The following is a 56,211-nucleotide window of genomic DNA, read 5'->3' as shown; positions in this document are numbered from 1 at the left end:
ACTCCCGAAAGGGGGTGCCGCCCTTTCGTCGTCCGCAGCAGGACAGGACTGCCCGCCCTTCCGCTGGATCAGCTCAGGAACATGCGGGCGTTGCTCTGCTCGGCGTCGGCGTACTGCTGGGCGGCGACGTCGAGGGCGGCATTGATGCCGGTGAGGGATTCCTCGACCTGCTGCTGGGTGGCCCGCCACTGCAGGATCAGCTGCTGGAAATTGGTGGCTGCCTGCCCGGTCCACAGCCCCTCCAGTTCACGGAGGCCGGCCTGCATGGAGTTCACCTCCGCCTGCAGCCTCGTGATGGTGCCCTGCACCTGGCTGCTCTTGGCAGCCAGGCTGTCGGTGTCTACGTTGAAGAATGCCATGCTGTGCTCCCGGGTGCTCGCGCTTCCTTGACGCATCCGACGGTAGGGCACGGCGGCGAACGGTCAGCGGTCGTCGCGGCCCTTGTGGACAACCGGCTTCGCCGATGGTGCCTGCGGCGGGGTGATCCCGCTCGAGTACGCGGCCTCGGAGCCGGGGCCCGCGCTGTCCTCCCCGGCAGCATCGTCGTCCTGCTCGTCCGCCGGCACGTGGGGGAGCCGGATGGACAGGGTGGCCCCACCCCCGGGTGTCTCCTCCAGCCGCACCGTGCCGTCGTGCTGCGCGACGAGTGCGGCCACGATGGCGAGTCCGAGTCCCGTGCCGCCCGTCTCGCGATGGCGGGACGTGTCCGCCCGGTAGAAGCGCTCGAAGACCTTGGCGGCGTCGTCCTCGGAGATGCCCGGACCGTGGTCCCGGACTTCGAGGACGGAGTCGCTGGTGCCGTGCAGTACCGGCGCGACGCCGACGGCGATCTCGATGGGAGAGCCCTCCGGGGTGTAGCGGAGCGCGTTGGTCATCAGGTTGGCGACCACCTGGCGGAGGCGGGCCTCGTCACCGCGTGTGGGAGCGGAGCGCGGATTCCCGCCGTCGAGGCCGATGATGGTGATGGACCGGTCCGGCGCCGTGGCGCGAGCGTCGAAGGCGGCGTCGTGGCCGAGCACCATGAGGTCCAGGGGCTTCATCTCGAGGGGCCGCTGCTCATCGATCCTGGCGAGCGTGAGCAGGTCCTCGACGAGCTGGCCCATGCGGATCGCCTCGCTCTCGATCCTGCCCATCGCGGTGGCGATGTCCTCGTCCTTCTGCAGGGCCCCGTACCGGTAGAGCTCCGAGTATCCCCGGATGGTGACGAGCGGGGTCCGAAGCTCATGGGAGGCATCCGCGATGAAGCGGCGCATCTTCGTCTCGGAGGCGGTCCTGGCGGCGAAGGTACGCTCGATGTGCGCGAGCATCGCATTGAGGGACCGCGACAGCCGCCCGATCTCCGTGGTGGGCCGCTCGATGGCGACGCGGCGGGAGAGGTCCCCGGTGGCGATGGCGGCGGCGGTCCGCTCCACCCGTGCGAGCGGCGCGAACTGCCGCGTCACGGCGAGAAAGGCGATGATCGAGGCGAGTACGGTCGTGACGAGGCCCGAGGTGAAGATGATCTCCGTCGACTCCTGCACCGACTCGTTGACGGTGTTCAGGCGGGACGCGATGGCGAGGTACCCCTCGCCGTTGGCGAACGGGAAGACGCGCACCCGCCAGCCCTGGCTCGAGGGCGCGGTCCCCGGGACGTCGAAGCCGGAACTCTCGAGGTCCGTGATCCTCTCCGGGGTGAGGCCGTCCAGCTCCGGCACGTCCGCGGCATCGGAGGACTGGTTCTCGGCGACGATGGAGGCGCCCCGGTCGAGGATCGCCGCGTAGTAGCGGAGAACCGTCCCGTCATCGGCGGGAACCTCGGAATAGATGGTCTCCGAGACCACTTTCGCGTTGGTGAGGATGTCGGCGTCGAGCCTGTCCACGAGTCCCTGCCGCAGCAGGGACACGGTGGCCAGGCCCGTGATGCCGACGGTCACGATCATGAGGAGCATGATGATCGCGACCAGCTGCGAGCGGAGGGACGCCGCGTTCCAACGCTTGATCAAGGGAAGGGCGCTACCGCTTGTCGGCGGAGCGGAGCAGGTATCCCACGCCGCGCTTCGTCTGGATCAGGGCGACGGTGTCGGAGCTCCGGTCGATCTTCCGGCGCAGGTACGAGATGTAGGACTCCACGATGGACGCATCCCCGTTGAAGTCGTATTCCCAGACGTGGTCGAGGATCTGTGCCTTCGAGAGGACGCGGTTGGGATTCATCATGAGGTAGCGCAGGAGCTTGAACTCGGTGGGGGAGAGGTCGATCGTCTCCCCTCCACGCCGGACCTCGTGTGCGTCGTCGTCCAGTTCGAGGTCATCGACGCGGATCACGGCGTCGTCGTCCTCGAGCGGGTGCGTGCGCCGCAGGACCGCACGGATGCGGGCCACCACCTCGTCGAGGCTGAACGGCTTGGTGACGTAGTCGTCACCGCCGACCGTCAGGCCGGTGACCTTGTCCTCGGTGTCGTCCCGCGCCGTCAGGAAGACGACGGGGAAGTGGCGGCCGGCGGCCCGCAGGCGCCGGGTGACGGTGAATCCGTCCATGTCGGGGAGCATGACGTCGAGCACGGCGAGATCGGGGTTGTGCGTCTCGGCGGCCGCAAGGGCGTCGCGTCCGTTCGCGGCGGCGACGACGTCGAAGCCGGCGAACCGCAGGGAGGTCGAGAGGAGCTCGCGGATGTTCGGTTCGTCGTCGACGACCAGCAGTTTCGCTTCGGGGACTGTTTTCTTCACGGCACCAGTATCCGCACGTTGTCTGTGAATTGGCTGAGCCGCTGCTGAAGACTTGCTCAGGAGTCCCTGGGCTCCTTGTCGCCGATCGCGGCTGCGTCGAGGATGCGGTAGGCGTACCCCTGCTCGGCGAGGAACCGCTGGCGCTTGGCGGCGAAGTCCTGGTCGAGGGTGTCCCGGGCGACGACGGTATAGAAGCGCGCGGCCCTGCCGTCGCTCTTCGGCCGGAGGAGCCGGCCGAGCCGCTGTGCCTCCTCCTGCCGCGACCCGAAGGACCCGGAGACCTGGATCGCGACCGATGCCTCGGGGAGGTCGATCGAGAAGTTGGCGACCTTGGAGACCACGAGCACGTGGATCTCACCCGCCCGGAAGGCGTCGAAGAGCCGCTGGCGTTCCCGCACCGTCGTCTCGCCCTTGATGACGGGGGCTGCGAGCCGTACGGCGAGGTCGTCGAGCTGGTCGATGTACTGTCCGATCACGAGCAGCTGCTCGCCCCGGTGGGCAGCGACGAGCTTCTCCACCACGTCCGACTTCGTGTCCGACGTCGCGCACAGGCGGTACTTGTCGGCGTCGTCGGCCATGGCATACGCGACGCGCTCGTCCCGTGGCAGGTCCACCCGGACCTCGACGCAGTCGGCGGGTGCGATGTAGCCCTGGGCCTCGATGTCCTTCCACGGCGCGTCGTACCGTTTCGGCCCGATGAGCGAGAACACCTCCCCCTCCCGGCCGTCCTCGCGGACGAGGGTCGCCGTGAGCCCGAGCCTCCGGCGTGCCTGGAGGTCGGCGGTCATCTTGAAGATCGGTGCCGGGAGGAGATGGACCTCGTCGTACACGATCAGGCCCCAGTCGTTCGCGTCCAGCAGCTCGAGGTGCGGGTACAGCCCGCCGCGCTTCGTGGTGAGGACCTGGTAGGTCGCGATCGTCACCGGCCGCACCTCCTTCACGGCCCCCGAGTACTCCCCGATCTCGTCCTCGGTCAGGGAGGTGCGCTTGAGCAGTTCGTCCTTCCACTGCCGGGCCGACACCGTGTTGGTGACGAGGATGAGCGTCGTGGTCTGGCTCGTGGCCATGGCTGCGGCCCCCACGAGGGTCTTGCCTGCCCCGCACGGCAGGACGACGACGCCGGAGCCACCGGACCAGAAGTTCTCGACGGCGAGCTGCTGGTACGGGCGCAGCGTCCAGCCGTCCTCGTCCAGCGCGATGGGATGCGGTGTCCCGTCGACGTAGCCTGCGAAGTCCTCGGCGGGCCACCCGAGCTTGAGCAGCAGTTGCTTCAGCTGTCCGCGCTGGGACGAGTGCACGACGACGGTCTCGCCGTCGATCCTCGGCCCGAGCAGGGGCTGGATCTTCTTGGCGTGCAGGACCTCCTCGAGCACCGGGTAGTCGGAGGTCCGCAGCACGAGGCCGTGCTGGGGGTCCTTCTCGAGGCGGAGCCTGCCGTAGCGCGACATCGTGTCCTCGATGTCGATGAGGAGGGCGTGCGGCACGGGGAAGCGCGAGTACTTCAGGAGCGTGTCGAGGACCCGCTCGGCATCCAGTCCGGCGGCCCGTGCGTTCCACAGCCCGAGCGGCGTGAGCCGGTAGCTGTGCACGTGCTCCGGGGCCCGCTCGAGCTCGGCGAACGCGGCGATCGCGTGGCGCGCCTCGGTTGCCTGCTCGTGGTCCACCTCGAGCAGGATGGTCTTGTCGCTCTGGACGATCAGCGGCCCGTCAGCCATCTGCGGGGCTCCCTTCGAGGATTTCCACGTCCATGACGCGGTGTACAGACACGACTTTCTCCACCTGCTTCTCGGGATCGAACACCCGCAGGCGGCCTCCCGATACCGAGAGTGGAACGAGGACCTGGCGCACGTGATTCCCTTCGCTGTCGGCGGTGCCGAGGCGGATGCGGCTCCGAGACCGGATGGCTGCCCGCAGGGTCTCCAGTCCCAGGAGGATCTCGCTGTCCGAACCGGACGCGGAGTCGGCGGGCCCGGGCCGCGCCGAGCGCAGTGCGGCGACCTGTGCCGCGATCTCCTCCTCGGCGACCGACCAGGGGTTGAGCCGCGACCGGAGCTGTTCCGGCGAGACCCGGGCAGCCGGCGCCGGCTCGGCGGATGTCTTCGCGACGGCAGCCACGGCGTCCGCTGCCGGCGCGAACCCGAGGTCCCGCAGGAGCGCGGTCAGTTCCTGGGGAGAGACGGCCGACACCAGCACGGTCGGCGCCACCTGCAGGATCCCGAGCGCCGCCGCACGCGGGTCCGCCAGGAGGGCCGCGGCGACCGCGTCGTCGTCCGTGCGCAGGTAGCTCCCGGCGCGCCCGACCCGGAGGCTGCCGTACCGCGACCCGGTGTCCTCGACGAGGTAGGTCAGGGGCTGGGGGATCTCCGTGGCGGAGGAGGTGCGCAGGAAGGCGAGGATCGACTCCGCGTCCTCGCCTCCGTCGAGCGCCGAGCGGATGGAGTCGGCCGAGAAACGGTAGGTGGTGGCCGGTCCCTGTCCTTCCGGTGTGGCCATGCGCAGCAGCCCCCGCGCCACCTCGGGCTGCAGGTACCCGGGAGCGACGGCGGTGAGGTCGGCCTGCAGGACGACGTGGGACACCGCGGCCGGCAGGGCCCGGCGGATGCCGTCGGCGGCCTCCTCGAAGCGTCCCTCCGCCACGAGGCGCCCCGCGTCGGCGAGCGCACCGCTCCCCGTCAGGCCGAGGAACGCCGCCTCGGTCAGCATGCCCGGCAGCAGGCGGGCGAAGCGCCGGTGCAGCCGCGGCTGGTGCCAGGTGGCGAGCGAGATGACCGACTGCTCGGTGAGGACCGGCACCGCGGCCGGGCCGGCCGCGGGCCCGCCGTCCTCCTCGGGGCGGGCACCGGAGAGATCGGAGGCCACGGCCAGGAACCGCTGGCGCACCATCGGTGCATCGGGACGGGAGGCCTCGGCGGCGAGGGCGTTGACGGCCGTCCCGTCGGGCAGCCGGGAACCGACCAGGGCCGGTGCGCGGTCCAGGGCCAGCCATCCCTCGACCAGGAGGAGCCACTGGGCCTCGCGGTCCAGCGCTTCCCAGGCGTCGAGGCGGGAGGTCTTCCAGCGCGAATCGTCGGGGTCGAGGGTCAGGAGCCCGACGGCGGCCGCGAGTTCCAGCAGCCAGGCGGCCTCGCCGTCGTCCGTGCGCAGCGCCTCACGGACGCGTCGCAGCTCCCGCACGCCGACTCCTCCGGAGCGGAGCGTGGAGACCGGGGTGGCGGCGACGGATCCGAGGAGGGCGGTCACCAGGCGGAGCGTCTCCGCGATCGCGCCGAAGGCGGCGTTGTCCCGCAGGCTCGCGCGCGTGGTCCGTTCCGCTCCGGCGGGCGGGGTCGTCTCGAGGGCCGCGAAGACCACGTGACCGCGGAGCGCCCTGCCCACTCCCCGCGGGAGTTCGACGTGGAGGGCGTCCAGCGGTGCCAGCAGGCAGCGGTCCACCAGCCAGCGCACGGCGGGCGAGGCCCCGTCCCCTCCTCCCGTCGCCGTCGAGCCGACCGGAGCATCGCGCAGTCGCGAGAGCAGCGGAGCCGCGCCGTCGGGGGCGTCGGCCAGGACGCGGCTCCATGCCTCCGGATCGGCCACCACGCCGTCGAGCACCTGCGCGGCGGACGCGCCCGTCATCGCATCGGTGGCAGCCTCGGCCTCGACGAGGGACACGGCGTGGACCAGCGCCGGCCCGTAGCGCGGGATCGACCTTGCCAGCGTGCGGAAGGGCCGCCCGAGACCTGCAGGGTAGGGCCCCAGCGCATCGGCCAACGCCCCGACCGGTAGGAAGCCCTCCTCCGCGGAACCGACGACGAGGGCCCTCTGACCGAGGTCGGCGAGGATCGCATCGAGAGCTTCGACCTCCGCCGTCGTGAAGGCGGACGCCAGGCGCGCCCGGGTCACGGCAGTGCCGTCGTCCTCGCCGAGGACCACGATCGCCTCGAGGACCTGAAGCTGGGGGCGCGATACGTTGTCGAGGGCGCGCTGCAGACTGACCCGGGTGGATGCCCTCGCCGCGAGCGCGGCGAAGTCAGGCACCGGGGGGAGGATGAGGTCGGGCCGGACGGCAAGCAGGCTCCGCAGTTCGTCATCGCTCCGGAGGGCCAGCTGTTCGGCCAGTGCTCGGATCGCGGACATCCCTCCAAGGTTACCCGGCGCCTCCGACAGACCGGGAGTCCCTGCTCGGCCAGGGTCCTGCCGGCGGAGCCGGGCTACTGCCGGCGAGGCCGGGCTACCGCCGGCGAGACCGTCAGGACGGGAGCTGTCAGGATCTCCGGCGGGAGATCGCCGACGAGACGACGACCGCGCCCATCAGCAGGAAGGCGATCGGCAGGCAGAAGTAGGTGGCGAGCACGAACCCGGGCCATACCGACCCCTGGAGGAAAGCGGTGAGGAGGATCGCGGCGAGCGACACCAGGCCGATGACGGCGAACACGACCGCAAGCACCATCAGCGCGCGACGGAGGCGGGAGGACCGCCCGGACCCGCCGGTGCCCTGCTGGAGGTGCTCGGAGGAGGGGCGCGGTGCCGGTTCATTCGGGATCATAGCCGTCCCAGACTACAAGAACCACGGCAGGGGGGCCGCCCGAAAAGCTATATCCTAGGAGACACAGACTTCCCCGGCGGTGGCAGTGCGCCTGGGCACCCGGCGGTGTCCCCGCACCCGGGACCGGAACCGCAGGCGCATCCCGCCCGGTACAGCTAAGAAGAGGTAACGACGTGCCCATCGGCAAAGTGAAGTGGTTCGACGCGGACAAGGGATTCGGATTCCTTGCCACGGATGACGGCAAGGAAGTGTTCCTGCACGCCTCCGCGCTCCCCGCGGGCGTGAGCGAGGTCAAGGTCGGCACCAAGCTCGAGTTCGGCGTGGCCGACGGCCGCCGCGGACCCTCTGCCCTGTCGGCGCGCATCCTCGAGCAGGCACCGTCCGTGGTCAAGGCGACGCGGAAGAGCGCGGATGACATGGCCGTCATCACGGAAGACCTCATCAAACTCCTCGACGGCGTGTCCAACGGACTCCGCAAGGGGCGCTACCCCGAGAAGTCCCACGCTTCGAAGGTCGCCGCCGTCCTGAGGGCGGTTGCCGACGACCTCGACGCGTAGGCTTCCACCATGACCTCGAGCAACCTGGAGACCGCCGACGGCGCCGCTCCGACCGACGCCGGAGCCGCACCCGCCGACGCCACCCCCACGGAGGCGCCGCGGAAAGTGTCGCGCCGCATCCCGAAGTCCGATGCCGTGCTCGAAGCGGCCGTGGAACGGGCTCGCCGCGGAGTGCTCGAGGTCGCCCCCGAAGCACAGGTGGGCCGTCACGTGTCCGCCACGATCGAGGGCGAGCGCCTCGTCACGCACCGGTTCGAGGCCTTCGTGCCCGGATACGGGGGCTGGCAGTGGTACGCGAGCGTCGCCCGTGTCGCCCGCAGTAAGGACGTGACGGTCTGCGAGGTGGGACTGCTGCCCTCTGCGGCTTCCCTGCTGGCGCCCGAGTGGCTGCCGTGGTCGGAGCGGGTCCGCCCCGAGGACTCGGAGCCGGACGAAGCGCCGTCGGACTCGGAGCCGGACGAAGCGCCGTCGGACTCGGAGCCGGAGGAGGCGCCGTCGGACGTGATTCCTGCCGACCCGGGCGAGGACGGGAACCAGGAGCAGGTGCCGGAGGACGCATCCGCCGGAGAGAACGCCGGACCGGGCGCCGGGGCGCCCGAGGAAGCAGTCGTCCCCGACGTCGACCCGCTGGAGGACGCCGCAGGGACCTCTGCGGACCGCACCGATGACGGAACGAGCCGCGACGCCGAAGGACAGCCCGACGCCGGGTGATGCAGCAGTGGCGCCGGAACCGAAGAGGAGGGGCTTGAGCACCTTCCGATCGCTCGGGATCCACAACTACAGGCTCTGGTTCATCGGAGCGCTGATCTCCAACATCGGTACCTGGATGCAGCGCACTGCCCAGGACTGGCTCGTCTACGACATCCTCACACCGCAGAACGCATCCGCCCTCGGGATCGTGATGGCGCTCCAGCTCGGGCCGCAGCTCGTCATCGCCCCCTGGGCCGGGCTGATCGCGGACACGGTCGACCGACGGCGCCTCCTCGCCACCACGCAGGTCGCCATGGCCCTGCTCGGAGTGGGCCTCGGCCTGATGGTCCTCGTCGATGCCGCCGTGCTGTGGCACGTCTATGCCTTCGCCCTGGCGCTCGGGATCGTGTCGGCCTTCGACGCACCGGCCCGCCAGGCGTTCGTCTCCGAGCTGGTGCGCGACGACTACCTCCCCAATGCCGTCGCGCTCAACAGTGCCTCGTTCAACGGCGCCCGTCTGGTGGGGCCCGCCATCGCCGGGCTGCTCACGGCCGGCGTGGGTCCGGGCTGGGTATTCCTCATCAATGCGCTCACCTTCGGCGCGATGGTCTACGTCCTGCTCGCCATGCGCGGCTCGGAATTGAACCCGCAGCCGCGGTCCGCCCCGGGCAAGGGCCGCATCCGGGAGGGGTTCCGCTACGTGCGGCAGCGGCCGGACCTCCTGATGGTCCTGCTCGCGATCTTCATCGTGGGCACCTTCGGACTCAACTTCGCCGTCTTCATCGCCGCGATGGCGCGCACCGAGTTCGGCCAGGATGCAGGCGTCTTCGGCATCCTGTCCTCGGTGATGGCCGTAGGGTCGGTCGCCGGCGCCCTGCTGTCCGCACGGCGGGAACGGCCTCGCCTGCGCTTCGTCTTCGGTGCTGCGGCGGCGTTCGGGGTCGCCTGCATCCTCGCCGCCGTGGCCCCGAACCTCTGGCTGTTCGGAGCGGCCCTCGTTCCCGTGGGGCTGTTCGCGCTGACGCTGATGACCAGTGCCAACGCCTACGTGCAGACGACCACGGACCCGGTGATGCGCGGCCGTGTCATGGCCCTCTACTTCGCCATCTTCCTCGGCGGGACCCCGCTGGGCGCGCCCGTCGTGGGCTGGGTCTCCGACGCCTTCGGTCCGAGGTGGAGCCTCGGGGTGGCCGCGGCCTCGGGGCTCATCGCCGCCGCGGCGGGCATTTTCTGGGCATGGCGCTACCACGACGTGCGGTTGCGCTACGACCGTTCCGCTCCCCGCCGCCTCCGGATGGACCACGAGGCGACGGACGGAACGTCCTAGAGGAGGTTCTCGACCACGTGGTCGATGCAGGCGATGAGCGCCGAGACGTCGTCGGGCTCGATGGCCACGAAGGTCGCGATGCGCAGCTGGTTGCGGCCGAGCTTGCGGTACGGCTCGACGTCGACGACGCCGTTCGCGCGCAGGATGGCGGCGATGCGTGCCGCGTCCACCGCGTCGTCGAAGTCCACGGTCACGATCACGTTGGAGCGATCCTCGGTGCGGGCCACGTAGGGGCTCGCCACCGCAGAGGCCTCCGCCCACGAGTAGATACGGCCGGCGGAGTCCGCGGTGCGGGCCGCAGCGAACGGCAGGCCGCCCTGGGCGTTCAGCCATTCGACCTGCGCGTCCAGCGTGACGAGGGTGGACAGCGACGGGGTGTTGTAGGTCTGGTTCAGGCGCGAGTTGTCGATCGCCGTCTGGAGGTCGAGGAAGTCCGGGATCCACCGGTCGCCGGCGCTGATCCGCGCGGCACGCTCCAGCGCGGCGGGGGAGAAGAGTCCGAGCCACAGGCCGCCGTCGGACGCGAAGTTCTTCTGCGGAGCGAAGTAGTAGACGTCCGCCTGCGACACGTCGACGTCGAGGCCGCCGGCCGCGGAGGTGGCGTCGACGAGGACCAGTGCGCCGTCGTCCGCCCCCTCGACCCTCCGCACGGGAGCCGCGACCCCCGTCGAGGTCTCGTTCTGCGGCCACGCGTAGGCGTCGACGCCGGCCTCCGCGACGGGGTCGGGGCGGGTGCCCGGCTCGGCGGTGATGATGCTCGATGCGCCGAGGAACGGCGCCTTGTCGGTCGCGGAGGCGAACTTCGAACCGAACTCCCCGAAGGAGAGGTGCTGCGCCTTCCGGTCGACGAGGCCGAACGCCGCCACGTCCCAGAACGCGGTGGACCCGCCGACGCCGAGGACCACCTCGTACCCCTCGGGGGCGCCGAAGAAGGTACTGAGCCCCTCACGCACGCGGCCGACCAGGTTGCGGACGGGAGCCTGGCGGTGCGAGGTGCCGAGCAGCGACGGCCCGGCGGACACCAGTGCGTCGATCTGCCCGCTTCGCACCTTGGACGGACCTGCGCCGAAACGCCCGTCCGCGGGCAGCAGGTGGTCGGGGATGCGGGGCAGGTCGGTCATGGTCGCTCCAGCTGTGTCGGCGGCGGGTATCGCCCTCATTCTGCCCCAGCGGAGGTCGGCCCTCCATTTGTGAACGCCGGAGCGGGAGACCTCCTGCGCCTGCCCGTGGCGTCGTCGGAGCTGATTGCCGGGCGCGTCGCGCCATGGGTTAACCTTGGGAGGCGTGGGGCGGAGCTGGCTGTGCCGGCCGTGGCACCCCCACCGGCGTGAGGCATTCCAGCCGCGCGACCTCACTGCACCAAGGAGCTGAACCGCATGACGGACCTCATCGACACCACCGAGATGTACCTGCGGACCATCCTTGAGCTCGAGGAAGAGAACATCGTCGCCCTCCGCGCCCGCATCGCCGAGCGGCTTCGTCACTCGGGGCCGACCGTCTCCCAGACCATCGGTCGCATGGAACGCGACGGACTCGTGGTCGTCTCCGGCGACCGGCACCTCGAACTGACCGAACTGGGTCGCCGCAGGGCCACCGGGGTCATGAGGAAGCACCGCCTCGCGGAGCGGCTCCTGAGCGACGTGATCGGGCTCGACTGGGCCTACGTCCACGACGAGGCCTGCCGCTGGGAGCACGTGATGAGCGAACGCGTGGAGCGCCGGCTCTACGAACTGCTCGGAAAGCCCTCCGAATCCCCCTACGGCAACCCGATCCCGGGACTCGAGGCCATCGGCGGCGTCCAGTCCGAGCTGTTCACCGACGGCGTCGTCACGCTGCTCTCCGCGATGGGCACGTACTCGCCGGAGAAGCAGGTCACGCTCGTGCGGCTGGCGGAGCCGATCCAGGTGGATCCGGAACTCCTCACGCAGCTCGACGAGGGCGGCCTGCGCCCGGGTGCGCAGCTGAACCTCGAGTCCGTCGGAGGGTACGTCTCCGTGCGCGTGCCGGGCGTCGAGGGTGCACTGGAGCTGCCTCCCGAGGTGGCCTCCCACGTCTTCGTATCCGTCGCGGCGTAATTGCCGTCACCAATAACACACCATTCTGTGACCAGAATGTGACATAACCTGCATTTGTGTTGTACGGTTCATTTCGTGCCAAATTCGCTCTAGATCCGGCACCCTCCTGCAAATCGCCTAGCTCTGCCATTGCTCGAGGTCCGTCCGCACCATCGCATGGCAGAGGCGGGGGAACCAAGTTTCGGATTTCTTTCGAGAAATCCTTGGGGTGAAGTCGCTGTTAGCGCAGCGGCCGGGTGACTCCCATCCGAATCCGACAGCTCACCTCGCAGGCGTTGGGAGAGGTAATCCAACGTGTCCACCAGCTCTTCGCTGGGCCGCCACCGCGCGCCCCAGAACGCCAACCCGCTGACCGCTCTTTCCGCCGCAGTAGCGTCGAACGCAGGATCGGTCGGCCGCCAGGCCGCCGTCATCGCCGCGGCTTCCGGCCTCGTGCTGACCAGCGGAGTTGCAGCCAACGCCGCCGATCTCCAGCCGCAGCGCGACGTCGCATCCTCCAGCATCACCGTCACCTCGGCCCGTCAGGCCGTCGTGGCGTCGTCCAAGACCGTCGTGTCCTTCAACAGGACCGCGGTGAAGGTCCACGCCAAGCCGGTCGTCGCCAAGAAGGCCCCGGCCGTCAAGGCCCCCGCAGCTCCGGCTCCTGTCGTCGAGGCTCCTGTCGCTGAGGCCCCCGCCGCTCCGGCTCCCGTCGCTCCGGCTCCTGTTGCTCCGGCTCCCGCTGCTCCGGCTCCCGCTGCTCCGGCTCCGGCCGCTCCGGCTCCCGTCGTGAAGGCTCCCGCTGCTCCGGCTCCCGCCGTCCAGGCCGTCGCTGCTGTCCAGGCCGTCGCCGCTCCCGCGCCGGCTCCCGCAGCCGCCCCGGTTCGCGCAGCTGCCCCGGCACCTGCTCCCGCACCTGCTCCCGCCCCTGCAGTCTCCTCCGGTGTCGCCGCGACCATCGCCGCCGCTGCCAAGGGCCAGCTCGGCGTCATGCAGGACTGCACGCGCCTCGTCAGCAACTCCCTCGCCGCTGCCGGCATCAACTTCCACGGCTGGCCGGCAGGCTACCTCTCCCTGGGCCGCACCGTGAGCGCCGGCCAGGCCATCCCGGGCGACCTCATCTACTACGCCGACGGCGGCATGGGTGCAGCCCACATCGCGGTCTACATCGGTGGCGGCCAGGCCGTCCACGGTGGATTCAACGGCAACACCACGGTGATCGCACCGGCCGAGCTCGGCTCGGGTGGCGTATACATCCGCGTCGGCGGCTGATTCCCGCACGCATCAGGATCAAGGAACCGGCACGCTGTGCCGGTTCCTTGCGTTTAACCGGTCGCAGGAGGGAGCCGGGCGCGGTACGTCAAGCCCGCCCGGCCGGGATTCTCCGCAGGCCGGTCTCCGGCTTACCCTTGCAGTGTCAATCCGAAGCTCTTCTCCCGTACCCCGGGATGGCAACCGGTGCGGGGAACAGGTCAGCAATGAGGCCACGCATGCGCACTCTTGTTCTGAATGCTGGGTATGAACCACTTGCGGTCATCACATTCCGCCGGGCACTGGTGCTTGTGCTCACGGGGAAGGCGAGCGTCGTGGCGGAGGACGGCGAACCGGTGGTCGGCCCCACCGAGATCCTCGGCAGACCCTCGGTGATCCTGCTCAACCGCTACGTGAAGATCCCGTACCGCCACGACCTGACAGCCACGCGGCGGGGGGTGCTGCGTCGCGACAACCACCTGTGCGCCTACTGCGGCAAGACCGCCTCGACCATCGACCACGTCCTGCCGCGGTCCCGGGGCGGAGGGGACACCTGGGAGAACCTCGTGGCCTGCTGCCTGAAGTGCAACAACGCCAAGGGGAACAAGACCCTCGGCAGCCTCGGCTGGAAGCTGCGCACCGTGCCGATGCCTCCGCGGGGACCGCAGTGGCAGATCCGCGAGCTCGAGAAGCCGGCGCCGCAGTGGAACGAGTTCCTCAGCGAGACAGCTGCGTGACACCCGACGTACCGAGGTTCGACGCCGTCGTCCTCGCGGGTGGCAGGTCCTCGCGGCTCGGCGGCGTGCCGAAGGCCGGACTGGTCCTGGAGGGTGCGACCCTGCTCCAGCGCACCTGCACAGCCCTCGCCCGCGCGGAACGCCTGACAGTCGTGGGACCGGAGCCCGGCGACGCCGTGCGGCTTCCCCCGGCGGCCGTGTTCGTGCGGGAGGAACCCGCTTTCGCCGGACCGGCGTCCGCGGTCGTCGCCGGATTCCGGGCGGGATCAGGACCCAGAGCGCCGTGGTGCGCCGTCGTCGCCTGTGACATGCCCCGCGTCGCCGTCCTGCTCGAGGTGCTGCTCGCCGAGGCTGCCGCAGGAGCGCAAGACTCCCTGGTCGCGGTCGACGGCGGGCGTGACCAGCCGCTGGCGGCGCTGTACCGGAGCGGCGACCTCGCGGCCGCCATCGACGCCGTCCTCGCGCGCGGACCCGCCGACAACCTGTCCATGCGCAGCCTCCTTGCTAGTGTGAAGACAAGACCAGTCCCGGTTCCGCCGGGCACAACGCACGACGTCGACACCTGGAACGATGCCCGAGCGCTCGGCGTCGACGTCCCCTAGCAACGCCCGGAGGGCTCATGGACGATCGGAACAAGCTGCTGCACGACTGGACCGAGCAGCTGCTCGCCGCCTTCGAGATCGACGGGACGGACGTGGACATCGACGCCGTCCTGGGCCTGGCGGGGAAGGCGGCGCACGGCGTCGTCCGTCCCGCGGCCCCCCTGACCACCTTCGTCGTCGGTTACGCCGCCGGCCTCGCCGTCGGCAGCGGCCAGGCGGACGAGCAGCTGGCGATGCGATCGGCGATGGCCGTGGCCGAGGCGCTCTGCGCCCGGGCTGCGGGAGAGGGGAGCCCCGAATGAGCGAGAACACCGACGCCCGAGATGTCGACTGGAGGACCGCCCGTGCCCTGGCCCACGGAGCCGGACGCCCGCTGCCGTTCCAGACGGTGAACCTCGCGGATGCCCTGGGCCAGACGCTCGCCGAGCCGGTCCACGCCCTGCAGGCCATTCCGCACTATGCGTCCTCTGCGATGGACGGCTGGGCGGTCAACGGGGAGCCGCCGTGGAAGCTCGTGAGCCACGCGGAGGACCAGAGCAGGGGCAGGCCCTCACCCCACGCCGACTCGGGTGGGGTCTCGCTCGCCCCGGGTGAGGCGACGTTCATCCTCACGGGCGGCGTGGTTCCCCGGAATACCCTCGGCATCCTCCGTACGGAGCACGGCTCGGTCCGCGGGGACCTGCTGGACCGGAACGAGGCCGCCCGGCCCGGCGAGCCGTCGCTGCACGAGCACGTCCGGCCGGCGGGCGAGGAAGCCGAGGAAGGCTCCATGGCCATTCCTGCCGGGGTGGTCCTCAACCCGGCGCAGATCGCGCTGGCCGCGGTGTGCGGCCACGACACGCTCGCTGTCCTCCGGGCACCGCGCGTGTCCCTGCTCATGACCGGCGACGAGGTCATCGATCACGGCCTGCCGCATCCCGGCCAGGTCCGTGACACCTTCGGGCCGCAGCTCCCGGGGTTCGTCGCGATGCTCGGCGGCCACGTCGACGTCGCCAGCCGGGCGAAGGACGACCTCGACGACGTCGTGGCCGCGATCAGCGCGGAGCCAACCGACGAGTCCTCGCTGGCCCGGGCCTCGGGTGACGTCCTGATCACGACCGGCGGGACGGGGAGCTCCTCGGCCGACCACATCCGCCGCGCCCTCGCCGAACTCGGGGCCGAGCTGCTCATCGACGGCATCGCCATGCGGCCGGGACACCCGACCCTCCTCGCACGGCTGCCCGACGGCCGTTTCCTGGTGGGACTCCCCGGCAACCCCCTGGCGGCCATGATGGCGATGCTCACCGTCACCGCACCGCTGCTCGCCGGACTGAGGGGCACCGCCCTCGAGGAACCCGCCGCCGTCACCAGCGCCGACGCGTTCGAGCCCCTGCCCGGCAGGAGCCGGCTGGTGCCCTACCGGCTCGAGTCCGGGCGGGCCGTCCCGAGCACCCACCAGCGCTCGGGCATGCTGCGCGGACTGGCCGGGGCCGACGGCGTGATGGTCGTTCCAGCAGCAGGCTGCGAGCCGGGCGACGACGTCCCGTCGCTCCCGCTGCCCTGGGTCGGCTGACCCGGGCAGCCATGCGGGGCCAGGGCGCTCCCTCCGTCGGAGGAATTCCGCCCCGGCGCCCGCCGGTCCCGCGCTGTCCACCTCCTCGTGCGGGGGACGACAGTGCCGGGAGGTGGCTGGAGTCAACTAACCTCGTTCTAGGGCCGAGGTTAAGGAGTGCCGGATGAACCGGGTTACACAGCGACGCCGCATCACGAAGTTCCGCATCGGAGCGCAGACCGGGCGCCGGGAGGATGTCCTGGCGGGCGAGGAACCGCTGGAGATCCGGCTCGGAGGCAGCGCCTTCACCGTGACCATGCGGACCCCCGGTGACGATTTCGACCTGGTGGCGGGATTCCTCGTCTCCGAGGGCGTCGTCTGGGAGCCGGGCCAGTTGCCGAGCCTGCGCTACTGCGCCGGCGTCGACGAGAACGGGCAGCAGACCTTCAACGTGGTGGAGGCCCAGCTCCGGCCCGGCACCGTCCTGCCGGAGACGGCGATGGAGCGCCACGTCTATACGTCGAGCTCGTGCGGCATCTGCGGCACGGCCTCGATCGACGCGGTCCGGAAGTCCTCGCGCTTCGACCTGCGCACCGACACCTCTCCCGTGGACCTCGGCGTGCTCGCATCCCTGCCGGACCGGCTGCGCGAGAGCCAGAAGCTCTTCGACCGCACGGGAGGAGTCCACGCCGCGGGCCTCTTCACCGCCGAGGGGGAGCTGCTCTGCCTCCGGGAGGACGTCGGGCGCCACAACGCCGTGGACAAGGTGGTGGGCTGGGCGCTGCGCGAAGGCATGCTCCCCCTGAGGGGAACGGTGCTGCAGGTCTCCGGCAGGGCGTCCTTCGAGCTCGTGCAGAAGGCGCAGCTCTCCGGCATCCCCGTGCTCGCCGCCGTCAGCGCCCCGTCGTCACTGGCCGCGGATCTCGCGGACGACGCCGGGCTCACGCTCGTCGGATTCAGCCGCGGGACCTCCCTGAACTGCTACTCCCACCCGGACCGCATCACGGCCTGACCGCCCGCTGGAACGGGTTGAGCAGGCGCTGGCCTCGGACCCGAGTCATCGGGGCGCAGGGCGCATGCGGCGTCGTGCACGCGGTCCGTCGCCTGAGGGCGTGTCGCAGCGCAACGCACCGACGTTCCGGGAGGTATGGCTGTGAAAGCCGTGCGCGAAGCCGCCGGGCGACAGAGCCTGACCGCCCGCTAGAACGGGTTGAGCAGGCGCTGGACGAACCGGCGGGTCCGTTCCTCGCGTGGATTGCGCAGCACCTGGTCGGGGTGACCGCGCTCGACGACGACGCCGCCGTCCATGAAGACCACCTGGTCGGCGACCTCGCGGGCGAAGGCGAGTTCATGGGTGACGATCACCATGGTCCACTTCTCCTCGGCGAGCTCCTTGATGACGGTGAGGACCTCGCCGACCAGTTCCGGATCGAGGGCCGAGGTCGGCTCGTCGAAGAGGAGGAGGTCGGGCTGCAGTGCGAGTGCGCGGACGATCCCGACGCGCTGCTGCTGGCCGCCGGAGAGGTTGAACGGGTAGTCGTCCCGCTTCTCCGCGAGCCCCACGCGGGCCAGGAGCCGCTCCGCGTCCGCGACGGCCTCCTTCCGGGGCCGCTTCTGCACCTGCACCGGACCCTCGATGATGTTCTCGAGGACCGTTCTGTGCGGGAACAGGTTGTAGTTCTGGAAGACCATGGCGCTGCGGTCGCGCAGGGACAGGGCCTCCTTCTTCGTCACCTTCGCGCCGAAGTCCACCGAGGGGCCGCCGCGGAAGGCGACCGTCCCGCCGTCGGGCGTCTCGAGTCCGTTCAGGCAGCGCAGCACGGTGGTCTTGCCGGAGCCCGACGGGCCCACGAGCGCGACCACCTGCCCGCTGTCGATGTGCAGGTCGATGGACTTCAGCACCTGGTTGTCGCCGAAGGACTTCTGCAGTGCCGTGGCCGTCAGCAGGGGACCGGAGGTGACGGGAGGATGCAGCGGATCAGTGGGCGACATAGCGGTCCAACCTCTTCTCGAGCGCGGACTGGCCGCTGGACAGGACGAGGCAGAACACCCAGTAGATCGCGGCGGCCTCGAGGTAGAGCAGCATGAACTGCTGCGAGAACGCGGCGATCTGCTGGGCCTCGCGAAACAGCTCCGTCACCAGGATCAGCGACGCCAGGGAGGTGTCCTTGACGAGGCTGATGAAGGTGTTGGACAGCGGGGGCACCGAGACGCGTGCCGCCTGGGGGAGGATGACGCGGCGCAGGGTCAGGGTGCGGGACATCCCGATGGTGTGTCCTGCCTCCCACTGGCCCTTCGGGACGGACAGGATGGCGGCACGCAGGATCTCGGCCGCATACCCTGCCACGTTCAGCGAGAAGGCGATGATCGCGCTGGGCCACGGATCGATGGTCAGTCCGACGGACGGCAGGCCGTAGAAGATCACGAACAGCTGCACGAGCAGCGGGGTCCCGCGGATCACCGAGACGTAGAACCGTGCGATGCCCGCGAGGACCGGCTGCCCGCTGATGCGCATCAGCGCGACGACGAGGGCCAGCGCGAGGCCGAGCACGAACGACGTGATGGACAGCGGGATGGTGCCGACCAGGCCGCCGTGGAGCATGGGCCAGAAAGATGTGCGGAGCAGCTCCCAGTCCACTACTCAGCTCCTCCGGCCAGGGCGCCCTCCCGCGGTCCGGGATGCGGTCCGTCCCTCAGCGGCCGCATCACTCGCTGACGTCGGAGCCGAAGTACTTCTCGGAGATCTCTGCGAGAGTACCGTCCGCGCGCAGCTCACCGAGGGCGCTGTTGATGGCGTCCACGAGCTCCGTGCTGCCCTTGGCGACGGCGACGGCGCTCTCGGAGGTCTCGTCGGTGGTGGCCGCGATCTTGATGCCCTCGTTGTTGTTCGTCTTCTGGTAGTCGAGGTACGTCAGTTCGTCGTTGATCGTCGCGTCCACGCGGCCCTGCTCGAGGAGGGTGATGGATTGTGCCCAGCCCTCCACCGGTTCGACGTTCGCGCCCGCTTCCTGCGCGAGCTCGTACCAGTTGCTGGTCAGCGACTGGGCCGTGGTCTTGCCGTCGAGGTCCTCGAAGGAGGAGATGTCGTTGTTGTCGGCGGCCGTGACGATCACGCCCGAGCTGACGGTGTACGGGTCGGAGAAGTCGTAGCTCTGCTTGCGCTCGTCCGTGATGGACACCTGGTTCGCGATCACGTCGAACCGGCCGGCCTCCAGGCCCGCGAAGATCGCGTCCCACTGCGTCTCCTGGAACTCGGGCTCGACGCCCATCTTCTCCGCGACGGCGGTGATCACCTCGACGTCGTACCCGGTGAGCTCCCCGCTGCCTTCCTCGTGGTAGCTGAAGGGCTTGTACGTCCCCTCCGTGCCCACGGTCAGGACGCCGGAGTCCTGGATCTCCTGCAGGGCGCTGGACTCCCCGGACTCCGCGGACCCGGAGGGGCTACCCTCATTCGCAGGGGTCGACGACCCGCAGCCGGCGAGCGCGAGGGTCAGGGCGGCAGCGGCACCAAGGATGGACAGGCGGTTGGTCATGGGACTTCCTTCGGTTTCGGACGGACGGGCGCGCCGGGCGGGGGAAATAGAAGAGGTGGCCAACGGCTTGAACCCTAGGTACCTCCACTCCACCCGGCCGGGACCGGAGTAGAACACTACTGGGGTGAACACCGGGACATGCACTAATTGTTCCGAAGTATTGCGACGCGGGTCCACACACCGGGGATCCGCGCCGGGACTGGCACGGGAGGAATTGCTATGAGCATGGAAGGCGCGGCCTGGAGCTCGCTGTACAAGATATCGACGGCGAAGAACGGCACGCACGGGTTCTCCCGCGAATCCGTCCGGAGGATCCTCACGTTCGCCGTGCCGTATCGGACGAAGCTGGTGCTCTTCATCCTGCTGTCCGTGGTGGGTGCGTTCCTCGCCGTGGCGACGCCGGTGCTCGCCGGCAAGGTCGTGGACGTGATCGTCGCCCGCGGCGAGGTCCGCACCGTGGTGTGGCTCGCCGTCGTCATCGCGCTGGTCGCCGTGGCCGACGCCGCGGTGTCCCTCGTGACGCGGTGGTACTCGGCACGCATCGGCGAGGGCGTCATCCTCGACCTGCGCACCGCCGTCTTCAACCACGTCCAGAAGATGCCCATCGCCTTCTTCACACGGACCCGCACGGGCGCCCTGGTGAGCCGCCTCAACAACGACGTGATCGGCGCCCAGCAGGCGTTCAGCGGGACGCTCTCCGGTGTCGTCACCAATACCGTGGCCCTCGTGCTCACCCTGGCCGTCATGCTGAGCACCTCGTGGCTGGTCACGGTGCTCGCCGTCGTCATGCTGCCCATCTTCCTGGTGCCGGCCCGCCGGATGGGAAGCCGCCTCGCCTCGCTCCGCCGTGAGGCCGCCGACCACAACTCGGCGATGAGCACGCAGATGACCGAGCGGTTCTCCGCCCCGGGTGCCACCCTGGTGAAGCTCTTCGGCCGGCCCGACGAGGAAGCCGAGGAGTTCCGGGTCCGCGCCGCACGCGTGCGCGACATCGGCGTCCGCACGGCCATGCTGCAGTTCGTGTTCTTCACGGCCCTGATGCTCGTCTCCGCGCTGGCGCTCGCCCTGGTGTACGGGCTGGGCGGGTTCCTGGCCCTCGGCGGACAGCTCGACACCGGCGAGGTCGTCACGCTCGCACTCCTCCTCACACGCCTCTACGCGCCGCTCACGAGCCTGGCCAACGCGCGCGTGGAGATCATGAGCGCGATCGTCAGCTTCGAGCGGGTCTTCGAAATCCTGGACCTCGAACCGCTCATCCAGGAGAAGCCGGGCGCCGTTGTCGTCCCGGCCGGCCCGGTCTCGGTCGAGTTCGACGACGTCCGCTTCGCCTACCCGTCCGCGGACAAGGTCTCGCTCGCCTCTCTCGAGGAGGTCTCGACGCTGGACACGCGCGGCGGTGAGGAGGTGCTCCACGGCGTGTCCTTCCGGATCAAGCCCGGGCAGACGGTGGCCTTGGTGGGCACCTCGGGTGCGGGCAAGTCGACCATCGCCCAACTGCTCGCGCGCCTATACGACGTCGACAGCGGTGCCGTGCGCCTCTCCGGCACCGACGTCCGGGACCTGACCTTCGCGTCCATGCGGCACACACTCGGCATGGTGACCCAGGACGGTCACCTGTTCCACGAGACGATCCTCTCGAACCTCCGGCTCGCCCGGCCGGACGCCACCGACGACGAGGTCTGGGACGCCGTCCGCCGTGCCCGGCTGGAGCCCCTCGTCCGGTCGCTGCCGGACCAGCTCGACACGATGGTGGGCGAGCGTGGCTACCGGCTCTCGGGCGGCGAACGCCAGCGGATGACCATCGCTCGCCTCCTCCTCGCCCAGCCGCGTGTCGTCATCCTCGACGAGGCGACGGCGGCGCTGGATTCGACGTCGGAAGCGGCCGTGCAGGCAGCTCTCAGCGAGGCGCTCGAGGGGCGGACCGCCATGGTCATCGCGCACCGCCTCTCGACCATCCGGAGTGCGGACGTGATCCTCGTGGTCGAGGGCGGAACCATCGTCGAACGGGGATCGCACGACGAGCTGCTGGCCCTCGGCGGGCGCTACGAGGAACTGCACCGCACGCAGTTCGCCGTGCAGAAGAACGTGGCGATGGACGAGGAGCCCGAGGCCCTCAGCGGCGTCTAGGAGGATGCCCGGCGGAGGGTTCTGCCGCGTAGTGCCGGGAGGACGAAGTCCGTCAGCAGCGGTGCGAGGTCCTGCCGGTGATGCTCGGAGTCCAGGTCCAGCCAGTCTAGTTCCTCGATCTCGGCGGCCGGCAGGGGCTCCGCGGCCAGCGGGCACAGGAAGACGGTGGCCAGCAGCCGGGTATCGGCCTCGTTGGCCGCCGGGCCTTCCCACGAGCCGACCAGGGTGAGGTCCCCGGGCCCGACGACGAGGCCCAGTTCCTCGAACAGTTCACGCACGCCGGTCTCCTCCGGCGTCTCGCTCTGCTCCGGTTTCCCTCCCGGCTGCATGAACATCGTGGTTCCGCGCTTGCGCACGAGCAGCAGGCGGCGGTGGTCGTCGAGCAGGCACAGCGCGGTGACGGTGATCGTCGGGACGTCCGTCATCGGTCCGGCCTCCTGGCGGTTGCTCCTGGTGGTTAAAAGCGAGGAGGACGGGCGCGGTGCCCATCCTCCTCGTCCCCGGCGACGTCGTTCCCCGTCGTCCCGGGCTGCCTGTGCCCCTGGCCGGAATCGAACCGACGACCTTCCCTTTAGGAGAGGGACGCTCTATCCTACTGAGCTACAGAGGCGCGGATCCGCTGATCCAGCGATCCCAGCTTACCCGTTCTTCGCGCCGCTTTCCGCGCCGGTCCGCGGATGCCGCACGCGCCGCGGCAGGAAGACCGCCACGGCGCCGGCTCCCAGGCTTCCCGCGAGCAGCACCCACCGCAGGACCGTCAGCGTCGAGGCGAGTGCCACGGCGCCCGCATCAGGAGCCTGCGCGAGCATGGCGTCGATCGCGATGTTCTCCCACAGGTCGACGACGACGAACAGGATCACGGGGGACCACAGCAGCCAGCGCAGCCGGCGGCGCCCCACCTGGAGCTGGACGAGCAGGAGCCAGGCGAACGCGAAGATCAGGGGGAAGAGCGTGCCCGCCGTCTTGTGGAGGTAGCTCAACTGGCCGCGGGCGTCGTCGTCCATCGCTCCGCGCAGGCGCTCCACGGAGCCGACGTCGTACCCGCCGACCCTCATGTCCGGCATGGCGAGCCCGCCGCTGAGCTGCGTCATCTGGCCCAGCGTGAGCAGGTGGAAGTACCAGAAGAGGAACAGGGACGCGACGGCCGCCGCGATGAGGATCAGGCTGCCGTTGTCCTTACGGTCCGCCCGATCTCCGGCAGGCGGGGCGGAGGGTACCGCCGCCGGTGCGCCTGCTGCATGCTTCCGGTTGATCTGCGCCCTCGTCTTCGCCACCCTCCCAGTATGGGCGACGCCGGACCGGCCCGCCCCCGGGCGGGACGGGAGGAAGTGTCGGGGGCACCGCCTAGAATTGGAGGACCATGGACATGCTCTTCGATCCCTACGTCTCCCCGCCCACGCCCGCCGAGAAGAAGCGTGCACGCGAGGCGGCGATGGCGGCCGAGCCGGCGGATCCCGCGGCCGGGCACGTCCCCTCGCGGGTCGGCGTCGACGAGCACCGTGCGCACGAACTCCTCCTGGGCCTGAACCCCCAGCAGGAGGAGGCGGTGAAGCACGGCGGGACCCCGCTGCTGATCGTCGCCGGTGCGGGCTCCGGCAAGACGCGCGTGCTGAGCCACCGGATCGCCTACCTTCTGGCGACCGGCCGGTCCCACCCCGGGCAGATCCTGGCCATCACCTTCACGAACAAGGCCGCAGCGGAGATGCGGGAGCGCATCGAGGGCCTCATCGGCGACGTCGCCAAGCGCATGTGGATCTCCACCTTCCACTCCTCCTGCGTGCGCATCCTCCGCCGGGAGGCCGCGTCCGTCGGCCTGAACTCGAACTTCTCCATCTACGACTCCGCGGACACGTTGCGCCTCATCACGCTGGTCGCCAAGGGGCTGGATCTCGACCCGAAGAAGTTCGCGCCGAAGGCGATCCAGCACAAGATCTCCGCGCTGAAGAACGAGCTGATCGACGAGGAGACCTTCGCGTCCGACGCCGATCCGTCCGATCCCTTCGAGCTGGCCGTGGCGGAGGTCTACACGGGTTACGCCCAGCGCATGCGCCAGGCCAACGCCATGGACTTCGACGACCTGATCGCGCAGACGGTCTTCATGTTCCGGGCGTTCCCTGGCGTCGCCGACTACTACCGGCGGCGGTTCCGCCACGTCCTCGTCGACGAGTACCAGGACACGAACCACGCGCAGTATGCGCTGGTCCGCGAGATCGTCGGCGTCCCGGGGGAGTCCTCCGACGATCCGGCGGAGCTGACCGTCGTCGGCGACTCCGACCAGTCCATCTACGCCTTCCGGGGCGCCGACGTCCGCAACATCGTCGAATTCGAGAACGACTACCCGAGCGCCCGCACCATCCTGCTCGAGCAGAACTACCGCTCCACCCAGAACATCCTCAGCGCGGCCAACGCGGTGATCTCCCGCAACCCCGACCGGCCGGAGAAGCGGCTGTGGACCGCCGAGGGCAGCGGCGAGAAGATCGTCGGCTACGTGGGCGAGAACGAGCACGAGGAGGCCCGCTTCATCGCGGAGGAGATCGACCGGCTGCAGGACGAGGCGAACCTCCGCCCCGGCGACGTCGCCGTGTTCTACCGGACCAACGCCCAGTCGCGGTCCATCGAGGAGATCCTGCTGCGCGTCGGCCTGCCCTACAAGGTGGTCGGGGGCACCCGGTTCTACGAGCGCAAGGAGATCAAGGACGCGCTCGCCTACCTGCGGGTCCTCGTGAACTCCGACGACGTCGTCAACCTGCGCCGCATCCTCAACGAGCCCAAGCGCGGCATCGGCGACCGCGCCGAGTACGCCATCGCGGCGCTCAGTGAGCGCGAGCGGGTCAGCTTCATGGAGGCCCTTCGGCGGGCGGACCAGGCGCCCGGCATGGCCACGCGCTCGGTCAATTCCGTGGCCGGCTTCGTGAAGCTGATCGACGACCTCGCGGAGGTCGCCAGCGGATCGGGCGCCTCGGCCGCCCTCGAAGCCGTCCTCGAGCAGACCGGCTACCTCGAACAACTGAGGACCAGCAACGACCCCCAGGACGAATCCCGGGTGGAGAACCTGGCCGAGCTCGTCGCCGTCGTGCGCGAATTCGAGCGGGACAACCCGGAGGGGACGCTGGGCGATTTCCTCGAACAGGTGTCCCTCGTGGCCGACGCCGACTCCATCCCCGACGCTCCCGACGGTTCCGCAGCCGACGTGCAGCGCGCCGTCGAGGAGGCCCGCAGGCAGGGCGTCGTGACGCTCATGACGCTGCACACCGCCAAGGGCCTGGAGTTCCCGGTGGTATTCCTGACGGGCATGGAGCAGGGGATCTTCCCGCACCAGCGGTCCGCGACCGATCCCAAGGAGCTCGCGGAGGAGCGCCGCCTGGCGTACGTGGGCCTGACCCGGGCCCGCCAGCGCCTCTACATCACGCGGTCCGAGGTGCGCAGCATGTGGGGCCAGAGCCAGTACAACCCGGCCAGCCAGTTCGTCAGCGAGATCCCCGAGGAGCTCATCTCCTGGAAGCGCGAGGGTGCGGTGAAGCCGGCCTGGACGTCCGGCGGGAGCATCAGCGGACCGAGGTTCAGCGGATCCTACTGGGGCGCCAGCGGTGGTGGCTTCAACGGCAGCGCCCCGGCTCCCTCGAAGAGCGTGGGACGCGTGCAGCCCCAGAAGGAGGTCGTCTCGGTCGCGGTCGGGGACCGGGTCAACCACGCCAGTTTCGGGAACGGCACCGTCCTGTCCGTGGAGGGGGCCGGTGACAAGACCGTGGCGAAGGTGCGGTTCGACGTCGGGGAGAAGCGGCTGCTGCTGCGCTACGCCCCGCTGACCAAGGTCGCCTGACGCCGGTTCCTGAGCCGCCTCCGGCACGGGTTCCAGGGGCCGAAAACCCGGCAATTCCGGGCATTTCTTCTACAAAAGATAGAAGTGTGGCCTTACTCACTAAACCGGTACTCTGGGGAAGGCCTCAGGGCCGAGGGGCTAAAGTTCCCTCTTGTAAACCTACTTCGACGTAGAAGGACTCTAGCCCGTGGACCTGTTTGAATATCAGGCGCGCGATCTCTTTGAGGCACACGGAGTTCCCGTGCTCGCCGGCATCGTGGCGCACACCCCAGAAGAAGCAAAGGCAGCAGCCGAGAAGATCGGCGGCGTCGTCGTCGTCAAGGCGCAGGTCAAGGTGGGCGGTCGAGGCAAGGCCGGCGGCGTGAAGGTCGCCAAGACCCCCGACGAGGCCTATTCCTACGCTTCGGACATCCTCGGGATGGACATCAAGGGGCACACGGTCCACACGGTGATGATCGCGCAGGGCGCGGACATCGCCGAGGAATACTACTTCTCCGTCCTGCTCGACCGGTCCAACCGCAACTACCTGGCCATGTGCTCGGTCGAGGGCGGCATGGAGATCGAGCAGCTCGCCGTCGAGCGTCCCGAGGCACTCGCCCGCATCGCGGTCGACGCGGGGACCGGCATCGACCAGGCCAAGGCCGAGGAGATCGTCGACGCCGCCGGCTTCGCACCCGAGCTGCGCGACGGCGTCGTGAACACGATCCTCAAGCTGTGGGACGTCTTCGTGAAGGAGGACGCCACGCTCGTCGAGGTCAACCCGCTCGTCAAGACCGGCAGCGGCGACATCCTCGCGCTGGACGGCAAGGTCACCATCGACGAGAACGCCGGGTTCCGCCACGCGGACCACGCCGCCCTCGAGGACAAGGACGCCGCGGACCCCCTCGAGGCCAAGGCCAAGGAGAACGACCTCAACTACGTCAAGCTCGACGGTGAGGTCGGCATCATCGGCAACGGCGCCGGGCTGGTCATGTCGACCCTCGACGTCGTGGCCTACGCCGGCGAGGCGCACGGCAACGTGAAGCCCGCCAACTTCCTGGACATCGGAGGTGGAGCGTCCGCCGAGGTCATGGCCGCCGGACTGGACGTCATCCTCAACGACAGCCAGGTCAAGAGCGTCTTCGTGAACGTCTTCGGCGGCATCACCGCATGCGACGCCGTCGCCAACGGCATCGTCAGCGCCCTCGAGATCCTCGGCGACGAGGCCAACAAGCCCCTGGTGGTGCGACTGGACGGCAACAACGTCGAAGAGGGCCGCCGCATCCTCGCCGAGGCGAACCACCCGCTGGTGACCATCGCCGACACCATGGACGAAGGCGCCGACAAGGCCGCCGCGCTGGCCTACGGAAAGTAAAGGGTTCCCCACATGTCTATCTACCTCAACAAGGACTCGAAGGTCATCGTCCAGGGCATCACGGGCGGCGAGGGCACCAAGCACACCGCCCTCATGCTGAAGGCCGGAACCCAGGTCGTCGGCGGCGTCAACGCCCGCAAGGCCGGCACCACCGTCACGCACGGCGACGTCACCCTCCCCGTCTACGGCACGGTCGAGGAAGCAATCCGTGAGACCGGCGCCGACGTGTCGATCGTCTTCGTGCCGCCGGCTTTCACCAAGGACGCCGTCGTCGAGGCCATCGAGGCCGGTATCGGCCTCGTCGTCGTCATCACCGAAGGCGTCCCCGTCCAGGACTCGGCCGAGTTCTGGGCCCTCGCCCAGTCGAAGGTCGACGCCGACGGCCAGCAGGTCACCCGGATCATCGGCCCCAACTGCCCGGGCATCATCACGCCCGGCGAGTCCCTCGTGGGCATCACCCCGGCGAACATCACCGGCAAGGGCGGTGTGGGCCTCGTCTCGAAGTCGGGCACGCTGACCTACCAGATGATGTTCGAACTGCGTGACCTCGGCTTCTCGACCGCCATCGGCATCGGCGGCGACCCGGTCATCGGGACCACCCACATCGACGCCCTGGCAGCCTTCGAAGCGGATCCCGAGACCAAGGCGATCGTGATGATCGGCGAGATCGGCGGAGACGCCGAGGAGCGTGCCGCCGAGTTCATCAAGGCGAACGTCACCAAGCCGGTCGTCGGCTATGTGGCGGGCTTCACGGCTCCCGAGGGCAAGACCATGGGCCACGCCGGCGCCATCGTCTCCGGCTCGGCAGGAACCGCGCAGGCCAAGAAGGAGGCCCTCGAGGCCGCCGGCGTCAAGGTCGGCAAGACCCCCTCCGAGACCGCGAAGCTCCTCCGCGAGGTCTACGCGACGCTCTGATCCACGTCCCACCCCGGCAGCCTCCCCCGCATCCGTGCGGGGGAGGCTGCCGCCTTTAAGGCCCGGTCGGATGGGTCGCCGTCCGGGCGGGAAGACCCTCCCGGAGCCGGAGCGCCGGAGCAAGGGAACGGCGGACGACCCCGGGCGGTGGGGCGGGACCTCCGCTGCTTGTAAGGTGGCGACAGGGGAACCACCGATTGCGTCAGGCAAGCTTCTAGGAGATTTTCATGCGCGCCACCATCATCCACGGGCCCGGCGACATCCGCGTCGAGGACCGCGACTATCCGACGATCATCCGTCCCACGGACGCCGTCGTGCGGGTCACGGCCTCGTGCGTCTGCGGATCCGACCTCTGGCCCTACCGCGGTGTCCGGCCCACGAAGGAGCCCAAGGCGATCGGCCACGAGTTCGTCGGCGTCGTGGAATCCGTGGGCGACGACGTCCGGGACCTGGCGGTCGGCGACTTCGTGATCGCCCCCTTCGTCGACAGCTGCGGCAAGTGCCCGCAGTGCCTGAACGGCGTCACCGTCGCCTGCGACCACCTCGCGGGCTGGGGCAGCACCGACGAGCACGGCGATTTCCTGCAGGGTGGCCAGGGCGAGGCCGTGCGGGTCCCCCAGGCGGACGGCACGCTCCGCAGGGTCGAGGGCGTCACCGAGCCCGACGCCGCCCTCACCGCCAGCCTCCTGACCCTCTCCGACGTCATGTCGACCGGTCACCACGCTGCCGTGTCGGCGAACGTGGGCCCGGGCAGCACCGTCGTCGTCGTGGGTGACGGGGCGGTCGGCCTGTGCGGGGTGCTCGCCGCCAAGCGCCTCGGCGCGGAGCGCATCATCGCGATGTCCCGCCACGAGGACCGCCAGGCCCTGGCGCGTGAGTTCGGGGCCACCGACATCGTCGCGGAACGCGGCGACGAGGGCGTGGCGAAGGTGCGAGAACTGCTCGGGGGAGTCCTCGCGGACTCGGTCCTCGAGTGCGTGGGGACCAAGGAGTCCATGGACCAGGCGCTGCGCAGCACGCGTCCGGGCGGGCACCTCGGCTTCGTCGGGGTCCCTGCGGGCGGACCCGAGCTGCCGGTCAGCCTCCTCTTCGCGAAGAACATCACCGTGGGCGGCGGCATGGCCCCGGCCCACACGTACATCCCCGAACTGCTGAAGGACGTCCTGGACGGGACGATCAACCCGGGCCGGGTGTTCGACGTCGAGATGCCGCTGGAGGAGGTCGCCGAGGCGTACCGGGCAATGGACGAGCGGCGTGCCATCAAGGTGCTGCTCAAGCCATGACAGCCGGCTCCGGCACGGACTCCGCCTACCTCATCTCCCGCGAGCGGCTCATCGACGCACCGGCAGCCCGCATCTTCGAGGTCCTCGCGACGCCCGCCCTGCACAGCGTGATCGACGGATCGGGGACCGTGCGGGGCGAGCAGCCCAACGGCCCGTCCCGCCTCTCGCCGGGCGCGAAGTTCGGGATGGACATGAAGCTGGGTGGCCGGTACAGGATCCTCAACCACGTGGTCGAGTTCGAGGAGGGCCGCCGCATCGCATGGCGGCACTTCTCGGCGCACGTCTGGCGCTATACGCTCGAGCCACGCGGCGACGCCACGCTGGTGCGTGAGGAGTGGGACGGCCGTGCGGTGCCCTGGAGATTCGTCTTCCGGCTCACCGGCTTCACCCGCCGCCATCCGGCCAGCATCGAGGCGACGCTGGCCAACCTCAAGGACTACGTGGAGCGGGACGCCACCTAGGTGCGGCCCGCCGCTCAGGGCGGGACGCCGCGCCGGTCATGCGACCCGCAGCTCTTCGGGCTGCACGACGATGTCCACCAGCGCGCCGTTGCGCCACACCGTCATCTCCATCCGGCGGCCGATCGCGGTCTCGACCATCAGCCGCTGGATGCCCGTGGCACTGCGGACGGGTATGCGGTCCAGCGAGATGACCACGTCCCCGGCGCGGGCTCCGGCGCCGGCGGCGGGGCTCCCGGCGACGACGGATGCCACCTGCATCCCCGTGGGCGAACCGACGCGGGCCGCGATCTCGGGGATGAGCGGAATCTGGGCTCCGACGACGCCGAGCCACGCACGGCGCACGCGGCCCCTGGTGGTGAGCGCGTCGATGATCTCCCGCGTCGTCGTGTTGATGGGGACGGCCAGGCCGAGTCCGATACCGGCGACGGCCGTGTTGACGCCCACCATGCGTCCCGCGCTGTCGGCGAGCACGCCCCCGCTGCTGCCCGGATTGAGGGTCGCGTCGGTCTGGATGACCTCGTCCACCACGCGTCCGGACACCGTGGGAAGGGATCGGCCGAGTGCGGACACGATCCCCGCGGTGACGCTGCCTGCCATGCCGAGCGGGTTGCCGAGTGCCACCACGAGCTGTCCGACCCGGAGTCTGGAGGCATCCCCCCAGGGCACCGGCGGGGGAGTGCGGCCGTCCGCCGCGAGGACGGCGAGGTCCGAGAGCGGGTCGCTGCCGACCACCTGGGCGGGCAGCACGGATCCGTCGCCGAACGCGACCTCGATACGCCGCGCGCCGGCGACCACGTGCGCGCTCGTCAGCAGGTGCCCATCGGGCGAGATCACGGATGCGCTACCCGCACCGGTACCGCGGGCGGTTCGCACCGTCACCGCCGCCACCGAGGGCAGGGTGGACTCTGCGATGCGCACGATCGCCGCCGAGTACGCGTCGAGCGCCTCCTGCTCGTCCATGCGCACCATTCCAGCACTCCGGCGGTCGACGGGAAACGCCGTTCGCGCAGGGCGCACGGCGTTCCCCGGATGCCGGCTCAGGCCACGGACGTGCCGAAGAGCAGGCCGAGGAGGTAGGTCACCGCGGCCGCGCCGAGACCGATCGCCAGCTGCCGGAGCGCCAGCCGCAGCGGCGAGGCGCCCGACAGCAGGGCGACGACCGCACCCGTGGCCAGCAGTGCCAGTCCCACCAGGACGCACGCGACGACGACGGCTGTCACGCCGCTGAGGCCCACGAGGTACGGGAGCACCGGGATGACGGCACCCGAGGCGAAGAAGCAGAAGCTCGACGCGGCGGCGCCGAGGCCGGTGCCGACCGCCTCGTGCTCGTCGACGGCGTCGTCCTCCTCGGGCTGGAGGGAGAAGCTCGGGTCGCAGTCGCAGCTGTACAGGCCGAGGCGCTCCGCCGCGCGGTGCTCGGCGGCCGCCGGCGTCATGCCCCTCGCGCGGTAGACGAGCACCAGTTCGTTCGCGGCGATGTCGAGTTCCTTCGCCGCTGTGAGGGTGATCTGCGTGGGACGCGTCGCCGACAGCAGCTCACGCTGGGACCGGACGGACACGTATTCGCCGGCGCCCATCGACAGGGCGCCGGCCAGGAGCCCGGCCAGCCCGCTGAACAGGATGAACGAGGGAGAGACGCCGGTGGCACCGATGCCCATGACCAGCGCGAGGTTGCTGACGAGCCCGTCGTTCGCGCCGAAGACCGCTGCCCGGAAGTTCCCGGACAGCCGGTTGCGGCCGCGGGTCGCGAGGCCACGCACCACTTCCTCGTGGATCTGCTCATCGGCCACCATGGCGCTCGTGGCGGAGGGGTCCGTCGCGTACGGGGACCGTCCTTCGGCACGCTGCGCGAGGGCCAGGACGAAGACCGACCCGAAGCGCCGGGCGAGCACGCCGAGGATCCGGTTGCGGACGGAGGGCCTCAGGGGCCGTCCGACGTCGTTGCCGAGCAGTTGAAGCCAGTGCGCCTCGTGGCGGCCTTCCGCCTCGGCCAGGCCGAGGAGGATCTCACGCTCCTCGCCCGTCCTGCGGCGGGCGAGATCGCGGTAGGTGGCGGCCTCGCCCCGCTCGTCGGCGAGGTACTGGCGCCAGCGCTTGATGTCGTTCCGGGAAGGGGACTGCTCAGGGGATGTCACGGGGATGCTCCGGTGGTCGGGGTGCCCGTGCGCGCCACGGCCGAAGCGGGGGGCTCCGGCCGTGGAACGCAGGTGCGCTGGTTCGGCCGAAGGTCTCGCTCGCCGGGTGGATCCGGTGGACTGCCGGGCACCTCTGGCGCCAGTATGTCGACAGGCCGCGCGTCCTCGGGACGCGGAGCTACTCCCCTTCGACCATCCATCCTACCGGACCGCCCCGGACCGCCGGGCCGCAGGCTCCGTCCCGGCGGGTCAGGTACCGGAAGCCGGAGACCCGCGCTACAGTCGAACGGATAACAGGAAGCAGGCTTATGGATTTGGCAGCCCGGCCCTGGGTGGCGAGCTACGCGCCCGGCGTACCCCGGTCCTTCGACGTGCCCGACGGCACGCTCTCCGACCTGCTCGATTCCTCGGTACGCTCCTACGGCGCAGCGACGGCACTGGAATTCTTCGGTGCTTCCACGACGTACCGCGCCCTGGGCGACGCCGTGGCGCGCGCCGCGGCAGGCCTGCGCTCGCTCGGCGTCACCGCCGGCGACCGCGTGGCCCTCGTGCTGCCGAACTGCCCCCAGCACATCATCGCCTTCTACGCCGTCCTCCGCCTCGGGGCGATCGTCGTCGAGCACAACCCGCTCTACACCGACCGCGAGCTGAGGCACCAGTTCGAGGACCACGGAGCGAAGGTGGCGATCGTCTGGGACCGGGTGGCCCCGCGCGTCCAGAGGCTGCCCGGGGACATCCCGGTCACCGCGGTCGTGACGGTCGACCTCATCCGGGCCATGCCCGCAGCACGCCGCCTCGCCCTGAGACTGCCTGTCCGCCGGGCCCGCGACGCGAGGGCCGCGCTCACGACGACGGAGAAACCGGCCGGCCCCCGGACCGTGGTGCCGTGGCGGGACCTGCTCCGCCACCGGCCCCTGCCGCACCGGCATCCCCGCCCGGCACCCCAGGACACGGCCGTCCTCCAGTACACCAGCGGCACCACCGGTGCGCCCAAGGGCGCGATCCTCACGCATCGGAACCTGCTGGCCAACGCCGCCCAGGGCCGCGCCTGGGTGCCCGGCCTCGAGGCGGGCCGTGAAACCGTCTACGCCGTCCTGCCGATGTTCCACGCCTACGGCCTCACGCTGTGCCTGACGTTCGCGATGAGCATCGGGGCACGCCTGGTCCTCTTTCCCCGGTTCGACGTCGGGCTGGTGCTGGACGCCGCCCGGACGAGCCCACCCACCTTCCTGCCCGCCGTCCCGCCCATCTACGACCGGCTCGCAGCGGGCGCTGCGGACCGCGGAGCGGACCTCCGCAGCATCCGGTTCGCGATCTCCGGCGCCATGAACCTCCCGCAGGCCACGGTCGAGACCTGGGAGGCCGCGACGGGGGGTTACCTGATCGAGGGCTACGGACTGACGGAGACCTCGCCCGTGGCGGCAGGCAACCCGATCGGTCCCACCCGGCGTCCGGGGACCGTCGGGGTGCCGTTCCCCGGCACCGACGTGCGGATCGTCGACCCGGAGGACCCCACCCGGGACCGCGGGCCGGGCGAGGCGGGGGAGCTGCTCATCCGCGGGCCCCAGGTGTTCGCCGGCTACTGGCGCAGGCCCGACGAGACCCACGCGGCCCTGCTCGACGGCGGCTGGTTCCGCACGGGCGACATCGTCCGTATGGACGACGACGGCTTCCTGACGATCGTCGACCGCATCAAGGAACTGATCATCACCGGCGGTTTCAACGTGGCGCCGTCCGAGGTGGAGGACGCGCTCCGGGCCCATCCCGACGTGACGGATGCGGCCGTCGTCGGACTCCCGCGGGCCGGCGGGGGCGAGGACGTCGCCGCCGTCGTCGTCCTGGCCCCCGGCGCCGTGCTCGATGCCGAGGCGCTACGGTCCTCCTGCCGCGCGGCGCTCGCCGCCTACAAGGTCCCACGCACCATCGTGCAGGCCGAGGACCTGCCCCGGTCCCTGATCGGGAAGGTCCTCCGGCGCGAGGTGCGCACCCAATTGCTCGACGATGGCCCTCGGGCCGAAGGAAAAGGTGACATTCGATGACTCCATTAGCGCGGGCGGAAACGTCCGCTCCACAAAGCCCCTGGCACGACACCCTGGGGCGCGCCAGCATCCGTGTGGCGCAGGTGCTCCTGCTCCTGGTGCTCGCCGTGGTGGCCGTGTACGCCCTGATCCAGGTCCGGCTCGTGGTGATCCCGATGCTGCTGGCACTGATCCTCGCGGCCGCGATCGGCCCGTTCGTGAACTGGCTACGGCGCAAGGGCTGGGGAGCGTCGTTGGCCACCGGCGTGTCCTTCCTGCTGCTCCTGCTGGTGTTCGGTGGCCTCATCACGGGCATCGTGTTCGCCGTCGTGGGTCAGGCCGGCGAGTTGGCGTCCAGCGCGACGGAGGGCTTCGACCAGCTCTACGCCTACGCACAGAACGGTCCCATCCCGATCGACGACGCCCAGATCCAGCAGGCGCGCGACGCGGCTGTGGACTTCGCGACGAGCAGCACCGCTGGCGCGGGCGCCATCTCGGGCCTCAGCGCGGCCGGCAACTTCATCGCCGGTGCCCTGCTCATGGTGGTCATCCTCTTCTTCTTCCTCAAGGACGGCGAGAAGATCTGGGCCTTCATGCTCCGCGCGTTCAAGGGCAAGCGCCTGGTCAAGGCCCGCCGGGTGGGTTACAGCAGCATGGCCGTCCTCGGCGGCTACGTGCGCGGCACCGCGATCGTGGCCCTCGTCGATTCCGTCTTCATCGGACTCGCGCTCTTCTTCCTCGGCGTCCCGCTGGCACTCCCGCTGGCCGCCATCGTCTTCATCGGCGCCTTCATCCCGCTGGTCGGCGCGACGCTGGCCGGCGTGCTCGCGGCCCTGATCGCCCTCGTGGCCAACGGGCCCTTCGTGGCGCTCATGGTCATCATCGCGGTCATCGTCGTGAACCAGCTCGAGGGCAACTTCCTGCAGCCCGTGGTCATGGGCCGTACGCTACAGGTCCATGCCCTCGTCATCCTGCTGGCCCTGACCGCCGGCACCATCCTCGCCGGGATCATCGGCGCGATCCTCTCCGTCCCCGTGGCCGCCGTCGGCTGGGCCGCGATCAAGGCGTGGAACCAGGAGAAGGACGACGAGATCACGGAGGCCGAGGTCGACAAGGCCGAGGTGCTGACGGCGCTCGACGAGACCGGGCACGGCCTGAGCTCCACGCCCAAGGAGGAGCAGGCCGCCAGGGTCGCCCAGGCGCTCCCCGCGACGGACGAGGCGGACGACCGCCCGGGCACGCAGAACCGCAGGGTCCAGGGGCACGACGACGACGGCGACGACCGCGCGGACACTGCCGGCACCTTCGACGGCGCCCGCGCCCTCGACGATTCGCGCACCCGCGACACCACCGGCCGTCACGGAGGGTCGTCACCCGCCTGACGGCGACCGCATCGTGGTCCGCGGCGCTCGAGCGTCACCGGCCGCGATCGCCCCGGAACGCAGGAGGGCTCCCGGCGCATGCCGGGAGCCCTCCTGCGTTCCTGCGTTTCCGTCGCGTCCGGCCTGCCCGCGGTCAGCGGGCGGCGTCGACCGGCACGTCGTCGGGCACCTGCCCGGCAACCCGGCGGTCCCAGGCCTCCATCACCTCCGGCGCGGTGGGGCGGGTGAGGAGGGAGACGGCGACGTACACGAGCGCCGACACCGCGAGCCCGTAGTAGATCGGCTCGTTGGCGTAGATGCCGTCGTACTGGTTCTCCGCGGTGATCTCGAGATAGGCCATGACGCCGAGGGTGACGAGCGAACCCGCCGCCATGGACGCTCCTGCTCCGATGCCGTTGCCCCGACGCCAGACCAGGCCGCCGAGGATCGCCACCAGGAGCCCGCCGACGAGGATGTCGTAGGCGATGGTCAGGGCGGCCACCACGTCCTGCACGATCACGGCAAGGGCGATCGTGACGATGCCGAGGCCGAGGACCCACCAGCGGCTGGACCGGACGTCGTGGTCCGACGTCGCGCGTTCCCCGGTGTCCCTGCCGAACCAGCCGGCCACGAAGGGGACGACGTCGGTCCGTGCGACGGTGGCGGCGGCGATCAGCGCACCGGACGCCGTCGACATCATCGCGGCCACGGCCGCGGCGAGCACGAGCCCGCCGATGCCGATCGGCAGGACGTTCAGGGCGACATCCGCGTAGACGTCGTCCCGGGACTCGATGGCGGGCAGGATGACGCTGGCGCTCATGCCGATGACCGCGCCCGCGATGCCGTAGAGGATGCAGTAGATCCCGGCGGCGGAACCGCCCCAGCGGGCGATCTCCGGCGTCCGGGACGTGAAGACGCGCTGCCAGATGTCCTGGCCGATCAGCAGCCCGAGCGTGTAGACCACGAAGTAGGTGATGATGCTCTGCGCGCCGATCCCCGTGATGCTGAAGAACTCCTCCCCGGCCCGTTCGGCGATCCCCGAGAAGCCCCCGGCGGCGGCCAGCGAGAAGGGGAGCATCAGGGCGAAGACGCCGACGGTCTTGATGACGAACTGCGCCATGTCCGCCAGGGTGATGGACCACATGCCGCCGACCGTGGAGTAGATCAGGACGATCACGCCGCCGACGGCGATGGACGCCGCCCGGTCCCAGCCGAAGAGCACCACGAAGATCGTGGCATAGGCGCCGGTGGACGTGGCGCAGAGCATCAGCGTGTAGGCGAGCATCACGATGCCGGAGACCCGGGTGGCACGGTGCCCGTAGCGCAGCGTGAGCATCTGGGAGACCGTGTAGATCTTCAGCCTCTGGATTGTGGGAGCGAACAGGAGGCTGAGCAGCAGGACGCCCGTGCCGATGGCCACCACCAGCCACATCCCGGAGATGCCGTACTGGTAGCCGAGGCCCACGCCCCCGACCGTGGATGCCCCGCCGAGGACGACGGCGGCCATGGTCCCGGTGTAGAGGAACGGACCGAGGCGCCGTCCCGCCACGAGGTAGTCGCTGGCGTTCCGGGTGCGGGACTTGCCCCACCACCCGAAGCCGAGCATGGCGACGAGGTACGCCACCACGATGCCGATATTGAGTGCTTGCATGAAGAGGTCCTTTGGCTGCTGGTCCTGATGCCTTAAGGGCAACTATTGTTGACCGTTAAGCTACCCGTGACGGACGTCACCTGCCAATCATGGCAAGGTCGTGTGTCGGCCGGATGTCCCTCGGGGAACAGGTAGGCTTCCGGAATTGCCGTAGGAGAGGACAAGCATGAAGGCCCTACCCGTTGAGCCGACGAACACGCCGGTCGCCATCGGCTCGCGCATCCGGGCCACGCGCCAGGCCCAGCGCATGACCATCGAGCAGGTGGCCGACTCCACGGGCCTGACCAAGGGCTTCCTCAGCAGGGTGGAGCGGGACCTCACGTCGCCGTCCGTCGCCTCGCTCGTGACGCTGTGCCAGGTGCTCTCGATCTCCATCGGCGACCTGTTCCTCGTGCCGGAGACGCACCTGACGCGCCTCGCCGATGCCCCGCGCATCAGCCTCGGCGGGGAGGGCATCAACGAGCGCCTGATGACGGCGCGCTCGGAGCGGCGGCTGCAGATGATCCGCGCCGTCGTGGAGCCGCACGGCCGGGGAGAGGACGAGCTCTACTCCGTGGACTGCGAGGTGGAGACCCTGCATGTGATCGAAGGCCGTTTCGTGCTCATCTTCTCCAACGACCGGTACGAACTGGACGCCGGGGACACCGTGACCTTCCCGGGCCGCGAACCGCACACCTGGCTGAATCCGGACGGACGTACGGCCGTCGTGCTGTGGACGCTCGTGCCCGCGGCGTCGGGGAAATAGCCGGCCTCAGCCGACGTGCACCCACGGACGCTTGGTCACGTCCGGTTCCGCGGCACGCAGGACCTCACGCGTCACCGGGGCGATCTCGCCCTCGCCCGTGAACAGGAACTTGAACAGGTTGGCGACGGGGTCCCCTTCGGTCCACCGGAAGTACACGTGGGGCATGAGCCCGGTGATGTCGCGGATGTGCAGCATCACCGCGGCGATGGTGTTCGGCACGTTGGAGCTGTGGACCTCCAGGATGCGGAAGCCGTGGCGCACCACGCCACGCACCTGCAACTCCGTCTCGAACTCCGAGGAATCGTCGACGGTCACCTCGATGAAGAGGGGCCTGGCGGTGTTCGGGAAGTGGGAGACCGCGCAGGCGTGCTGGAGCTTGTGGCGGTAGGCGGAGCTGCTCAGGCGCTTGGGCTCATGGGCGATCAGCAGGATCTCGCCGTCGTCCTGCGCACTGACGAAGGACAGTGCCGTCTCGTCGAGGCGGATGCTCGTGGCCCGCAGCTCGAAGGCGCGGCGTGAGCGGGAGATGAACGAGATCACGATGATGCCGAGGATGAAGCAGGTGGCGATCTTGAGCCCGTCGGGGCGCTCGACCATGTTGACCGCCGTCGTGAGCACGAAGACGGCGGCGGCGATACCGAACCCGATGGTCCGCCCCCGCTGGTGCCTGCGGTGGGCGGAGAGCGTGACGGCGACGGAGGCCGACGTGATGAGGGCGAGGACGCCCGTCGCGTACGCGCCGCCCTGGGCTTCGACGTCGGCCCGGAAGAAGAACGTGACCACGATGGCGATCAGCGTGATGACCAGCACGAGCGGGCGGACGGCCTTGGCCCACGCCGGGGCCATGCCGTAGCGCGGAAGGTAGCGCGGCACGAGGTTGAGCAGGCCGGTCATGGCGGATGCGCCGGCGAACCAGAGGATCCCGATCGTCGAGATGTCGTACGCGGTGCCGAAGCCGTCCCCGAGGTACAGGTGCGCGAGGTAGGCGAGTGCCCGGCCGTTGGCGGGCCCGCCCTCCGCGAAGGCCTCGGCCGGGATGAGCAGGGTGGTGACGAAGCTCGAGGCGATGAGGAAGCCGCTCATGATGAGCGCCGCGGACGTGAGGAGCTTGTGGGCGCCGGCGATGCGGCCCGCGGGGTCCTCGTCCGTGTCGCCGGGCCTGCCCTCGATCTGGGGCATCACGACGACGCCGGTCTCGAAGCCCGAGAGGCCGAGTGCGAGGCGCGGGAAGATCAGGACGGCGAGCCCCACCATCACGAGCGGATTGCCGTGCTGGGTGTTGAGTGCGGCCCACCAGTTCCCCACCAGCCCGCCCTGCTCGACGATCTGCACGGCGGCGACGACGACGACGCACAGGTTCAGCAGCAGGAAGATCGCGACGAGCGCGACCGCGATGCCGATGGCCTCGCGGAATCCCCGGAGGAAGACGGCGGACAGCAGGCCGAGGAACACCACGGTGAGGAGGATCTCCTGGCCCTGCAGCCAGGACGGGGCGAAGGGGTTCTCGATGAGGTGCGCACTGGCATCCGCGGCGGACAGCGTCATGGTGATGAGGAAGCTGGTCGCGGCGAATCCGAGCAGGACCAGGACGAAGACCTTGCCGCGCCACTTGGGCAGCAGCTTCTCCAGCATCGCGATGGAGCCCTCGCCGCGCGGACTCTCCGCTGCCACGCGCTTGTACACGGGGAGTGCGGCGAAGAGCGTCACGGCCACCAGGACGAGGGTGGCGAGGGGGGAGAGGACCCCGGCGGCAGCAGCGGCAATGGCCGGCTGGTAGCCGAGGGTCGAGAAGTAGTCGACGCCGGTCAGGCACATGACCTTCCACCAGGGCTGCGTCCGCTCCGGTTCGGGTTGGTGGGCGGTGGGCTGGCTGGACTCGTTGAGCAGCCAGCGCTCGAGGCGCTTGCTCGACGGCGCCGGCAGGGTGCGTACCGATGTTGAACTCACAGCATCACAGTAGGGCCGGGGCGGTTCCTCTTCGGGCGTCTTAACACTTCCTTAACGGGTTTTCGAGACAACCGGTCTCCGTCCCGATCCTTGACCCCGGTCCCGCGGGAGAATAGCCTTATGCAAAACGTTTGGTGCATATTGGGCAACTTTCTCGCCCGGATCGGATGGAAGCTGTGGAAGAACTGCGCGTCACCGGAGGCGGCCACCTCGGGCCCATCGACTCCTCCCGTATTCCCCGCTACGCGGGCGCGGCGACCTTCGCGCGCCTGCCCCGCCTGGACCAGGTGGACCGCGCCGACGTCGCCGTCGTCGGCGTGCCCTTCGACTCCGGGGTGTCCTACCGGCCCGGGGCGCGCTTCGGCGGCAACCACATCCGCGAGGCGTCGCGCCTCCTGCGGCCGTACAACCCGGCGCTCGACGTCTCGCCGTTCGAGCGCGTGCAGGTCGCCGATGCCGGCGACATGGCCGTCAACCCGTTCAACATCCACGAGGCCATCGAGACGGTCCAGCAGAACGCGCTGGACCTGACGGCGGACGGAACGCGCCTCGTGACCCTCGGCGGGGACCACACCATCGCCCTGCCGCTGCTCCGCGCAGCCGCGGAACGGGCTGGAAGCCCGGTCGCCATGCTGCACTTCGATGCCCACCTCGACACCTGGGACACCTACTTCGGCGCCGAGTACACCCACGGCACCCCCTTCCGGCGGGCTGTGGAGGAGGGCATCCTCGACACGGAGGCCATCTCCCACGTCGGCACGCGCGGGCCCCTCTACGGCGTGCGGGACCTCGAGGACGACCGCCGCTTCGGTTTCGGCATCGTGACGTCCTCCGACGTCTACCGGCAGGGCGTGGACGAGGTCATCGACAAACTGAGGGCACGCATCGGCAACCGCCCCCTCTACGTGTCGGTGGACATCGACGTGCTCGACCCGGCGCATGCGCCCGGTACCGGAACACCCGAAGCCGGTGGCATCACGAGCCGGGAACTGCTCGAGATCCTGCGCGGGCTGCGCGGACTGAACCTCGTCGGCGCCGACGTCGTCGAGGTCGCTCCCGCCTACGACCACGCCGAACTCACCGGCGTCGCAGCCTCCCACGTCGCCTACGACCTCGTGACGCTGATGGCCGACACGCTGACGCCGGCCTCCGAGGGCGAGTAGATGGACATCACCGGCGGCGCGGCCTCCGTGCCTCCCACTCCCGTCAGCGGGCAGCGGAACGGCGGTGATCTCGTCGTCGAGACGCTCTCCGCCCTGGGGGCCACGACGGTGTTCGGCATCCCCGGCCAGCACGCGCTCGGCCTCTTCGACGCCCTGTCCCGTTCCGACCTCCGCTTCGTGTCGTCGCGCGTCGAGAACAACTCGGCCTTCGCCGCCGACGGCTTCTCCCGGGCCACCGGCGACGTCGGCGTCCTGTTCCTCTCCACCGGCCCCGGCGCGCTGACCTCGCTCGCGGGACTGCAGGAGGCGTACGCGACCGGCGTGCCCATGGTCGTCGTCGCGAGCCAGATCCCCCTCGAGGGCCTCGGGGCGCGACGCAAGGGCATGCTGCACCAGCTCGATGACCAGAAGGCGTCGGCGGCGAACGTCACCAAGAGCCAGCGCCTGATCCAGCACGCGTCCGGAATCCCCTCGGCCATCCAGGACGCCTGGACCGAGGCCGTCTCCTCCCCGCAGGGCCCCGTGTGGGTGGAGGTGCCGCAGAACGTCCTGCTGGATCCCGTGATGGTCCCGGAGGTGGAGGACGCGCTCGCGGAACCCTTCGACAACCCGCCGAGGATCGAACTGGTACGCGAAGCCGTCGCGTGGCTCAGGGATTCCCGGCGGCCGGCGATCGTCGCCGGCGGCGGCACCCGGCGGGGCAGGGCCGAGAAGTGGCTCCTGTCCATCGCCGAGAAACTCGGCGCTCCCGTGGTGTGCTCGCCCGGCGGCAACGGGGCCTTTCCCTGGACGCACGAGCTGTCCCTGCAGTCCTGGGTCGAGGACCGGCACGTCACCGAGGTCCTCGAGGAAGCCGACGTCCTGCTCGTCGTCGGCTCGTCGCTCGGCGAGGTCACGTCCAACTACTTCACCCTGGAACCGCGCGGACGCATCATCCAGATCGACGCCGAACCGCGCGTCCTCGAGTCCAACCGGCCGGCGCTCGGTATCCGGGCCGACGCCGGACAGGCACTCGCCGCCCTCGACGCCGCCCTCGAGCCGCTCGACCGGGACCGCGAACCCGGCTACGACGCCGCTGAAGTCGTGGCCGGGACACTCGCGAAGGTGCGCTCGCGGCTCGACGCACAGGACCTCGCCAAGGAGCGGGCGTTCCTGCAGGATATCCGCGACGCCGTTCCCGCGGCCATGCAGACTTTCTGGGACATGACGATCTCGGCGTACTGGGCCTGGAGCTGCTGGGACGCCCGCGAGGGCCAGTTCCACTCCGCGCAGGGCGCCGGCGGTCTGGGCTTCGGTTTCCCCGGAGCCATCGGCGGTTCCGTCGGCCTGCAGTCCCGCGGGCTTCCCGCGAGGGTCCTCGCAGTGTCCGGCGACGGATCGGCGATGTACTCGATCGCCGAACTGGCGACCGCCCGGCAGCACGACATCCCCGTCACCTGGCTGATCGTCGACGACGGCGGTTACGGCATCCTCCGCGAATACATGGAGGGTGCCTTCGGCAAGGCCACGGCGACCGAGCTCGCGCGCCCCGACTTCGTGGCCCTCGCCGAATCCTTCGGGGTGCCGGCCCGCCGCGTGGCACCCGAGGACATCAGCCCGGCCCTCCGCGAGAGCCTCGAAGCCGAGGGCCCCAACGTCGTCGTGGTGGAGACGCTCGTGCGGCTCTTCGCTCCCACGCACCTCGACCAGTAGCCTTCCGTTTCTTCCCGTCAGGTGAGAGTGTCGGAAGCACAACCACCTCGGGGAAGGAGCGCGATGTCATTTCGCAAGGGCGATACGGTCACCTGGAACACGTCCCAGGGCACGACCGAGGGCAAGGTCGTGGAGAAGCACGACAAGGAGTTCACGTTCGACGACCAGAAATTCAACGCGTCGAAGGATGAGCCGTACTACACGGTCGAGAGCTCGAAGTCCGGCAAGAAGGCTGCGCACAAGGAAAGCGCGCTGTCGAAGAAGTAACCGACCGACGCAGCGCAGGGCGTCCCGCACCAGCGGGGCGCCCTCCGTCGCATCGAGGGTGCCGGTCCGCTGCTGCTATTTCAGGGGATCGTGTCCCCAGTTCATGAGCGAGTAGCGCCACTTCGAGGATTCGACGTCCTCCTTGGTGGGTCGCTGGGCGAGATGGCGGTGGACGTAGCCCACGACCTTGTGCATGTGCTCGACGTCGTCGTCCGTGTGGTCTTCGCGCTTCGTGTTCAGGATGTCGACGATTCGCTTGCCCGATCGATGTCCCACGGACTCGTCCGAGCCCGACTCCTTCTGTCCCACGGCTCGTGATTCAGCGGTGTCCAGCCACGCCGCGAGCTGGGAAGCGCTCATGTTGACCGCTTCCTTCCACGCGGGCCACAGCTGGTCGAGATCGTTCGTAGGGTCCGTCATGCGCGTCGGCCTTTCGTAGCAGCTCCCCGGGAAGGATCCCACCCGGTCTTCCCGTCCGGTTTCCCGTAGCTTAATCCTAAGCATGCTGATAAATGTAGAGGGTAGGTCGAACCAACGTCTAAGGAGCTCTACATCATGGCAGGAAACCTTTTGGCACGATCAGCCCACGACCTCGGCGCCGCTGCATGGTTCGGCGGCACCCTGATGGGCGCCGTCGGACTCAACGGTGCGACAGGCAAGGCGAAGGACCCCAAGGAGCGCACGCGCCTCTCCGCGCTCGGCTGGGCCAAGTGGACCCCGGTCCAGGTCGCCGCCTTCGCAGCCCACGCGGTCGGTGGCATCGGCCTGATCCTCGGCAACAAGGGTCGCGTCGCCGCCCAGGACAGCGTCGGTTCCAACACCGTCTGGAAGTCCGTCGTCACCGTCCTGGGTATGGCGCTCTCGCTGTACTCGGGCATCCTCGGCAAGAAGGTCGGTGAGCTCGCCGAGCAGGGTAGCGCGGGCGCCACCGAGCCCCGGCCCGGCGCCAGCGACGAACTGGCCAAAGCACAGTCGCAGCTCAAGGTCACCCAGTGGCTCCTGCCCCTCATCAGTGGCATCGTCGTGGTGATGGGTGCGAAGCAGGGCGAGATGCAGCGCCCCGAGAACGTCAAGAAGGGCCTGTTCAAGAAGTAGGCCCTCCGGTTCCCTGGCCGGTCGACCCCCGCAGCGCCCCGCCGTCCGCACCCTCCGGTGCGGATGGCGGTACGCTGCGGGGGTTTCTGCGTCGGGGCACTGCAGGCGGCGCGGTCTCCTACTGCATGGTGAAGGCGCGCGCGACGCCCCCGTGGATCGCGTCGCTCCTGAGGAGCGCCCCGAAGACCGCGTTGCGCAGACGCATCAGCGGCGCCGGCAGCGGACGTCCCAGTGCCATGTTGATGGCGGCCTTCCGGCGTGCCTCCGCGGCCTCAGCGCGGCGTTCCTTCTCGTACAGCACCAGTTCCCCGGCGACGTCCCGCCCGTCCCGCACCGATGCCGCGATGATCGGTACCAGCCGGACGGCGTCGAGCCAGCCCAGGTTCATGCCCTGTCCGCCGATGGGAGACACCTCGTGCGCCGCGTCGCCCACCAGCACCGTGCGCCCCGAGACGAAGCGATCGGCGAGCCGCGACTGGACCTCGAAGGCGCTGAGCATCGAGTTGGTGCCCGGATCGACGCCGACACCCGTCCGGTCCAGGATGAGCTGCGTGAGGTCCTCCGCCGTCGGGCGTTCCACCGGGCAGCCGACGCGGACCACCCAGCGGCGGATGCCGCCGGGGAGGGGGAAGGACTCGACGATGCCTCCGGTCTCGAGGTAGAGGACGGCGTCGTCGCCGTCCTGCGTACTGTCCCGGAAATCCCCCATCACGTAGCAGTCCGGGTAGCGCCGCACCGGCGCACGGATCCCCGCGGCGTCCCGAAGCGGGCTCCGGGCCCCGTCCGCGGCGACGACGAGCCTCGCTTCGAGGACGCCGTCCTCCCGCTCGGTCCTCGTGGCGGCCAGGACGGACCCACCGGCGTCCCGCGTCCCGACGACGGCGACGCCGCGCCGCAGGGTGCCGGGGAAGGCCTCCTCGAGCCGGCGTTCGAGGACCTCCTCGGTGACGGCCTGCGGTACGGCGAGCACGTATTTCTCGTCGCCGGGCAGGATGCCGAAGGACAGCGTGCCCACCGGCCGTCCAGCGCTCCGGGCGACTCCTTCGCGGATGAGGACCCCGCGGTCGCGCAGCTCGTCGGCGATGCCTCCCGCGGCGAGGGCCCGCAGCGCCGGCGGGTGGATCCCGATGGCCCGCGAGTGGCTGCTGCGTTCCGTACGGCGTTCGAGCACCACGGCGTCGAGGCCCGCCCGCCGCAGGAGCAGTGCGGTGTAGAGCCCGACCGGACCGGCGCCGACGACGATCACGTCATGCACTGCGCGGTGCCCCGCGGGACGGATCCAGTACCAGCAGGTTGATGAAGGGCACCGCTGTGCGTACCTGCCAGCCTTCGCGGTCCGCGATCGAGGAGCGCAGCTCGTCCGGCGTGTAGCTCCGGCGGATGGAGGTCAGGCCGTCCCGGCGGATGTAGGACCCGGGGAGCGGCAGCGTGCCGGCCGAGAACAGGGCGTACCCGAGGGGGTGCCGGGCGATGTCGCTGTGGACCGCGACGCGCCGTGCCAGCCGTTCCGTGTCGTCGAGCAGGCCGGTGAAGCCGGCGGGGTCGAGGTGGTGCAGGACGTGGTTGGAGGCCACGGCGTCGAACACCGCGCCCTCGGCCACGAGCTCGGCACTGAGGGCGCGCCGGAAGGACAGCCCTGGCAGGGGCGGGCGCGACGACGCGTAGGCGTGGGCGCGCTCGTCGGGATCGATCGCCGTCACCTCGAGCCGGAAGCCGTCGCGGCGGGCCCAGCGCGCGATCGTCCGCGGTACGTCGCCGCCACCCGAGCCGATGTCCAGCAGCGTGTTCGTGCGGTCCCGCGAGAAGGCCGGCCGGAGCAGCGAGGCGTAGGTGCGCCGCCAGCCCGACACCACGGCGTTGACGACCCCGAACTGGGCGTAGGTCCGGTCGAGCTTCCGGGGGTCGCAGTCGGGCCGGTCCATCTCCTCGATGGCCTCCGGGTCCCGCTGTGCGAGGAACCCGAGTCGGCTCATGCGCCGGCTTCTGCGAGAACGGGCTTGAGGTCTTCGGCGATGGACGCGTCGCGGAGCGTCGTACCCGCCGCCGTCGTGCCCGCTGCCGTCGTGCCATCTGCCGCGGCGTCGGCGGAGGGTGCGCCGATCCTGGTGAGCAGTGCGGTCTCGACCGTGAGGCCGGGGCCGAACGCCATCGAGCAGATCCGGTTGTTCCCGCCGGTGGCCGGCGTGTCGAGGATGTTCCGAAGCACGAACATCACGGTTGCGCTGCTCATGTTGCCGTAGTCGCGCAGGGTCTCGCGCGCCGGGACGAGCTGTTGCTCGCTCAGGCCGAGTTTCGCCTCCACCTTGTCGAGGATGCTCCGCCCGCCGGGATGGATGGCCCAGTGCTCGATGTCCGAGTAGTCGAGGCCCTGCAGCGACGCGTCCCGGGCCAGGAGCGGTTCGAGGGCGCCCACGATGTGGTCGTCGATGATGTGGGGGACGTACGTGCCGAGGACCATCTCGAAACCCTCGTCGCCGATGTTCCAGGCCATGGACTCCTCACCGACGGGCGTCAGGACTGTCTCGAAGTGGTCCAGACTGAGGGCGGGCCCCGCCAGGGGGATGTCCCGCGCGGAGACGATGGCCGCCGCCGCACCGTCGGCGAACAGGGAGGATCCCACGATGGTGTCGGGGTTGTTCGACGAGCGGACGTGCAGAGAGCACAGCTCCGCCGAGATCACGAGGACGACGGCGTCCGGGTCCGCCTCGCAGAAGGCCTTCGCGGACCGCAGCGCGGGGAGGGCCGCATAGCAGCCCATGAAGCCGAGGTGGGAGCGCTGCACCGACGGGTTGAGGCCCAGGGCACGCACCACCTTGTAGTCGGGGCCCGGGGCGAAGAAGCCGGTGCAGGACACGGTGACGACGTGCGTGATGTCCGCAGCCTCGATGCCCGGAGCCGCTTCCAGTGCCTTCCGCCCGGCCTCGATGAAGAGTTTCGCACCCTCCTCGGCGTAGACCTCGTTGCGGGTCTTGGTGCTCGGCGAGAGGACCCGCATGTTCTCCCGGTCGAAGAAGACGGGGTCGTCGAAGGACTTGCCGAGGGTGAACTCCCCGATGACGCTGTACCGGGTCTCGATGCCGGAGGAGTCGAAGGCCGCCCCGACGAGGCGCTGCCCCAGCCGCGTGAGTCCCGGCTGCGCCGCGAACGCGTCCCGGACCTGGGACTGCACCAGGACCGTGTCGGGTACAGCCGTTTCAAGGGACCTCAGGATCACTGTCATAGGTCAATTACTAGAGGACTAACGCGACAAACACAATGACAGTAGGCTTAGTATTCCCGTCCGCCACCATCAGGAGCACCATGGGCAACGATCCGTCAGGCACGCTCGACCAGGACGACCCGAGAGGGCCCGCCGTCGATGCGTCTCCGGAACTGCAGGAATATCCCGGCTTCACGGAGCGCATGGACCCGCGTCCGGACCACGGGGAGGACAGCTACACGGGACACGGCCGGCTGCAGGGCCGGCGGGCGTTCATCACCGGCGGTGACTCGGGCATCGGCAGGGCGGTGGCCCTCGCCTTCGCCCGGGAGGGTGCCGACGTCGCGATCGGGTACCTTCCCGAGGAGGAGGAGGACGGCGCCAGCTGCCTGGAACTGATCCGTGCTGAGGGGCGGACGGCGATGGCCGTGCCGGGAGACCTGCGCGACGAGGCGTACGCGTCCTCGGCTGTCCGCCAGGTGGTGGACGGGCTCGGAGGGCTCGACATCCTCGTGAACAACGCAGGCTTCCACATCGCCCAGCCCCAGGGTCTTCCCGACATCGACGCGGACCAACTGCGCCGCACCTTCGAGACGAACGTCTACGGCACCATCTGGCTGACGCAGGCCGCCCTGCCCCACCTCACCGAGGGCTCCTCGATCATCAACACCACCTCGGTGCAGGGCTACCATCCGTCCACGAGCCTCATGGACTACGCCGCCACCAAGGCCGCGCTGAACAACCTGACATTCAGCCTGGCCCAGCTGCTGGGGGAGCGCGGGATCCGGGTGAATGCCGTGGCTCCGGGGCCCATCTGGACCCCACTGCAACCGGCGACGACCACCAGCGAGAAACTCGAGTCGTTCGGGGAGGACACGCCCCTCGGCCGGATGGGGCAGCCGGCCGAACTGGCGGGCGCCTACGTCTTCCTCGCCTCCAACGACGCCCGGTACGTCTCGGGAGAGATCCTGGGCGTCACAGGTGGCAAGCCGCTCGCCTGACGGAGCGTCCTCCGGACGGTTCCGGAGCAGGACCAAGCCGGGCCCGGCGGTGCGACGAATGCCAGGTACCAGCGCCGGAGCCTCGCACCCCGGCGGCCAGCTGACAGGATGGGTCGAATCGATCGTGAACCTCGGAACCGCACTGCCGCCCGGACGCCGGATCGCCCTCTTCGCTGTCGCGCTGTCGGCCTCGCTGGCACTCGGGGGCTGCGGCACCGTCGAGGAGAATCCTCTGGGCGTCAACACCTCGGGCCGGGAGCAGCCCGGATCGGAGAGCGCCCCGCAGGACGGCAGTCAGGCCGTGCCCGTGGGGGACCTCGGGGACGATCCACTCGGCGTGGGCATCGACGGCGCGCAGCTGTGCGGTGTGCAGCCCGATGACAGCCGCCTGCGCTACACGGTCATGCTGCACAATCCGACCCTCGAGACCTTCACCTTCGGGAAGATGACACTGGGCGATCCCGAGGGCCTGGTGGTCCTCTCGTCCATGGTGCAGACCGCGAATCGCGAGGGGCACCACCACCCGGGGGCGGAATCGACTCCGGGCGCCCACGAAGAACACGCCGCCACGCCGACCCCGAGCACACCGCCGGAGCCGATCGGCCCGCCCGTCCCCGCGGACGGTTACGAGTTCGAGCCCGATGCGCATGTCAACATCATCATCACCGTCGAACTGGCGGAGGGCGTCAGCCATGGGAGCGCGGACAACATCCTCGTCGCCTACTCCACCCCCGATCGCGACTACTCGGTGGCCCACGACCTCGCGATCGACGTCGACGCCACGTCCTGCGGCTAGGTACGTACTCCCGGCATTCGCCGAGCAGCCGGTGTCCGAGCCGCGTAGCCGTTAAACGACTGAGCCCCCGTCTCGAGGAGACGGGGGCTCAGTTCGGAGTCAGGCCGGGCAGGTCACGCGGAGGGCGTGGGGTCCGGCCCGGCGCCGATCGGCCGGACTAGGCCGGGAGCTGCAGGATGGAACCGGTGAAGATCAGGTCCGCGTGGATCACGGTGTCGGTGTTGGCGGCGAACAGAGCCTGCCAGCCACCCTCGATGCCGAGCTTCTCGGCGATCGTGCTGAGGGTGTCGCCGGCCTGGATCGTGTAGGTCTGGCCGCTCAGTGCGACGGGAGCTGCGACGGGAGCCTGGACGACGACCGGAGCCGCGACGGGAGCCTCGACGACGACCGGAGCCGCGACGGGGGCCTGGACCTGAACGGGAGCCTCGACGACGGGAGCCTGGACGGGAGCCTGGACGACAACGGGAGCCTGGACGACAACCGGAGCCGGGGCCTGCTGGAACTGGACCGGAGCCGGAGCGGCTGCACTGCCGAGGCCGAGCTTGGCCGAGCATGCGGGCCATGCTCCCCAGCCCTGACCGGCGAGGACGTTCTCGGCGACAGCGATCTGCTGCTCGCGGGATGCGTTCTGGGGGGCGCCCTGGCCGCCGAAGGCTGCCCAGGTCGAGGGGGTGAACTGCAGTCCGCCGGAGAAGCCGTTGCCGGTGTTGATGCCCCAGTTTCCGCCGCTCTCGCACTGTGCCAGTGCATCCCAGTCGCTGGCGGGGGCAGCGTTGGCTGCGCCAGCCGCTGCGCCGAGGCCGAGGCCGGTGAGTGCTACTGCTGCGAGTCCGCGACGTGCGCTGGTGCTGAAGGTCATTTTGTTCATGGGGTTACGATGCTCCGAAAGGCCACCCGCACTAGGCCCGTCCCCGGACTTCTTCGCGCCGCTGCTCACCTTGACGATATAGAGGTCATGGTTCGGCAGCCGCCTGTTGAGCAACGAGCGGTGGAGGGCGGCGCCGGGCATTCATCGCTGCCCGATTGTCGGCAGCTTTTTCGCTTCCCCGGACGGGGAACTACCTCCACCGTAGATTAATTTTCATTCGTTGCCAAACCGGTACGGTGCGGTGCTTGACATTGATGAAAAACAAGGGAAGAAAAAGTGGATCATTTGAGGATCCTCTGGCACACTTGCGTTCTGCAGTCCCGGGAGGGCGCAGGAAGGGCCCGGACAGCTCGTGCCCGGGCCCCTCGCCGCTCCGTGGACAGGGCGTCGCAACCGCCCGTCAGTGGGGCTTCGCCACCACGTCAGAACGGCATCGACGAGTCATTCCTGCCGCGTCGGCTCGCCGTCCTCGAGGCGCGTCGTCCGGTCAGGCCGCCACGTAGCCGTGCGGATCGAGCACGTACTTCGTCGCAGCTCCGGCGTCGAACTCCTCGTAGCCGCGCGGTGCCTCCTCGAGTCCGATCGACTTCGCGTTGACGGCCTTCGCGATCGACACCCTGTCGTGCAGGATGGCCATCATCAGCCCCCGGTTGTACTTCATGACCGGACACTGGCCCGTGGTGAAGGACAGTGACTTTGCCCACCCCGTGCCGAGGCTGATGGAGAGGGATCCCACCTTCGCGGCATCGTCCACCGCGCCCGGGTCGCCCGTGACATACAGTCCCGGGATGCCCAGGGCGCCGCCGGCCGCGGTGACCTCCATGAGGGAGTTCAGCACCGTGGCAGGGGCTTCGCTCGACGAGCCCTTCCCATGTCCGCGCGCCTCGAAGCCCACCGCGTCCACGCCGCAGTCCACCTCGGGGACGCCGAGCAACTGCTCGATCTGGTCCCGGGGATCACCCTTGGACACGTCCACCGTCTCGCAGCCGAAGCTCCGTGCCTGCGCCAGCCGGCCCTCGTTGAGGTCGCCGACGATCACGACGGCGGCGCCCAGCAGCTGTGCCGACGCAGCAGCGGCAAGACCGACCGGACCGGCCCCGGCGATGTAGACCGTCGAGCCGACCCCTACTCCGGCCGTCACGGCGCCGTGGTAACCCGTGGGGAAGATGTCCGAGAGCATCGTCAGGTCGAGGATCTTCTCCAGCGCCTGGTCGCGGTCCGGGAACTTCAGCAGGTTCCAGTCCGCGTAGGGGACCAGGACGTACTCGGCCTGGCCACCCACCCAGCCACCCATGTCGACGTAGCCGTAGGCGGCTCCCGGACGAGCCGGGTTCACATTGAGGCAGATGCCCGTCTTGCGCTCCTTGCAGTTGCGGCACCGCCCGCAGGCGATGTTGAAGGGCACGGAGCAGATGTCCCCCTTCTTGATGAATTCGACGTCGGGCCCCACCTCCACGACCTCGCCGGTGATCTCGTGCCCCAGCACGAGGTCGGACGGCGCCGTGGTGCGGCCGCGGACCATGTGCTGGTCCGAGCCGCAGATGTTGGTGGTCACGGTCTTCAGGATCACGCCGTGATTGAGTTTCCGGCCGATGTTGGCCGGGTTCACCCCCGGTCCGTCCTTGAGTTCGAATGTCGGGTAGTCGGTGTCGATGACCTCGACCTTCCCTGGTCCCTTGTACGCAACAGCTCTGTTACCGCTCATGGAACTTCCTCTCGTGCCTGCACGTGGTGGGTCCGGTGTGCCCGGGCGCTGCACCCCGGCGTACGACGGGCAGGAATGCCCGATGACGCCGATAGCGCGACCGTACAACCCGAAGGGTCGCATCGACGTTGCATGGTCAGCAGGCTGTCTTGCGCGGGTGGCCGGCGCGGGGGAAGGTGGCTGCATGACTGAGACTGTGCTTGTCACGGGTGCCACGTCCGGCATCGGAGCCGAGTTCGCGCGGCAGTTCGCCGCCCGCGGCTGCAACCTGGTCCTGGTGGCCCGGGCTCCCGGTCCGCTCGAGGAGGCGGCGACGATCCTGCGGGAGACGTGGGGCGTCGACGTGGAGACTCTCGCCGCCGATCTGCTCGACGACGACGGCCTGGGACGGGTGCTCGGCAGGATCCGCGCCGCTGGGGAATCCGATCCGGGGGAGCCTGCTGCCGGGGGACCGGGCGCCGTGCCGCGTGCCGTCACGGTGCTGGTCAACAATGCCGGGTACGGGCTGGTCAGGCCGTTCGCGGACAATACGCTCGAGGACGAGATCCGGCATCTCCGGATCCACGTGGAGGTGCCCCTGGCGCTCGCCCACGCGGCCCTGCAGTCCATGCGCCCGCGGAGGGCCGGGACCATCATCAACGTGGCGAGCGTCGCCGGATTCACCCCGAGGGGTACCTACGGCGCGGCCAAGGCGGCCATGATCAGCTTCAGCCGCTGGGCGAACCTCACCTACGGGCCGGAGGGTGTCCGGGTGACGGCGGTCTGCCCGGGCTTCGTCCACACCCAGTTCCACCAGCGGATGGGAGCCGACAAGGCCAGCGTCCCTGCCGTCCTGTGGCTCGACGCCGGGCTCGTGGTCCGCGAGGCACTGAGGGATACGGCCGCGGGCAGGGCCGTGTCCGTGCCCAGCCTCCGCTACAAGGCGCTCACGGCACTGGCACGGGTGGCGCCGTCGTCGGTCGTGGCGCGGCTCGCGCAGCGGGGTCGCTGACTCCTCGCGTCAGTCCTCCGTGTCGCGGTCCCAGGCATCGGGCTCCAGGACGGCGTCCTCGGGGTGGCGGTTCTCGTCCGGATGGTCCGGCGTGCCTCCGCCCACGTACGCGGCGGGCACCACGCCTGCCTGGTGGGTGTGCTGCTCGTCCCGGATGGAGGTCCCGTGGTGGTCGCCGGATCCCGGCGAGGGATCGAGGGCGTTCTCGCGTCGATCCGCGTGGGGGCGACCGTCATCGCCGCGACCGGACGCGCCGCCCCGGACTGCGGAACCGGAATCCCGGCGACCGGTCGGGGTGATGGGGTCCTCCCGGCTGCGCCGCGTTTCCTTCTCGAGCGGGGGAACGGGAACTGCGGGCCCGAGGGGGTGATCAGCGGGAAGGGCTGCGCCGGCAGGGTTCCCGGCGCTGCTTGACTCTGTCATCGTGCTCCTTCTGGTCGATGCGCTGTCGTCGACACCGCCTGGTCGAAACGGAGGTGGCACCGGGAACACTACTGGACCCCTCCGCTCCCGCGTGGTGTCCGTTCCCCGGAAACGAGTACCGGGTCCCGCAAAACAGGTCGGTAAGTATGCTTATCATATGGGACCGCAGGTTCGTGGGAATGCCCCTTACAAGGAGGTAGGACGATGGCAGGATACTTCAAACTGGTGGATGCGCATGACGACGGGTTCCGGGTGAAACTGACCGCTCCGGATGGAACGCTCGTCGCAGTCTCCACGTACTACGCCTCGAAGGAAGAGGCGATCGCGGGGATTGAACTCATCCGGGAGATCGCCGGCACGGGCCCCGTGGTGGACCACAGCAGGATCGGATCGCCGGACCAGGAGGGCGTCTTCGCCGGGCCGCAGGGCACTGTCGGGCGGGACGGCCCGAGGCGCCGCGAAGCCTAGAATCTCGCTGTCGGCAGCATTGGTGTACGACTGTATACAGTGACGCTGGACGTGGAATAGGATGAAGGTATTCCACAATCTCTCTGAAGGGAGCCAACGTCATGTCGACCGCGGACTCATTCGGCGCGAAGGGCGTACTCGATGTCGCCGGCGCTGAATACGAAATTTTCAGGCTAAGCGCGGTCGAGGGCGCCGAGAACCTTCCGTTCAGCCTCAAGGTCCTGCTGGAGAACCTGCTGCGCACCGAGGACGGCGCGAACATCACGGCCGACCACGTGCGTGCACTCGCGCGGTGGGACGCCGCAGCGGAGCCCGATACCGAGATCCAGTTCACCCCTGCGCGCGTCATTATGCAGGACTTCACCGGGGTTCCCTGCGTCGTCGACCTCGCAACGATGCGTGAGGCCGTCGCAGACCTCGGCGGAGACCCCAAGCGCGTCAACCCGCTCGCGCCCGCCGAGATGGTCATCGACCACTCGGTGCAGATCGACGCCTTCGGCAATGCCGGAGCCCTCGAGCGCAACATGGAGATCGAGTACCAGCGCAACGGGGAGCGCTACCAGTTCCTCCGCTGGGGACAGACCGCGTTCGACGACTTCAAGGTCGTCCCGCCTGGCATGGGCATCGTCCACCAGGTCAACCTGGAGTACCTGGCCCGCACCGTCATGACCCGCGAGGTCGACGGCGTCCTCCGCGCCTACCCCGACACCTGCGTCGGTACCGATTCGCACACCACGATGGTCAACGGGCTCGGCGTGCTCGGCTGGGGCGTCGGTGGCATCGAGGCCGAGGCTGCCATGCTCGGCCAGCCCGTCTCGATGCTCATCCCGCGCGTCGTCGGCTTCAAGCTGACCGGTGACATCCCCGCCGGCGCCACCGCGACCGACGTCGTCCTCACGATCACCCAGATGCTGCGCAAGCACGGCGTCGTCGGGAAGTTCGTGGAGTTCTACGGCGAGGGCGTCGCCTCCGTGCCGCTCGCCAACCGCGCGACCATCGGCAACATGAGCCCCGAGTTCGGCTCGACCGCCGCGATGTTCCCGATCGACGACGTCACGCTCGACTACCTGCGCCTCACGGGCCGCCCGGCCGAGAACGTGGCGCTGGTCGAGTCGTACGCGAAGGAGCAGGGCCTCTGGCACGACCCGTCCCGCGAGATCCGCTTCTCCGAGTACCTCGAGCTGGACCTGTCCACCGTGGTCCCCTCGATCGCCGGCCCGAAGCGCCCGCAGGACCGCGTGGCGCTCACCGAGTCCAAGGGCCAGTTCCGCGAGGACCTGCGCAACTACTCGACCGACCCGGAGCTGTCCTTCGCCCCCGGCGGCACGGTCGACGAGTCCTCCCAGGAGAGCTTCCCCGCCTCCGACTCGCCGAGCTTCACCCCCGGGACGACCTCGTCGGTCACCGACGAGAACGCAGAGCCCCGCGAGACGGTCCCGGCCGGAGCGAACGAGTCCACGCGTCCGTCGAAGAAGGTCAGCGTGAGCATGAAGGACGGCCGCGAGTTCGAGCTGGACCACGGCGCCGTCAGCATCGCGTCGATCACCTCCTGCACCAACACGTCCAACCCGTCGGTCATGCTCGCCGCCGCCGTACTGGCGCGCAACGCCGTCGAGAAGGGCCTCGTGTCCAAGCCGTGGGTCAAGACCTCCGTGGCCCCGGGCTCCAAGGTCGTCACCGACTACTACGAGAAGTCGGGCCTGATCCCGTACCTCGAGAAGCTCGGCTTCTTCACCGTGGGCTACGGCTGTGCGACCTGCATCGGCAACTCCGGCCCGCTGGAGGACGAGATCTCGCAGGCCATCCAGGACAACGACCTCGCCGTCACCGCCGTCCTGTCCGGCAACCGCAACTTCGAAGGCCGCATCAACCCGGACGTGAAGATGAACTACCTGGCCTCGCCGCCGCTGGTGGTCGCCTACGCACTCGCCGGCACCATGGACTTCGACTTCGACGCCGAGCCGCTCGGCCAGGACGAAGCCGGTAACGACGTCTTCCTGAAGGACATCTGGCCCAACCCGGTCGAGGTCCAGAGGGTCATCGACGAGTCCATCGACGAGGACATGTTCACCTCGAGCTACCGGACCATCTTCGAGGGCGACGAGCGCTGGCAGTCCCTGCCCACGCCCGCCGGCGACACCTTCGCCTGGGATCCGGAGTCCACCTACGTGCGGAAGCCCCCGTACTTCGAGGGCATGCAGCGCGAGGCGAGCCCGGTCGAGGACATCGACGGCGCACGCGTCCTGCTCAAGCTCGGCGACTCGGTGACCACCGACCACATCTCGCCCGCGGGATCGTTCAAGTCGGACACCCCCGCCGGCCGGTACCTGACCGAGAAGGGCGTCCAGCGCAAGGACTTCAACTCCTACGGCTCGCGCCGTGGCAACCACGAGGTCATGATCCGCGGCACCTTCGCGAACATCCGCATCAAGAACCAGCTGCTCGACGGCGTCGAGGGCGGGTTCACGAAGGACTTCTCGCAGCCGGACGCGCCGCAGGCCGCCGTCTACGACGCCGCCGAGAACTACCGCGCGGCGGGCACCCCGCTGGTGGTCCTCGCCGGCAAGGAGTACGGTTCCGGATCGTCCCGTGACTGGGCCGCCAAGGGCACCGCGCTGCTCGGCGTCAAGGCCGTCATCGCCGAGAGCTACGAGCGCATCCACCGCTCGAACCTCATCGGCATGGGCGTGCTGCCGCTGCAGTACCCGTCGGGCCAGAACGCGCAGTCCCTGGGCCTCACCGGCACGGAGACCTTCGCGGTCAGCGGCGTGACCGAGCTCAACGAGGGCCGGACTCCCCGTACGGTCCGGGTCACGGCGACGCCCACCGACGGCGGCGCGCCGGTCGAGTTCGACGCCGTCCTGCGCATCGACACGCCGGGTGAAGCGGACTACTACCGCAACGGCGGCATCCTGCAGTACGTGCTGCGCCAGCTCGCCAGCTAGCGACCGCATGGTTCCGGGCCGGGAGTCCTCCCGGCCCGGGCCGTCCGCAGGCCACCGGTCCTGCGATCCGATCCGCGACATTCCGAGGGGGCGCCATGGCCGAGTCCACAGAACTGTCGGCGCGCGTGGACGGCGATACCATCTTCCGGGTCCTCCGCAGCGAGATCCTCGCCGGCGTGCATCCGCCGGGGACCGCGCTGAGGGAAGTGGTCATCTCGGAGCGCTTCGGGGTGTCACGGACGCCCGTCCGTGAAGCCCTCAGCAGGCTCCA

At 69.8% G+C, this 56,211-nt stretch carries 52 protein-coding genes, 1 tRNA gene and 1 riboswitch (1 of these 54 only partly in view); of the genes, 29 read left to right on the top strand and 24 right to left on the bottom strand.

Translation table 11 applies throughout. The features are described from left to right. Positions 1-68: 68 nt before the first annotated feature. The 6 genes from ACX80J_RS15500 to ACX80J_RS15475 form a co-directional block, all read right to left on the bottom strand. Positions 69-359: a WXG100 family type VII secretion target gene (locus ACX80J_RS15500; RefSeq protein WP_459344787.1), complete on the bottom strand. Its 291-nt coding sequence runs from the start codon at positions 357-359 to the stop codon at positions 69-71. A gap of 63 nt (positions 360-422) precedes the next feature. Further along, positions 423-1,982 carry a sensor histidine kinase gene (locus tag ACX80J_RS15495; RefSeq protein ID WP_459348384.1) on the bottom strand — a complete coding sequence of 520 codons (1,560 nt, stop codon included), beginning with the start codon at positions 1,980-1,982 and terminating at the stop codon, positions 423-425. 10 nt (positions 1,983-1,992) lie between these two features. Beyond that, positions 1,993-2,703 (bottom strand): response regulator transcription factor, encoded by a 711-nt coding sequence (locus tag ACX80J_RS15490; protein WP_459344789.1) that lies wholly within the window; start codon positions 2,701-2,703, stop codon positions 1,993-1,995. A gap of 56 nt (positions 2,704-2,759) precedes the next feature. After that, a complete protein-coding gene (locus ACX80J_RS15485; protein WP_459348383.1) occupies positions 2,760-4,418 on the bottom strand; it encodes a DNA repair helicase XPB in 1,659 nt (552 codons plus the stop codon). Continuing rightward, positions 4,411-6,819 carry a helicase-associated domain-containing protein gene (locus ACX80J_RS15480; RefSeq protein WP_459348382.1) on the bottom strand — a complete coding sequence of 803 codons (2,409 nt, stop codon included), beginning with the start codon at positions 6,817-6,819 and terminating at the stop codon, positions 4,411-4,413. Before ACX80J_RS15480 ends, ACX80J_RS15485 begins: the two co-directional genes overlap by 8 nt. A 127-nt stretch (positions 6,820-6,946) precedes the next feature. Then, positions 6,947-7,228: a hypothetical protein gene (locus tag ACX80J_RS15475; RefSeq protein ID WP_459348381.1), complete on the bottom strand. Its 282-nt coding sequence runs from the start codon at positions 7,226-7,228 to the stop codon at positions 6,947-6,949. Between the two features lie 173 nt (positions 7,229-7,401). Between ACX80J_RS15475 and ACX80J_RS15470 the strand changes: the two genes are divergently transcribed. From ACX80J_RS15470 to ACX80J_RS15460, 3 genes are read left to right on the top strand one after another with little or no spacing between them, the layout of a single operon-like run. Further along, a complete protein-coding gene (locus ACX80J_RS15470) occupies positions 7,402-7,785 on the top strand; it encodes a cold-shock protein (RefSeq protein WP_087075479.1) in 384 nt (127 codons plus the stop codon). Positions 7,786-7,794: 9 nt separating this feature from the next. Beyond that, entirely contained in the window at positions 7,795-8,496 is a 702-nt protein-coding gene (locus ACX80J_RS15465) for a DUF3027 domain-containing protein (protein WP_459344793.1), read from the top strand. A 34-nt stretch (positions 8,497-8,530) separates the two neighbouring features. Further along, on the top strand, positions 8,531-9,802 hold the full coding sequence (locus ACX80J_RS15460) for an MFS transporter (RefSeq protein WP_459348380.1): 1,272 nt from the start codon (positions 8,531-8,533) through the stop codon (positions 9,800-9,802). Here ACX80J_RS15460 and serC read toward each other — a convergent pair. After that, positions 9,799-10,923, bottom strand: a complete 1,125-nt coding sequence (gene serC / locus ACX80J_RS15455; protein ID WP_459348379.1) for a phosphoserine transaminase — start codon at positions 10,921-10,923, stop codon at positions 9,799-9,801. The genes ACX80J_RS15460 and serC overlap by 4 nt on opposite strands. Positions 10,924-11,178: 255 nt before the next feature. On the opposite strand from serC, the gene ACX80J_RS15450 reads away from it, so the two are divergent. From ACX80J_RS15450 to fdhD, 7 genes are all read left to right on the top strand, one after another. After that, positions 11,179-11,877, top strand: coding sequence for a metal-dependent transcriptional regulator (locus ACX80J_RS15450; protein ID WP_087075470.1), 699 nt, complete (start codon positions 11,179-11,181; stop codon positions 11,875-11,877). 111 nt (positions 11,878-11,988) lie between these two features. Continuing rightward, positions 11,989-12,166, top strand: a riboswitch (cyclic di-AMP (ydaO/yuaA leader). Positions 12,167-12,171: 5 nt separating this feature from the next. Continuing rightward, positions 12,172-13,128 (top strand): NlpC/P60 family protein, encoded by a 957-nt coding sequence (locus ACX80J_RS15445; protein ID WP_459348378.1) that lies wholly within the window; start codon positions 12,172-12,174, stop codon positions 13,126-13,128. A gap of 218 nt (positions 13,129-13,346) precedes the next feature. Further along, positions 13,347-13,844 carry an HNH endonuclease gene (locus ACX80J_RS15440; protein WP_459344797.1) on the top strand — a complete coding sequence of 166 codons (498 nt, stop codon included), beginning with the start codon at positions 13,347-13,349 and terminating at the stop codon, positions 13,842-13,844. Beyond that, positions 13,841-14,446, top strand: coding sequence for a molybdenum cofactor guanylyltransferase (mobA, locus tag ACX80J_RS15435; protein ID WP_459348377.1), 606 nt, complete (start codon positions 13,841-13,843; stop codon positions 14,444-14,446). Before ACX80J_RS15440 ends, mobA begins: the two co-directional genes overlap by 4 nt. 17 nt (positions 14,447-14,463) lie before the next feature. Next, entirely contained in the window at positions 14,464-14,748 is a 285-nt protein-coding gene (locus ACX80J_RS15430) for a DUF6457 domain-containing protein (RefSeq protein WP_459348376.1), read from the top strand. Then, positions 14,745-15,998 (top strand): molybdopterin molybdotransferase MoeA, encoded by a 1,254-nt coding sequence (locus ACX80J_RS15425; protein ID WP_459348375.1) that lies wholly within the window; start codon positions 14,745-14,747, stop codon positions 15,996-15,998. Before ACX80J_RS15430 ends, ACX80J_RS15425 begins: the two co-directional genes overlap by 4 nt. A gap of 163 nt (positions 15,999-16,161) precedes the next feature. Beyond that, positions 16,162-16,989, top strand: coding sequence for a formate dehydrogenase accessory sulfurtransferase FdhD (fdhD, locus tag ACX80J_RS15420; protein WP_459348374.1), 828 nt, complete (start codon positions 16,162-16,164; stop codon positions 16,987-16,989). A 188-nt stretch (positions 16,990-17,177) separates the two neighbouring features. Here fdhD and ACX80J_RS15415 read toward each other — a convergent pair whose 3' ends face one another. The 3 genes from ACX80J_RS15415 to ACX80J_RS15405 form a co-directional block, all read right to left on the bottom strand. After that, complete coding sequence (locus tag ACX80J_RS15415; protein WP_459348373.1) at positions 17,178-17,969, bottom strand: amino acid ABC transporter ATP-binding protein; 792 nt, start codon at positions 17,967-17,969, stop codon at positions 17,178-17,180. After that, a complete protein-coding gene (locus tag ACX80J_RS15410) occupies positions 17,956-18,579 on the bottom strand; it encodes an amino acid ABC transporter permease (protein WP_459345152.1) in 624 nt (207 codons plus the stop codon). Before ACX80J_RS15410 ends, ACX80J_RS15415 begins: the two co-directional genes overlap by 14 nt. Positions 18,580-18,682: 103 nt before the next feature. Beyond that, on the bottom strand, positions 18,683-19,510 hold the full coding sequence (locus ACX80J_RS15405; RefSeq protein WP_459344803.1) for an amino acid ABC transporter substrate-binding protein: 828 nt from the start codon (positions 19,508-19,510) through the stop codon (positions 18,683-18,685). A gap of 219 nt (positions 19,511-19,729) precedes the next feature. On the opposite strand from ACX80J_RS15405, the gene ACX80J_RS15400 reads away from it, so the two are divergent. Beyond that, a complete protein-coding gene (locus ACX80J_RS15400) occupies positions 19,730-21,637 on the top strand; it encodes an ABC transporter ATP-binding protein (RefSeq protein WP_459344804.1) in 1,908 nt (635 codons plus the stop codon). Here ACX80J_RS15400 and ACX80J_RS15395 read toward each other — a convergent pair. From ACX80J_RS15395 to ACX80J_RS15385, 3 genes are all read right to left on the bottom strand, one after another. Further along, positions 21,634-22,062, bottom strand: a complete 429-nt coding sequence (locus ACX80J_RS15395) for an NUDIX hydrolase (RefSeq protein ID WP_459348372.1) — start codon at positions 22,060-22,062, stop codon at positions 21,634-21,636. The two genes, ACX80J_RS15400 and ACX80J_RS15395, sit on opposite strands and share 4 nt — an antisense overlap. Before the next feature lie 111 nt (positions 22,063-22,173). Next, positions 22,174-22,247 (bottom strand) — tRNA-Arg (locus ACX80J_RS15390). 28 nt (positions 22,248-22,275) lie between these two features. Further along, positions 22,276-22,911: a hypothetical protein gene (locus ACX80J_RS15385; protein ID WP_459344806.1), complete on the bottom strand. Its 636-nt coding sequence runs from the start codon at positions 22,909-22,911 to the stop codon at positions 22,276-22,278. Between the two features lie 86 nt (positions 22,912-22,997). Between ACX80J_RS15385 and pcrA the strand changes: the two genes are divergently transcribed. From pcrA to ACX80J_RS15360, 5 genes are all read left to right on the top strand, one after another. Next, positions 22,998-25,457 carry a DNA helicase PcrA gene (gene pcrA / locus ACX80J_RS15380; RefSeq protein ID WP_459344807.1) on the top strand — a complete coding sequence of 820 codons (2,460 nt, stop codon included), beginning with the start codon at positions 22,998-23,000 and terminating at the stop codon, positions 25,455-25,457. Positions 25,458-25,644: 187 nt separating this feature from the next. Next, complete coding sequence (gene sucC / locus ACX80J_RS15375) at positions 25,645-26,811, top strand: ADP-forming succinate--CoA ligase subunit beta (RefSeq protein WP_459348371.1); 1,167 nt, start codon at positions 25,645-25,647, stop codon at positions 26,809-26,811. Positions 26,812-26,823: 12 nt separating this feature from the next. Then, positions 26,824-27,726, top strand: coding sequence for a succinate--CoA ligase subunit alpha (gene sucD, locus ACX80J_RS15370; protein WP_459344809.1), 903 nt, complete (start codon positions 26,824-26,826; stop codon positions 27,724-27,726). Positions 27,727-27,953: 227 nt separating this feature from the next. Next, positions 27,954-29,009 carry a zinc-dependent alcohol dehydrogenase family protein gene (locus tag ACX80J_RS15365; protein ID WP_459348370.1) on the top strand — a complete coding sequence of 352 codons (1,056 nt, stop codon included), beginning with the start codon at positions 27,954-27,956 and terminating at the stop codon, positions 29,007-29,009. Beyond that, on the top strand, positions 29,006-29,470 hold the full coding sequence (locus ACX80J_RS15360) for an SRPBCC family protein (RefSeq protein ID WP_459344811.1): 465 nt from the start codon (positions 29,006-29,008) through the stop codon (positions 29,468-29,470). Before ACX80J_RS15365 ends, ACX80J_RS15360 begins: the two co-directional genes overlap by 4 nt. A 36-nt stretch (positions 29,471-29,506) precedes the next feature. Here the strand turns inward: ACX80J_RS15360 and ACX80J_RS15355 are convergent, their stop codons facing one another. Beyond that, entirely contained in the window at positions 29,507-30,430 is a 924-nt protein-coding gene (locus tag ACX80J_RS15355) for a S1C family serine protease (protein WP_459348369.1), read from the bottom strand. 77 nt (positions 30,431-30,507) lie between these two features. Further along, complete coding sequence (locus ACX80J_RS15350; protein WP_459345153.1) at positions 30,508-31,611, bottom strand: VIT1/CCC1 transporter family protein; 1,104 nt, start codon at positions 31,609-31,611, stop codon at positions 30,508-30,510. A gap of 302 nt (positions 31,612-31,913) precedes the next feature. Between ACX80J_RS15350 and ACX80J_RS15345 the strand changes: the two genes are divergently transcribed. Further along, positions 31,914-33,644: a long-chain-fatty-acid--CoA ligase gene (locus ACX80J_RS15345; protein WP_459344813.1), complete on the top strand. Its 1,731-nt coding sequence runs from the start codon at positions 31,914-31,916 to the stop codon at positions 33,642-33,644. After that, complete coding sequence (locus tag ACX80J_RS15340) at positions 33,641-35,005, top strand: AI-2E family transporter (RefSeq protein ID WP_459344814.1); 1,365 nt, start codon at positions 33,641-33,643, stop codon at positions 35,003-35,005. Before ACX80J_RS15345 ends, ACX80J_RS15340 begins: the two co-directional genes overlap by 4 nt. Before the next feature lie 133 nt (positions 35,006-35,138). On the opposite strand, the gene ACX80J_RS15335 is transcribed toward ACX80J_RS15340, so the two are convergent. Then, entirely contained in the window at positions 35,139-36,635 is a 1,497-nt protein-coding gene (locus ACX80J_RS15335) for a sodium:solute symporter family protein (protein ID WP_459344815.1), read from the bottom strand. A 166-nt stretch (positions 36,636-36,801) separates the two neighbouring features. On the opposite strand from ACX80J_RS15335, the gene ACX80J_RS15330 reads away from it, so the two are divergent. Beyond that, on the top strand, positions 36,802-37,380 hold the full coding sequence (locus tag ACX80J_RS15330) for a helix-turn-helix domain-containing protein (RefSeq protein ID WP_459344816.1): 579 nt from the start codon (positions 36,802-36,804) through the stop codon (positions 37,378-37,380). Between the two features lie 6 nt (positions 37,381-37,386). Here ACX80J_RS15330 and ACX80J_RS15325 read toward each other — a convergent pair whose 3' ends face one another. Then, a complete protein-coding gene (locus tag ACX80J_RS15325) occupies positions 37,387-39,195 on the bottom strand; it encodes an APC family permease (RefSeq protein WP_459348405.1) in 1,809 nt (602 codons plus the stop codon). 308 nt (positions 39,196-39,503) lie between these two features. Between ACX80J_RS15325 and speB the strand changes: the two genes are divergently transcribed. The 3 genes from speB (at position 39,504) to ACX80J_RS15310 (ending at position 42,449) form a co-directional block, all read left to right on the top strand. Beyond that, complete coding sequence (gene speB / locus ACX80J_RS15320) at positions 39,504-40,490, top strand: agmatinase (RefSeq protein WP_459345155.1); 987 nt, start codon at positions 39,504-39,506, stop codon at positions 40,488-40,490. Then, positions 40,491-42,182, top strand: a complete 1,692-nt coding sequence (locus ACX80J_RS15315) for a thiamine pyrophosphate-binding protein (RefSeq protein WP_459348368.1) — start codon at positions 40,491-40,493, stop codon at positions 42,180-42,182. 63 nt (positions 42,183-42,245) lie between these two features. Beyond that, positions 42,246-42,449 (top strand): hypervirulence associated TUDOR domain-containing protein, encoded by a 204-nt coding sequence (locus ACX80J_RS15310; RefSeq protein WP_301228990.1) that lies wholly within the window; start codon positions 42,246-42,248, stop codon positions 42,447-42,449. A 75-nt stretch (positions 42,450-42,524) separates the two neighbouring features. On the opposite strand, the gene ACX80J_RS15305 is transcribed toward ACX80J_RS15310, so the two are convergent. Further along, the gene (locus ACX80J_RS15305) at positions 42,525-42,869 is read right to left on the bottom strand and encodes a DUF3140 domain-containing protein (RefSeq protein ID WP_459348367.1); all 345 of its coding nucleotides are present in this window, start codon (positions 42,867-42,869) and stop codon (positions 42,525-42,527) included. 135 nt (positions 42,870-43,004) lie between these two features. On the opposite strand from ACX80J_RS15305, the gene ACX80J_RS15300 reads away from it, so the two are divergent. Next, a complete protein-coding gene (locus ACX80J_RS15300) occupies positions 43,005-43,544 on the top strand; it encodes a hypothetical protein (RefSeq protein ID WP_459344819.1) in 540 nt (179 codons plus the stop codon). 118 nt (positions 43,545-43,662) lie between these two features. Here ACX80J_RS15300 and ACX80J_RS15295 read toward each other — a convergent pair whose 3' ends face one another. The 3 genes from ACX80J_RS15295 to ACX80J_RS15285 are packed head-to-tail and all read right to left on the bottom strand — an operon-like array spanning position 43,663 to position 46,764. Further along, entirely contained in the window at positions 43,663-44,799 is a 1,137-nt protein-coding gene (locus ACX80J_RS15295) for an FAD-dependent oxidoreductase (protein ID WP_459344820.1), read from the bottom strand. Further along, entirely contained in the window at positions 44,792-45,517 is a 726-nt protein-coding gene (locus ACX80J_RS15290) for a class I SAM-dependent methyltransferase (RefSeq protein WP_459344821.1), read from the bottom strand. Before ACX80J_RS15290 ends, ACX80J_RS15295 begins: the two co-directional genes overlap by 8 nt. Beyond that, entirely contained in the window at positions 45,514-46,764 is a 1,251-nt protein-coding gene (locus ACX80J_RS15285; RefSeq protein ID WP_459348366.1) for a type III polyketide synthase, read from the bottom strand. The genes ACX80J_RS15290 and ACX80J_RS15285 overlap by 4 nt, the downstream gene beginning before the upstream one ends. Positions 46,765-46,844: 80 nt before the next feature. Here ACX80J_RS15285 and ACX80J_RS15280 point away from each other — a divergent pair, with 80 nt between their 5' ends. Beyond that, positions 46,845-47,744 (top strand): SDR family oxidoreductase, encoded by a 900-nt coding sequence (locus tag ACX80J_RS15280; RefSeq protein WP_459344823.1) that lies wholly within the window; start codon positions 46,845-46,847, stop codon positions 47,742-47,744. A 58-nt stretch (positions 47,745-47,802) separates the two neighbouring features. Next, complete coding sequence (locus ACX80J_RS15275) at positions 47,803-48,540, top strand: hypothetical protein (protein ID WP_459344824.1); 738 nt, start codon at positions 47,803-47,805, stop codon at positions 48,538-48,540. 157 nt (positions 48,541-48,697) lie between these two features. Here ACX80J_RS15275 and ACX80J_RS15270 read toward each other — a convergent pair whose 3' ends face one another. Next, positions 48,698-49,408, bottom strand: coding sequence for a transglycosylase family protein (locus tag ACX80J_RS15270; RefSeq protein ID WP_459348365.1), 711 nt, complete (start codon positions 49,406-49,408; stop codon positions 48,698-48,700). Between the two features lie 487 nt (positions 49,409-49,895). After that, positions 49,896-51,113: a formaldehyde dehydrogenase, glutathione-independent gene (gene fdhA, locus ACX80J_RS15265; protein ID WP_459344826.1), complete on the bottom strand. Its 1,218-nt coding sequence runs from the start codon at positions 51,111-51,113 to the stop codon at positions 49,896-49,898. Positions 51,114-51,297: 184 nt separating this feature from the next. On the opposite strand from fdhA, the gene ACX80J_RS15260 reads away from it, so the two are divergent. Next, positions 51,298-52,104 carry an SDR family NAD(P)-dependent oxidoreductase gene (locus ACX80J_RS15260; RefSeq protein ID WP_459344827.1) on the top strand — a complete coding sequence of 269 codons (807 nt, stop codon included), beginning with the start codon at positions 51,298-51,300 and terminating at the stop codon, positions 52,102-52,104. 9 nt (positions 52,105-52,113) lie between these two features. Here the strand turns inward: ACX80J_RS15260 and ACX80J_RS15255 are convergent, their stop codons facing one another. Next, on the bottom strand, positions 52,114-52,527 hold the full coding sequence (locus ACX80J_RS15255) for a hypothetical protein (protein ID WP_459348364.1): 414 nt from the start codon (positions 52,525-52,527) through the stop codon (positions 52,114-52,116). A gap of 204 nt (positions 52,528-52,731) precedes the next feature. Here ACX80J_RS15255 and ACX80J_RS15250 point away from each other — a divergent pair, with 204 nt between their 5' ends. The 3 genes from ACX80J_RS15250 to ACX80J_RS15240 all read left to right on the top strand — a co-directional run. Continuing rightward, positions 52,732-52,995, top strand: a complete 264-nt coding sequence (locus ACX80J_RS15250; RefSeq protein ID WP_459344829.1) for a YegP family protein — start codon at positions 52,732-52,734, stop codon at positions 52,993-52,995. A 101-nt stretch (positions 52,996-53,096) separates the two neighbouring features. Further along, positions 53,097-55,940 (top strand): aconitate hydratase AcnA, encoded by a 2,844-nt coding sequence (acnA, locus tag ACX80J_RS15245; RefSeq protein WP_459348363.1) that lies wholly within the window; start codon positions 53,097-53,099, stop codon positions 55,938-55,940. Positions 55,941-56,035: 95 nt separating this feature from the next. Beyond that, positions 56,036-56,211, top strand: partial view of a GntR family transcriptional regulator gene (locus tag ACX80J_RS15240; RefSeq protein ID WP_459348362.1) — the 5' end (the start) only. The gene runs 490 nt beyond the window's last position; only the first 176 of its 666 coding nucleotides appear in the window; its start codon is at positions 56,036-56,038; its stop codon lies off the right edge, out of view.

Source organism: Arthrobacter rhamnosi (assembly GCF_054510975.1).
Note: the sequence above shows the minus strand (reverse complement) of the source record. Positions and strands in the feature narration are given on the sequence as shown.

Bases quoted from the DNA above. Each gene is read 5' to 3' on its own strand.
- ACX80J_RS15300 (WP_459344819.1), top strand. From the start codon at position 43,005: ATGGCAGGAAACCTTTTGGCACGATCAGCCCACGACCTCGGCGCCGCT.
- ACX80J_RS15430 (WP_459348376.1), top strand. From the start codon at position 14,464: ATGGACGATCGGAACAAGCTGCTGCACGACTGGACCGAGCAGCTGCTC.
- ACX80J_RS15465 (WP_459344793.1), top strand. From the start codon at position 7,795: ATGACCTCGAGCAACCTGGAGACCGCCGACGGCGCCGCTCCGACCGAC.
- ACX80J_RS15270 (WP_459348365.1), bottom strand. From the start codon at position 49,408: ATGAACAAAATGACCTTCAGCACCAGCGCACGTCGCGGACTCGCAGCA.
- ACX80J_RS15440 (WP_459344797.1), top strand. From the start codon at position 13,347: ATGCGCACTCTTGTTCTGAATGCTGGGTATGAACCACTTGCGGTCATC.
- fdhD (WP_459348374.1), top strand. From the start codon at position 16,162: ATGAACCGGGTTACACAGCGACGCCGCATCACGAAGTTCCGCATCGGA.
- ACX80J_RS15400 (WP_459344804.1), top strand. From the start codon at position 19,730: ATGAGCATGGAAGGCGCGGCCTGGAGCTCGCTGTACAAGATATCGACG.
- ACX80J_RS15500 (WP_459344787.1), bottom strand. From the start codon at position 359: ATGGCATTCTTCAACGTAGACACCGACAGCCTGGCTGCCAAGAGCAGC.
- ACX80J_RS15415 (WP_459348373.1), bottom strand. From the start codon at position 17,969: ATGTCGCCCACTGATCCGCTGCATCCTCCCGTCACCTCCGGTCCCCTG.
- ACX80J_RS15315 (WP_459348368.1), top strand. From the start codon at position 40,491: ATGGACATCACCGGCGGCGCGGCCTCCGTGCCTCCCACTCCCGTCAGC.
- ACX80J_RS15395 (WP_459348372.1), bottom strand. From the start codon at position 22,062: ATGACGGACGTCCCGACGATCACCGTCACCGCGCTGTGCCTGCTCGAC.
- ACX80J_RS15280 (WP_459344823.1), top strand. From the start codon at position 46,845: ATGGGCAACGATCCGTCAGGCACGCTCGACCAGGACGACCCGAGAGGG.
- ACX80J_RS15405 (WP_459344803.1), bottom strand. From the start codon at position 19,510: ATGACCAACCGCCTGTCCATCCTTGGTGCCGCTGCCGCCCTGACCCTC.
- ACX80J_RS15330 (WP_459344816.1), top strand. From the start codon at position 36,802: ATGAAGGCCCTACCCGTTGAGCCGACGAACACGCCGGTCGCCATCGGC.
- ACX80J_RS15355 (WP_459348369.1), bottom strand. From the start codon at position 30,430: ATGGACGAGCAGGAGGCGCTCGACGCGTACTCGGCGGCGATCGTGCGC.
- ACX80J_RS15480 (WP_459348382.1), bottom strand. From the start codon at position 6,819: ATGTCCGCGATCCGAGCACTGGCCGAACAGCTGGCCCTCCGGAGCGAT.
- ACX80J_RS15365 (WP_459348370.1), top strand. From the start codon at position 27,954: ATGCGCGCCACCATCATCCACGGGCCCGGCGACATCCGCGTCGAGGAC.
- ACX80J_RS15260 (WP_459344827.1), top strand. From the start codon at position 51,298: ATGACTGAGACTGTGCTTGTCACGGGTGCCACGTCCGGCATCGGAGCC.
- ACX80J_RS15250 (WP_459344829.1), top strand. From the start codon at position 52,732: ATGGCAGGATACTTCAAACTGGTGGATGCGCATGACGACGGGTTCCGG.
- sucD (WP_459344809.1), top strand. From the start codon at position 26,824: ATGTCTATCTACCTCAACAAGGACTCGAAGGTCATCGTCCAGGGCATC.
- ACX80J_RS15285 (WP_459348366.1), bottom strand. From the start codon at position 46,764: ATGACAGTGATCCTGAGGTCCCTTGAAACGGCTGTACCCGACACGGTC.
- ACX80J_RS15310 (WP_301228990.1), top strand. From the start codon at position 42,246: ATGTCATTTCGCAAGGGCGATACGGTCACCTGGAACACGTCCCAGGGC.
- ACX80J_RS15485 (WP_459348383.1), bottom strand. From the start codon at position 4,418: ATGGCTGACGGGCCGCTGATCGTCCAGAGCGACAAGACCATCCTGCTC.
- ACX80J_RS15410 (WP_459345152.1), bottom strand. From the start codon at position 18,579: ATGCTCCACGGCGGCCTGGTCGGCACCATCCCGCTGTCCATCACGTCG.
- pcrA (WP_459344807.1), top strand. From the start codon at position 22,998: ATGGACATGCTCTTCGATCCCTACGTCTCCCCGCCCACGCCCGCCGAG.
- ACX80J_RS15345 (WP_459344813.1), top strand. From the start codon at position 31,914: ATGGATTTGGCAGCCCGGCCCTGGGTGGCGAGCTACGCGCCCGGCGTA.
- ACX80J_RS15425 (WP_459348375.1), top strand. From the start codon at position 14,745: ATGAGCGAGAACACCGACGCCCGAGATGTCGACTGGAGGACCGCCCGT.
- ACX80J_RS15290 (WP_459344821.1), bottom strand. From the start codon at position 45,517: ATGAGCCGACTCGGGTTCCTCGCACAGCGGGACCCGGAGGCCATCGAG.
- ACX80J_RS15325 (WP_459348405.1), bottom strand. From the start codon at position 39,195: ATGTGCCTGACCGGCGTCGACTACTTCTCGACCCTCGGCTACCAGCCG.
- fdhA (WP_459344826.1), bottom strand. From the start codon at position 51,113: ATGAGCGGTAACAGAGCTGTTGCGTACAAGGGACCAGGGAAGGTCGAG.
- ACX80J_RS15450 (WP_087075470.1), top strand. From the start codon at position 11,179: ATGACGGACCTCATCGACACCACCGAGATGTACCTGCGGACCATCCTT.
- ACX80J_RS15255 (WP_459348364.1), bottom strand. From the start codon at position 52,527: ATGACAGAGTCAAGCAGCGCCGGGAACCCTGCCGGCGCAGCCCTTCCC.
- ACX80J_RS15335 (WP_459344815.1), bottom strand. From the start codon at position 36,635: ATGCAAGCACTCAATATCGGCATCGTGGTGGCGTACCTCGTCGCCATG.
- ACX80J_RS15475 (WP_459348381.1), bottom strand. From the start codon at position 7,228: ATGATCCCGAATGAACCGGCACCGCGCCCCTCCTCCGAGCACCTCCAG.
- ACX80J_RS15340 (WP_459344814.1), top strand. From the start codon at position 33,641: ATGACTCCATTAGCGCGGGCGGAAACGTCCGCTCCACAAAGCCCCTGG.
- ACX80J_RS15305 (WP_459348367.1), bottom strand. From the start codon at position 42,869: ATGACGGACCCTACGAACGATCTCGACCAGCTGTGGCCCGCGTGGAAG.
- ACX80J_RS15360 (WP_459344811.1), top strand. From the start codon at position 29,006: ATGACAGCCGGCTCCGGCACGGACTCCGCCTACCTCATCTCCCGCGAG.
- ACX80J_RS15275 (WP_459344824.1), top strand. From the start codon at position 47,803: ATGCCAGGTACCAGCGCCGGAGCCTCGCACCCCGGCGGCCAGCTGACA.
- serC (WP_459348379.1), bottom strand. From the start codon at position 10,923: ATGACCGACCTGCCCCGCATCCCCGACCACCTGCTGCCCGCGGACGGG.
- acnA (WP_459348363.1), top strand. From the start codon at position 53,097: ATGTCGACCGCGGACTCATTCGGCGCGAAGGGCGTACTCGATGTCGCC.